Raw genomic sequence first — 57,671 nt, 5'->3', positions numbered from 1 at the left:
CTGAGCCCGGAACCGGACACCACGGAGGCGTCCGAGTACTGGACGCGGATCTCCCGCGAACTGCCGCCGGGACCACGCCTGCCGCTCGCCCTCGATCCGGCCTCGATCACCTCGCCACGGTTCGTCCGGAGGTCCGCGCTGGTGCCCGCAGAGCAGTGGCAGGCGATCACCGCCCGCGTGCGCGAGCACGGACTGACGCCCTCGGCAGTGCTGCTGACCACGTTCGCCGAGGTACTGGGTCGCTGGAGCGCGCAGCCGGACCTCACGGTGAACGTGACGCTGTTCGACCGGCGAGAGGTGCATCCGGACATCCACAACGTGATCGGAGACTTCACCTCGCTGCTGCTGGTCGACCACCACCCCGAGGCGGGGGAGCCGTGGCTCGCGGGGGTGCGGCGGTTGCAGCGCCGGATGTGGGACGCACTCGACCACCGCGAGGTGTCCGCGGTGAAGGTGCTGCGGTCGATGGCGCGGGACAGCGGCGTCGCCGAGGTGACGATGCCGGTGGTGTTCACGAGCGCTCTGGGGTTGCCGGTGCGCGCGAACCCGTTGCTGACCGAGCAGGTGCACGGCACCTCGCAGACCCCGCAGGTCTGGCTCGACCACCAGGTGTCCGAAGTGGACGGCGGTGTCGAGCTGGTGTGGGACGCGGTCGACGGCCTGTTCCCCGACGGGCTGCTCGACGCGATGTTCGCCGCGTACCGGCAGCTGGTCTCCTGGCTCGCGACCGAGGACTGGGCGGCCCCGGTACCTGACCTTCTTCCGGTGGCGCAGCAGGAACGGCGTGCGCTGGTCAATGCCACCGCCGACGATATCCCCGATGTGACGCTGCACGCCGGTTTCTTCCAGCACGCCCTGAAGACGCCGGGCCGGTCGGCGTTGCTGGACGCGGACGTGGTGACCTACGGCGAACTGGCGGACCGCGCCCTGCGCGTCGCCGCCGCGCTCGACGTCGCACCGGGCGAGCCGGTCGCGGTCACCCTGCCGAAGGGCGCGGACCAGATCGCGGCGGTGCTGGGCGTGCTGGCGGCCGGTGGCGCGTACGTGCCGATCGGCGTCGACCAGCCCGATGCCCGGCGCGAACGGATCCACGCGCTGGCAGGCGTTCGCACGGTCGTGACGCCGGAGTTCGTAGCCGAGGCACAATCACTCGAACCCGTGACACCGGTGTTCGGTGACCCGGACCGGCTCGCGTACGTGATCTTCACGTCCGGCTCGACCGGTGAGCCGAAGGGCGTGGAGATCACTCACCGCGCTGCCATGAACACGATCGCCGACGTGTCCGAGCGGTACGAGGTGGGGCCTTCGGATCGGGGCCTCGCCGTGTCCACACTGGACTTCGACCTGTCCGTGTACGACGTGTTCGGGCTGCTGTCGGCGGGCGGCGCGCTCGTGCTGGTGGAGGAGGACGCCCGGCGCGATGCCCGCCGCTGGCACGAACTCGTCGTTCGCCACGGCGTGACGGTGTGGAACACGGTGCCTGCGTTGCTGGACATGCTGCTCGTGGTCGCTGGACCGCGGCCGCTGCCGCTGCGCGTGGTGCTGGTGTCCGGCGACTGGGTGGGCCTCGACCTGCCCGCCAGGCTCGCGGCGGTGGCACCGGACTGCCGGTTCACCGCGCTCGGTGGTGCGACCGAGGCCTCGATCTGGTCGAACTTCTTAGAGGTGGACGAGGTCGACCCGGCGTGGCCGTCCATTCCGTACGGCTATCCGTTGCGCAATCAGAAGTTCCGGGTGGTGGACGCGTTCGGCCGCGACTGCCCGGACTGGGTCGAAGGCGAGCTGTGGATCGGTGGGGCGGGTGTCGCGCGCGGTTACCGGGGCGCGCCGGAGCTGACCGCCGCCCAGTTCACCGGAGGCTGGTACCGCACCGGTGACCTCGGCCGGTACTGGCCGTGCGGGACGCTGGAGTTCCTCGGCCGCCGCGACCAGCAGGTCAAGATCCGTGGGCATCGTATCGAGCTCGGCGAGGTCGAGGCGGCGTTGTCGTCGGCACCCGGTGCCGGAGCGGCGATGGCCGCGGTGGTGGACGGGTCGCTCGTCGGCGCCGTTGTTCCGGCCGCGCTGCCCGTCGCCGCGATGGCGGGCGGCCAGGACGGTGTGCCTCCTGACCACAGCGCTCAGACGGTGGTCGTCGCACCGCTGCTGACCGAGCTGCTGAAGGGGGAGATCGCGCCGGAACACGAACCCACCGCGAGGGTCTGGCATTCCTGGCTTTCCGGGACGGCCCGGCGGGACCTGGGCGATCGGATGTGGCGCGCGCTGCCCTTCTCCGGGCAGGACACCGCCGTCGATCCGGCTGTGCGACGCGCACGCGAGCTGGTCGATCTCTACCGGGACATCCTCTCGGGTGGGACGCCCGCGTCGGCGTTGCTGAGCGAGCCGTTGCTCTCGCCGGCGTCGATCGTGGCCGCCGTCGCGGATCAGGCGACCGCCGTTGTGCGGCAGGAGATCGCCGAGCTGGGGCGTCCGGTCGAGGTCGCGGTGTGGGGTGTGCCGGCGGAGCTGACCGGACTCGGCATCTCGGTGACCACTGTGGACGGTCCGATCGACGCTGTTCCGGAGGCGCTGCGGGGCCGGTTCGACGTGGTGCTGGCGAACAACGTGCTGCACCGGTACGCCGACGTGCGCCACGGCGTGGCGGTGGCCGCGCTGCTGTGCGCGCCGGGCGGCCGCGTCATCGCGGTCGAGCCGGAGGAACTCGCCCCGATCGGCCTGCTGACCGCCGCCGTCCTGGAACACGGGTTCGCCGGACTGGACCCGGCCCGCAGGGAAGCGGGATCGCCGATGCTGCGCGCTCGCAGGTGGGCCGAGGAGTTCGCGTCGTTCGGCCTGACCGGCGCCGTGCACCGGCCCGGTGGCAACGGCCTGGCCGTCATCTCGGCGACGTTGCCCGACTCGGCTCCGGTGCTCGACACCGCCGCCGTGCGGGCCCATGCGCGGACGCGGGTGCCGGAGCACATGGTGCCCGAACGGGTCGGGGTACTGCCGTGGCTTCCCTTGAGCGCCAACGGGAAGGTGGACCGAGGTGCGCTGAAGTGGCTGGTGGGCGGCGGCAAGGAGACGGGTGAGCCGCCACGCGGTCGCTTCGAGGAGCTGATCGCGGCATTGTGGGCGGAACTGCTCGGAGTGCCGGTGACCGGCCGCGAGCAGAGCTTCTTCGTGCTCGGTGGTGATTCCCTGCTCGCGACGCGGTTCATCCAGCAGGTCGAGCAGCGGCACGGAGTCGTGCTGCCGCTGCGCAAGCTCTTCGCGGGACCGACCGTGGCGCAGGCGGCCGCTCTGTTCGCCGAGGCGGCCGACACCGAGGAGGGCGAGCTGTGATCGCCCTCCTCGGAGCTACCGGCGCTGTGGGCAGCCGCGTGCTTCAAGCTCTCCGCGCTCACGGCCTGGAGGTGCACGCCGGCAGCCGTACGACCGGCGTGGACATGCGGGACACGCGGACGCTCGCGGACTTCTTCGCCGACGCCCAGCTGGTGGTGAACTGCGCGGGTCCCTCGCACGACACGTCGGAGCACGTGGCCCTGGCCGCGTTGAAAGCGGGCGCCGATCACGTGGACGCGGGCGGCGATGGCGTGCGGCTCCGCGCCGTTCCCGCCGGCCTGGTGGCGGTGTTCGCCGCCGGTGCCACGCCTGGCCTGTCCGGTCTGCTGCCCCGTGTGCTGGCGCGGGGCTTCGGTGAGGTTCACACGCTCACCTCCTACTCGGGAGTGCTGGACAGGTTCAGCCCCGCCGGTGCCGAGGATTTCCTGCACGGCAGCGCCGAGGCCGGAGCCGCCTGGCGCGACGGCGCACGGGTTGCGCAGGCGCTGGGACGGACGCGGGACATCGTGCTGCCGCACCTGCCGCGCCCGGTGGTGGCGTTGCCGTTCTTGGACGAGGAGAACGTTTCGGTCGCACGTGAAATATCCCTCGCAGACGGAACTTGGTACACGTTCGTCGAGGACGGTCACCTGCTCGCGGCACTCGACCGTTCGCCTGGACTGGAGCCGCACGACGCGATTCGGTCGCTCTGCGGTGCGGCCTCGCTCGACGTCGCCGGGCGCACCCCGTATGCCGCCCTGTACGTCCAGATCGACGGGCCCGCCGGCACGCGCACCGCGATCGCACGCGCCGACTCGGCCGCGGAAATGACGGCGTCGGTGACCGTGCAGGCGGTGCTCGCCGTGCTGCGGGGTCAGGTTCCGTCCGGCTCGCACACCGCCGCCGAGGTGCTGGACCCAGCCGTGGTCTTCGAACTGGGCGTGGTCGTGGAGGACCGGCCGATCGCCGACCTCGTCGCCGTCGAAGAGGGCGCGCTGTGACCCGCGTGGTGGTGTGCGGCACGACGTTCGGGCAGTCCTACCTCGCCGCCGTGGCCGCGCTGCCGGAGTTCGAGCTCGCCGGGATCCTCGGCACCGGCAGCGAACGCTCCGCCAAGACCGCGGCACGACTTGGTGTTCCACTGTGGACCGAGATCGGCCAGGTGACCGATGTCGACGTCGCGTGCGTCGTGGTCAGGTCGTCGGCGATGGGCGGACCCGGCAGTGAGCTGGCCAGGGAGCTGCTGGCCAGGAAGATCCACGTGCTGCAGGAACAGCCGATCCACCACGACGACCTCGTGGCGAGCCTGAAAACCGCGCGGCAGCACGGCGTTCGGTTCCGGATGGGCGATCTGTACGCGCAGCTGCCCGCCGTGCGAGCGTGGGCGGGTGCGGCGCGGCAGGTCGGGCAGAAGCCGGTGTACCTGGAGGCCTCCTGCGCCGTGCAGGTGTCGTTCCCGTTGCTGCACGTCCTCGGGGAGGCACTCGGCACCATCAGGCCGTGGCGGTTCGCGAAGGTCGCGACCAGCGGGCCGTTCACCGTCGTGACGGGCGAGATCGGTGGGGTGCCGATCGTGCTGCGCGTGCAGAACGAGATCGCGCCGGACGATCCCGACAACCACATGCACCTGCTGACGAGGGCCACGATCGGGTTCGACGGCGGCGGGCTGGCGCTGCACGACGCGCATGGACCGGTCTCGTGGACACCACGCCTGCACATCCCGCCAGAGGCGCGTACGTCGTTCGACTTCAGCGCCGCACACCTGGGCCACGGCACGGCGGTCCTCAGCGAGTCCAGCGTGAACTACCGGGACTTCCTGGAAACCGTGCTGCCAAAGGCGATCGGCCGTGATCTCCAGGCGCTGCGGACGGAACGGCCCGAGCAATACCACCTCGCAATGTGCCAGATGTGGCGTGACCTCACCGGCGAGCTGGGCTACGCGTCGATGCTGACGGACGCGGCGCATCGCCCGGTCCCGGCTCCGGGGAGACCGGGCGATGCGTAGTCCGTCACCGTCGAGCGGCGAACAGGTACTGCGACATCGGGGCAAGCGGGTGGTCGTCGCCCGGCGTCACGTGCACCCGCGTGAAACCGGCCGACGCCAACGCCTCCAGCCACTGCGAGCGGGACAGGAACGTCGTGCCGGAACGCAGCCGGGCGTCATCGGCAGCGGTCATCATGAACGCCTGCGACACCAGGATCTCCAGGTACTCGCGGGTCGGCTCGATCACCAGCAGCCAGCCGCCCGGCACCAGCAGCTCACGGATCCGGCGCAGCGTCGCGTCGGTGTCGCGGGCGTTGTTCAGCGCACCGGCCACGATCACGACGTCCGCGCTGCCGGGCGCGCGTCCCTGCTCGCGGTTGCCCTTGTCCGCGTCGTAGACGTCGTAGCGGACGAAACCGTGGCGCGCGAAGCGTTCCCGCGCGGTGGTCAGGAAGAACGACGACACGTCGGTGAACAGGTAGTCGGCGTCGCGTCCGGCGAGCGCCTCGAACACGACCTCGCTCGTCGCACCGGTGCCCGCGCCGATCTCCATGACCCGCAACGGTTCACCCAGCTCGCGCACCGCGGCGGCGACGGCGGCGTTGAGGTGCCGGGCGACGGCGGTGTGCCGGTACAGCGCGTCCGCGATGTCCGTGCGGCCCTCGGGGAACAGCAGCAGCGCGGCCTGTTCGGTGCCGGCCATCAGGCCGGGCAGGTGGTCGGCGTTGAGGCGGAAGTAGTCCACCACGGCGGCGTCTCCGAGCCCGTTCACCCAGAGCCGCCGGGCCCGCGCCCACTTCTCGTCCACTGTGGACGCGGAGACGAGGTCCGCGCCAAGCACGCGGGACTCGTCGCGGGCGAGCACGCCACGTTCGGTGAGGGCGGTGAGCCAGCGCTCCACGACGGCGTGGTGGCGTTCGGCGACACCGGCCGCCGTCAGCACCTCGGCGACCTCGTGGCCGACGGAGGGCGAGGTCAGGACGTCGTGCTGCTGCAGGGCGAACAGCATCGACGAGAGCACCGCGTCGTCCAGTCGTGCGACGAACTCGGCGGTGTGCTCGCGGGTCAGCCCGGCCGGCTGCACGGACTCGATGGCGGCGATCACGGCGTCATGCGGATCGTGCGCCTCGGCGGGCACGACCACGCCGTCGGCGCCGAGGTCCAGCCGGACAACCGGGACTTCGCCGAACTCGGCGGGACCGCCGATGTGCAGCACCGTGCGCAACGCCGACAGGTCGGTGAGGTCCGCGGCGGGCTCGGCGGCCAGGGCGGCGACCCTTGCCGACTCCAGCACGGCGTGGGTGGCCACGCTGCGCTCCAGCGCGGCCAGCGTGCGGGCCGGGTGCGCGGCCGGGTCGTCGAACACCACCCTCGCCCCGTTGAGCGCCGCCGCCGCGGCGGCGTCCCCGCCCGGTCCGTTCTCCGGAATTCCGACCAGCACCACCTCGGCGCCGCTGAGCAATTCACACCACGTCGTCACGGCAGGGTCTGCGGAATCAATCTTCACGGCGCGAAAATAACCATTCGAGTGGGACTTGTGCAATGACTTCTAGCAGTTCAGATGGTTTTCAGGAACTCAGGTGCAGCCACGTGCTGTGCCGGATCGAGAATGTCCAGAAAACAGTGGGCGAACTCGCCGAACTCGGTTTTTCGGTCGCGTGGGGAAGCGCTCCGGACACGGCGCACAACGCGCTCGTGTGGTTCGAAGAAGGCCCATTTCTGGAGTTCTTCACGTTCCCGTCCGCGTTGCGCCTGCTGCGCTGGCCGGTGGCCGCCCGGTTCGGCAGGGGCATGGGGGACCGGTTCGCGAGGTGGGCCCGCGCCGACGGCGGTTGGCGGGACGTCGCCCTGGAGACCGACGACCTCGACCTGACCGCCACCCGCGACCGGCTGGTGGGCAGCGGCCTGGGCGTCTCGCGGATCTTTCGCAACGGCCGCACCCGTCCCGACGGGCAGCGCGTCGACTACCAGTTCATGTCGCCACGACCGGCCGTGCTGCCGTTCGTCGTCTCCTCCTACGACCCACCCCAGCGGCCGGCGAAGATCACCCACCCCAACGGCGCCACCGCAGTGTGGGCCGTGCACTACGGAATCCGGCCCGAGCACCGCGCCGACTACGACCGGCTCATCGGCGAGGACCCGTGGCTGCGCCCGCGGGCGGCCACCACCACGGGTGTGCTGGAGGTAGAGCTCGCCGGTCTGACCACGCCCCTCTCGCTCACCAGCGGCCTGCACCTCGTCCCCGCCCCTCCGAAGGAGCCCCAGCTGTGACCAGCCAGGAGACAACAGACCTCGTCGCCACACTCGCCAAGGCCGGCGTGACGCTCTGGGCCGAGGACGACAAGCTGCGCTACCGCGCGCCGAAGGGCGTACTCACCGGTGACCTGCTGGAGCAGCTCAAGGCGGGCAAACAGGCCGTGCTCGACCTGCTGCGCGCCGAGCACGTCGAGCTGACCACCGACGACGAGGGCCGGTTCGAGCCGTTCCCGCTGACCGACGTGCAGGCCGCGTACCTGTTGGGCCGCAACGACGCCTTCGGGTTCGGTGGCGTCGCGTGTCACGTCTACGTCGAGGTCAGCTACCCCTCGCTGGACGCGGAACGGCTGAACGCGGCCTGGAACAAGCTGATCGCGCGCCACGACATGCTGCGTGCGGTGATCTCCGCCGACGGCTACCAGCGCGTGCTGCCCGAGGTCCCGCGCTACGACGTCGTGGTCACCGACCTGTCCGGCGCGGACCAGGACGTCGTCGGCAAGGCGCTGCAGGACGTGCGGACCGAGCTCGGCCACCACGTCTACGACCCGGCGCGGTGGCCGTTGTTCGACCTGCGCGCAACCCGCACCGACGACCACGCGGTGCTGCACGTCTCGCTCGACTTCCTCATCGCCGACTGGGCGAGCATCGCGCTCGTGCTTGGCGATCTGGAAGCCCTGCACGCCAACCCGGAACTCGAATTGCCCGAGCTGGGCATGAGGTTCCGCGACTACCTGCTCACCGAACTGCGCCTGCGGGAAACCAGCCGCTACCAACGGGATCGCGCCTACTGGACCGAACGCCTCGACGCCCTGCCGCCGGCACCGGACCTGCCGCTGGACCGCCGCGAGCAGCCGCCCGCGTTCTCCCGCAAGCAACTCCGGCTCGACGGGGTTGAGTGGGCCGCGCTCACCGCACGCACCCAGGCTCGCGGTCTCACGCCGTCGTCCGCCGTGCTCGCCGCCTACGCCGCGGTGATCGCGCGCTGGGCTGCCTCGCCCCGGTTCAGCCTCAACCTCACGGTGCTCAACCGCCTCGACCTGCACCCGCAGGTGCACGAGGTGGTCGGCGACTTCACCTCGGTCAACCTGCTGGAGGTCGACTGGACCGGTGGATCGTTCACCGACCGCGCGCGCGGCGTGGCCGACCGGCTGTTCGCCGACCTCGACCACCGGCTGCACTCCGGCGTCGAGGTGATCCGCGAGCTGGCGCGCCGCCGCGGGCGCGAGGAAGCGTTGATGCCCATCGTCTTCACCAGTGCGATCGGCATCGGCGACGGCCAGCCGGCCGCCGCCCGGTTCGACGGCTTCGGCATCACGCAGACGCCGCAGGTGTTCATCGACTGCCAGGTCATGGACGACGCCGATGGCCTGCGGATCAACTGGGACGTCCGCGACGGTGTGTTCCCGGACGGGCTGGTGGACGACATGTTCGCCGCGTTCGAGGAACTGATGCGCGGCCTCGCCAACGGGGACGCGCTGTGGGACGAGGAACGGCCGGTCGCACTGCCGTCCTGGCAGGTCCAAGAACGTGCCCACGCCAATGCGACCGCCGCCGAACTGCCGGACTTCCGACTGCACCAACCGGTGTTCGAGCAGGTGCGGCGCACTCCGGACCGGCCGGCCGTCGTGGACCGCCGTGGTACCACGACCTACGGCGAACTGGCCGGTCGTGCCGGTGCGGTCGCAGCGGCGTTGCCCGGTCTGAAGCCCGGTGAGCTGGTCGCGATCGTGATGGACAAGGGCGTCGAGCAGGTCGCGGGTGCGCTGGGCGTGCTGCTCGCGGGTGGCGTGTACGTGCCGATCGACACGCTGCAGCCGCCGTTGCGCCGGGCCGCGATCCTGCGCGACGCGGGGATCGAGCGCGTCCTGACCCAGTCGTGGGCCGGCGAGGGCATCGCGGTCGACGAGCTGGAGCCGGTGCACGACTTCGAGGTCGCCGCCGGTGACCCGGACCGGCCCGCGTACGTGATCCACACCTCTGGTTCGACCGGCAAGCCCAAGGGCGTCGTGATCAGCCACCGCGCCGCGGCGAACACGATCGTCGATGTGACGCAACGGTTCGGCGTGACCGGTCACGACCGCGTGCTCGGCGTCGCGAACCTCGGCTTCGACCTGTCGGTCTACGACGTCTTCGGCCCGCTCGCCCTCGGCGGCACGCTGGTCCTGGCCGACCCGGACCGCCGCGCCGACCCGTCGCACTGGGCCGACCTGGTCGCGGAGCACGGAGTCACGCTGTGGAACTCCGTGCCCGCGTTGATGCAGATGCTCGTCGCGTACCTGGACGGTGAAGGCAGGGACCTGCCTACCCTGCGGCTCGGCCTGCTGTCGGGCGACTGGATCCCGACGACGCTCCCCGCCGAAGCCGCGGCCCGGCTGCCCCGGTTGGAACTGATCGGCCTCGGCGGCGCCACCGAGGCGTCGATCTGGTCGAACTTCCACCGCATCGACGGCGTTCCCGAAGGCTGGCACAGCATTCCCTACGGCAAGCCACTCGCGAACCAGGGCTTCCGCGTGCTGGATCCGTCCCTTCAGGACTGTCCGGTGTGGACGACCGGCGACCTGTACATCACCGGAGCCGGCCTTGCAGACGGCTATCTGGACGACGAGGAAACGACCGCCGACCGGTTCCTCGCGCATCCCGCCGACGGGCAGCGGCTGTACCGGACCGGTGACCTCGCGCGCTACCGGCCCGGTGGCGACGTCGAGTTCCTCGGCCGGGCGGACACCCAGGTCAAGGTGCGCGGGCACCGGGTGGAGCTGGGGGAGATCGAGGCGGCGCTGCTGGAGCACCCCGCCGTCGCGGCCGCCGGGGTGGTGCTGGACGACGGCGCGTTGTTCGGCGTCGTCGAGTCCGCGCGGGTGGAACCGGTGCCGTTGAACGAGAAGTTCGCGCAGCTGGTCGCGAAAGCGGCCCGTCCGGTCGTGGCGCTGGCCCACCGCGTCGCGGTGAGCACCGACCGGCCGTTGCGCGTGCTGGAGCAGATCCCGGTCGACGGTCTCGCCGACGTGCTGGCCGGGTTCGACGCCGACCTGACCGCGCTGGACGCCACCATCGACTACCGGGCACAGGGTTTCGCACCGAACTCGGTGGACTTGGTGATCGCCCCGGTTCCGCACGACGTGTTCACCGAACTGCTCGTCCCCGGTGGCTGGCTGGTGCTGACGGAGGGCGATCTGCCCGGCGCGGAGCTGCCGGGTGCCCGGCGGGTCAAGACCGACCGTGCGGCGATCACGCCCGACGAGTTGGTCGCCTTCCTGCGCGAACGCCTGCCCGAGCACATGATCCCGGCGCAGCTGCAGATCGTGGACGCCCTGCCGCTCACGTCGAACGGCAAGGTCGACCGGCGCACGCTCGCGGGCTGGAAGCCGGTCGCGGGTGCCGACGACGAGAGCGACGCGCCCGCGGACGCTCTGGAGGAAGCGCTGAGCGTGGTGTGGGCGGAGGCCTTGCGGCTGCCGTCGATCGGGCGCCGGGACGACTTCTTCGTCAAGGGCGCGGACTCGCTGATCATGGCCCGCACGGCGGGCAAGCTGCGCGAGCGACTGCCGGAGGCCACGCCGGTGCCGTTCGACACGCTGCTGCGCCAGATGCTCAACGAGCCGAACATCGCCGCACTGGCCGCGTTCCTGCGCGCCAAGGCACAACCGGAAGCCGTGGTGACCAACGGCAGCAACGCCGCGCTCGTGCCGTTCAGCACCGGCGACGGCCCGGTCCGGGTGCTGTTCCACGCCGGTCTCGGCACTATGGAGTGCTTCCGCGCGCTCGCCGCAGAGATGGTCGAGCAGGACCTCGGCCCGGTGCTCGGCATCGCCATCGCCGACACCGAGATCTACCGCGCCATCGACCCGGTGGACGTGGTGAGCAGGCTCGCCGACGACTACACCGACCGGCTGATCTCGGCCGGCTACCCGAGGTTCCAGCTGGTCGGCTACTGCCTGGGCGGCATGTTCGCCACCGAGGTCGCGCGCAGGCTCGGCGAACGCGGCGTCGTCGTGGACGACCTCGTGCTCGTGAGCAGCCACCTGGTGTCGTTCGACATCGAGGACGACCTGATGTTCGAGACGCTATTCGTGCCGAACCTCGGTGTCGCCACGGATCAGCTCGGGTTCGGCGCGATCGATCCGCAGACGGTGGCGCAGGCGTTCCCCGCTCTGGTGCGGGACAACGGCGGTCGGGTACCCGAGGGTGCTCTGGCCCAGCTGCCCGGTGAGTCCGGCGAGTTCTACGCCAAGCTCGGCGAGCTGTCGCAGGAGGACCGGTTCGCGCTGTACGCGGAGTCCGCCTCGCGGGCGAAGGGCCAGGAGGTCGTGGCGGAACTGGCGCTCGGCATGTTCCGGGTGTTCAAGCACAGCTTCCAGGCCGCGCGGTTCGTGCCGCCCGCCTACTTCGGCGACATGCGGTTCCTCGTGCCGACCGGCCCGTCCACGTTCGCCCCCGGACTCACCGAGCAGATGCTCCAGTTCTGGCGCGACGTCTGCATGGGCGAGTTCACCGTGTCCGAAGTGGACGGAAACCACTTCTCCTGCATGGAACCACCGATCGTCCGTCAGGTTGCGGACGGCGTTGCAGCGCCGCTGCGGGAAGGACTGTGATGTCAGATATTTCTGGGACGTCCGCCGACAACAACGCCGGGATGAAGCCGGTGATGGACCTCGTCGCGTTGTCGCCGGGGGTGAAGTCAAGGCTCGGGCGCGGACTCGCGCTGGGGGCGCTGGGCGGTGTCGCCGCGGTCGTCGGGTACGTGTGCGTCGCGATGGCGGTGGGTGAGCTGTTCGCGGCGGACCGGTCGTTCACCGCGTTCGGCTGGTGGGCCGGCGGCGCGTTCGCGTTGCTGGTGCTGTCCTTCGGCGCCAAGTGGCTCGCCGAGCAGGTCGCGCACCACGCCTCGTTCGACCTGGAAGTGGTGCTGCGGCGGACTTTGGCCGACGCGCTCGCCAGGATGCCGTTGGGGGTCGTGCAGCGCACGGGGTCCGGCCGGATCAAGAAGATCGTGCAGGACGACGTGGCGGCGTTGCACAACGTGGTCGCCGACGCCGTGCCGTTCTTCGGAGGCGTTGCCGCGCAACCGCTTGCGGCGCTGATCGCACTGGGCATCGTGCAGTGGAAGCTGCTGCTGGTGGTGCTCCTGGTGGTGCCGCTCGCGATGGTGTCGTTCTCGCTGATGGCCCGCGACCACACGGCACAACGCGCGAAGTACAACCAGGCCGCGGAGGACGTGAACAACGCGGTGGTCGAGTTCGTGCAGGGCATGCCGGTGGTGCGGACGTTCGACGATGGCCGCACCTCGTTTCGCCGCTTCGGGTCGGCGGTGCAAGAGTTCACCGACGCCGTGGGCGCGTGGACGGCGACTTCACGCAGCGCCTCGGCCTTCAACCGGCTGGTGATCGTGCCGCTGCCGACGCTGCTGGTGGTCGCCGCGTGCGGTGTGCCGATGCTCGCCGCCGGGTGGATCGAACCCGCTGATCTGGTGCTGGGCCTGCTGATCGGCGCGATGCCGATCGAGGCGATCTCACCGCTGATGCACCTGACGAACTACGTCAACGACTCCAAGGCCGGCGCCGTCCGGATCGGCGAACTGCTGGCCGTACCGCCGTTGCCCGAGCCGTCCGAGCCCCGGACGCCGGTCGGCGCGGAGGTGGCGTTGCGCGGCGTGACCTTCGGCTACTCGCCGGACCGCCCGGTGCTGCAAGACGTCACGATCGACGTCCCGGCCGGAACCGTGTGCGCGCTGGTCGGGCCGTCGGGTTCGGGCAAGTCCACGGTGGCGCGGCTGATCCCGCGGTTCTACGACGTGGACGCTGGATCGGTGCTCGTCGGTGGTGTCGACGTGCGGGAGATGTCCAGCGACGTCCTGCTGCGGCACGTGACATTGGTGTTCCAGGACCCGTTCCTGGTCGACGGCACGGTGGCGGAGAACATCAGGCTCGCCAAGCCCTCCGCGACCGACGAGGAAGTCGTCGAGGCTGCCCGAGCGGCCGCGGCGCACGACTTCATCGTCGGCGAGCTGGCCGACGGCTACGACAGCCAGGTCGGCGAACGCGGCGGGAAGCTGTCCGGCGGGCAACGCCAGCGCATCACGATCGCGCGCGCGATGCTGTCCGACGCGCCCGTGGTGGTGCTCGACGAGGCCACCGCGTTCGCCGACCCGGAGAGCGAGGCCGCGATCCAGGAAGCCGTCGCCCGGCTCACCGTCAGCAGGACCGTCATCGTCATCGCCCACAAGCTCACCACCGTCACCGGCGTCGACCAGATCGTCGTGCTGGACGACGGCCGCGTCGCCGAACGCGGCACGCACGCGGAGCTGGTGAAGGCCGGCGGCCGGTACTCGGCGCTGTGGGCACGGCACGAACAGGCCGCGAGCTGGGGGCTCGTGGGTACCAGTGTGAAGGACGTGATCGCATGAAGCGCATCCGCAGGTTGATGTTCCTGGCCGCAGGGCCGTACGCGCCGCAGTTCCGCACCACACTGCGGATCTCGGTGATCGCGTCGGTCGTGCAGGCCCTCGCGTACGCGGCGTTCATCCCGCTGCTCGCCGCCCTCGCCGCCGACCCGGTCGGCACCGGCGCCGCCTGGCTGTGGCTGGGCGTCCTGGTCGCACTGGTCGTGGCCGAGGCGTTGCTGCGCCTGCGGGAGAGCGCGTTCACGTTCGACTACTGGCATCTCGTCACCGGCGACACCAGGACCAGGCTGGGGGAGCGGCTGCGGTCGATGCCCCAGCAGGAACTCGCCCGCCGGGCCGCGGGCGATCTCACGACGGTGGTCGGCGCCAACGTCACCAGCGCCGCCACCGGCATCTCGGCGTTCTCCACGCTGTTCGTGCAGCTGGTCACGGTGCCGGCACTGCTCGGAGTCGTGGTGCTGGCCGTCGACTGGCGCCTGGGCCTCGTGCTCGTCGCCGCGGTGGTCGTGTCCGTCCCGTTGCTGCGCAGGCTGCGCACCCTCTCCAACCAGGGCTTCCGCCGCGTCGACACGGCCAACGCCGGCGCTGCCAGCCGAATCGTCGAGTACGTGCAGGGTCTGCCGGTCTTCAAGGCGACCGGCCAGGCGGGCGCGAACTCCCCGCGCCTGACCGAGGTCTTCGCCCACCAGCACGCCGCCAACGCCACCTCGAACCGTTCCGCCTCGGTCCCGGTGGCCGCGCTGCAGTTCCTGGTGCAAGCAGCCGTCATCGCACTCGTCGTGCTCGGCGCGTCGCTGGTGTTCAACGCCTCTCTGACGTTGCCCTTGCTGCTCGCCGTGGTCGTCACCGCCGCGAGGTTCGCCGAGCCGCTGGCGGCCGCGGTGACGATGACGAAGCTGTTCGAGCTGTCCGAGGCGGCCCTGACCAGGGTCAGCGAGGCCCTCGACTCGCGTGCGTTGCCAGTCCGGCCGGGCGGCAGGACGCCGTCGTCGTTCGACATCACCTTCTCCGACGTCTCGTTCACCTACGACGGCCGCACCGAGCCGGTGCTGCACAACGTGTCGTTCGAGGTGCCCGAACGCAGCCTGACCGCCCTCGTAGGCCCCTCCGGCTCGGGCAAGACCACCCTCACCCGCCTGATGACCCGCTTCGCCGACCCGCAACAGGGCGAGGTACGCATCGGCGGCGTCGACGTGGCCTCACTGGAACCAGAGGAGCTGATGCGGCACTTCGCCGTCGTCTTCCAGGACGTCTACCTCTTCGACGACACGATCCTCGCGAACATCGCAATGGGCAGGCCGGATGCGACCCGCGACGAAATCATCGCCGCCGCCCGCGCAGCCAACGTCCACACCTTCGCCGAACGCCTCCCCGACGGCTACGAAACGCGCGTGGGCGAGATCGGCTCGGCCCTGTCCGGAGGCGAACGCCAGCGCATCTCCATCGCCCGCGCGATCCTCAAGGACGCCCCGATCGTGCTTCTGGACGAACCGACCGCCGCACTGGACACCGAGTCCGAAGTGGTCGTCCAGCAAGCCATCGACAACCTGGTCACCGGCAAGACCGTTGTGGTCATCGCGCACCGCCTGTCCACCGTGGTCGGCGCCGACCAGATCCTCGTGTTCGAGGACGGCCAGGTGGCGCAACGCGGCACTCACGTCGAGCTGATTGAGCAGGAAGGCCGGTATGGGAGCATGTGGCGCGCTCAGTCGCGCGCCAAGCAGTGGAGGCTGGTCCCGAGCTGACCTAAAACGTTCCTCGGAGGCGGGCGGTTCAGGCTAGCGCCGCGCCGCTGCGTCATCGGAACCTGGTCCCCACAACGCCCACACCGGCCCGGCCGGCCCGTCGGGGTGCGCCTGGTCGCGTGGGTAGTGGCGATCACCAGCGGCGGACGTGTGGTGCCGACCGCGCGCCGGAGGGCCTGCCGCAGCGCCCGTTCTCGTTTCGCCGAGTGAACCGAGAACAGCAGGATTCCGAAGGAATCGGTCGGAAACGCGCTGTAGTCGGCGATCTTGTGCGTGACCTTCGACAGTGCCTCGGTGCCCGTGTCGTATTCGAGGACGAACCGCACCCACCTGCCATGTTCGGCCCAGCAGCCGTATCCGTCCGGATGCAGCTTCACCGTGCTGTTCCAGAAGAACTCCGGTGCACCGCTGTTCCGACCACCACTGATGCGCGGGTCGCGTCGGTGGTTTCCCGGCGCGCTGTGCGGCAATGGCACGTGCGCCAAGGTAACCAAGCGCGAACGGCGTCTGACTGGTGCCGCCGTCGCGTTAGGACTCGCGAAAACTGAACAGCACATCGAGCCTTCGCAGCTGCGCCAGCCGATCCTGCGCGCGACGTACGGACGCGAACTCCGCCGCCACGATCTGCTGGGTAGTCGGCACCTTGTGCTCTCCCAGCAGACCCAAGATGCGACGGTCCCGATCAGTAGGCCGGAATCGCACCGACGCATCCGGCTCGCCGGAACGAGCCCCGCCCTTACGTTTCCCCGCATGGGAATGCTTCACCTGAGTATTCAGTCGGCCATCTTTCCGACTACTCACACGCCGCACGGACCGGCTTCACCTGATGTCGAGCCGGCAGCCCTACGCCTGCAAAACGTGGCATGGCGCACAAAAAAGCCTGGTGGTTGGACCATTCGAGTGAGATCGTCCGCTTAAGGCGAGGTTGACGTTCGACTCGCCCACGGTGGGAAGACGGCTGGATACCCTTGGCCACCGAAGATCAGGCATAACGAGATTTGGGGGAAATGCGTGTCTGGGGCGCTGGAGTTCGATGCCAGCCTATTCGGGCCACTCTGGTACGGCGCAGGACTCGCAGCCTCCGTGGCCGATATCGGCGTCGCAAAAACATCCGCAACACCGACGAGCACTTCGGGTTCAGCGGTGAGATCGACCCGGACACCGGCCATGCCGTCGCACCGCCGGTGATTGGCGACGCGGACGCAGATTCCGATGGGACGCCTAACGAGGACGACATGTCGTAGGCGCTCGTACCGAGCTTGCAGGAACTCGAGGTTGTCGTGTCAGAACTTCCCGACATCGAGGCGATGTTGGCGGAGCTGGACAAGAAGATGAACACCGTGCAGGCGCTGCGGGATGAAGCCGTAGCAAGCACCTACACGGGCTCGTCGGCAGACCAGGCCGTGGTCGCACGGGTCAACGGAATTGGGGCGATTCAGGATCTGTCGATACCTGACGCAGAACTTCGCTCCCATCACCCATCGGCTTTGGGAGGAAAGATCCTGGAGGCGATCAATTCTGCACGCGCGCAGGCGGTCGATGACTCCAACGCGAAGATGATTGATGCCCTTCCGGGCTTTGGGAGCTGAGAGACCGTGCCAAAGTACGCATCAGATTACCCAGGCCCAGACCGCCAGGGCGTGTGCAAGGTTGACCTATCAGGTTTAGGTAGTTTCGGGCGGGAAGGTGGGTGGCAGGTTGGCCAGGTGGGTAACAGGTTGTCCAGGTGGTGGACCGTTTCGATACCGGCGGCTGTGCCGTTCGGTCGGCGCCAGCGCCATATCCGGTTCGCAGGTTTCCGTCCAGAACAAGGACCTTCCAGGCTGCGGGCCCTGGCACGTCCGTACCCGCCCACGATTTCCATTGAAATTGCGGAGGTTGTCCACAGGCATCGGCGTGTCGGGATGCGACACGCCGACGGTCCGCAAGTTCCATTGAAATCGAAGGTTCGATTTCAATGGAACTTGCGGATTCTCTCCGCCGAGGCGGACTCGATGAACGTCTTCGCACCGGCGGTCACCGCCAGCACCGCCAGCACCGGAAATCGAAGGTTCGATTTCAATGGAACTTGCGGCTTCTCTCCGCCGAGGCGGACTCGATGAACGTCTTCGCACCGGGAGTCACACGACCCCGCAAGGACTCGACTGTGAGGGTGGGCCGGTCAAGCACAACCCGAACCAGGGAAGCCAAGAACACAAGAGCGCGGCTCCTGGACAGACCGTCACGGCTTGAACAACCCGATGATCTCCCACCTGAACCCGCCCCCTGGTCTCGCGTCCCACCTGGACAAAAACCCGCCGCAACCCTCAGATCAACCTTGCACACGCCCTGCCCAGACCGCGATCGCCGAGTACCGGCGAGCTGGCCAGGACCTTAAGCAGGAGATCGTTGACCTCAAGGTTCCGGAAACGATCCCATCGTCGTCTGTGGACACCGAAGGCTGGGACGTTCGGAAGAGGAGCTGACATCATGCGGATTAGGCAGACGTATTCACTCAGCATCGTATTGATCGCGGCTCCCTTGCTTGCCGCATGTTCTGGCCAGGCGGCAGCCCCCGACCCATTTACTGACATACCTGACGCCTGCACTGTAGTTAGCCCGCAGTCTATTCAGGACGTCGTTGGTGAAGCCCGCGGCGAGAAAAACATTACCCCGATACCGGGAACTACAGACACGTGTCAATGGAGCTATCAAGCCGCAGCTAAGCCGGAACCGTCAGCGCAAGGCGTGGTCCCGTACCGGCAGGGCCTTGCTGTTCAACTGTACCTGCACAAATCTCCCGAGGGAATGGAAGGAGGTAGCGGCGTTTCGATCGCGCAACGCTCGTTCGTCATGATGCGTAATAACCAGGGGATGGCGGACAAGGGGACTCTTGAAGGGATCGGCGATGAAGCTTACGGCGAGTTCGCTGATGGCTACGGGAAACTCAAATTTCGGACGGGAAATGTCACGGTCGAGGTCCGCTACGAGGCGGCGGGAGTTACACCGAACGACACGACGGCTGGACTGGGGCCGGACGCTAACCGGGCAGCGCTGATGAAGGCCGCGAACGACGTCGCGAAGAGCCTTCGGAAGTAGCCAGTTCTTCTAGCCGACGACCTCGATAGCGCCGTCGAGCTCCGCGTAGGCGCACCATGCACATTTGGGCAGCGAACTGTCCCGCGCTTGCGCATCAACTGCGATTCCGAGCAGTCCGCACGGTCGAGCGGTTGGAGTCGGCGATCGGGCAGCTGCAGAAGGCCAGGGCGCGGCTGACGGTCGACTTCAAGTTCCGCGAGGTGGCGGCGGTATGGCTGGGCAAGGTCGCGAAGCGTCGGGCGGATACGACCCACGGCAGCTATGAGCAAACGCTGAAGAGCGTGTATGGCTGGGCAAGGTCGCGAAGCGTCGGGCGGATACGACCCACGGCAGCTATGAGCAAACGCTGAAGAGCGTCGTGCTTGACCGGATTGGTGAGCTGCACCTGCGGGAGATCAGGGCTCTGGTCCTCGAAGAACGGTTCCAGAAGCTTGAAGAGGAAGGGTAATCCGCGGTCTATCGCCGAATGGTCCGCACGACCATCAGGGGCACCCTCCAGGTGTGGGATGGGGCGGTTCCGGGGCATTTCCGGGGCCGTTCACGGGGTGGGGGGTCGTCGTGGTGTTGGGCCTGCCTCGGCCATGACGGATTTCGGTGTTTGTTCGATGGCGGTCATCATGGTGACGGTGCCGAGCCCGGCGTAGTTGGGTCCGCCGAGGCGGGCGATAGGCGCCAGCTCCGCGGTGTCGATCTTGCCGTTGCGGAGGAGACCCTCGCGCACGTGGAAGGCGACGACCTCACCGACGATGAATTCCGCTCCGGTGCGGCCGTATGCGGTCACAGAGTGGAGCCTGCATTCGAGCGCGATGGCGGCGCACGACAATCTGGGCACTGTGACCAGTTCGGAGTCGGTGGTCTCGAGTCCGAGCACCTTGGTTTCGCTTGTGGCGGGCGGGTGTTCGACCGCGCTCAGGTGGACGGCCTCGATCATCGATTCGTCGGGGATGTGCACGACGTACTCGCCCCGATCGTGGATGTTGCGCCCGGTGTCTTTGCGTTGGCCGGATTTCCGCCCGACGTTGATCCCGAGCATCGGTGGGGAGTTGGAGACGAAGGTGAAGCAGCTGAACGGGGCCAGGTTCACCACGTTGTCGGCCGACAACGTGGTCACCCATGCGATCGGGCGCGGCACGACGACGCCGGTGAGCAGGCGGTAGGTCTGCTCGGGAGTCAGCGAGCCGGGAAGGACGGTGGTCATTGGTGCGGCTCCCTGCCACTGTTGTTTCCGTCGGCTGTCTCGCGGTACTCGGCCAGCAGTTCGGCGGAGGCCGGGTACAGGCCATGCAACGACGCACCCGCCTCGGCCAGCAGTTCGGCGGAGGCCGGGGATCTCGCCGATGAACCGCTCGAGCCCCTCCTGGTCTGCGGCGTCGGCGGCTACGGTCTCGACGTACTCCCTCGGCACCACGATGACTCCGTCGTCGTCGCCGACGAGGACGTCGCCGGGGTAGACGGCGACGTCGCCACATCCGATCGGCACGTCCTGTTCGAGCACGCGCAGGTATGCCCTGCTGACGTTGGCCGTGGCCCCGGCCGAGTAGCACGGCAGCCCGGTCTCCGCGAGGCCCGCAACATCGCGCAAACCGGCGTCGGTGACGAGGCCGCAGGCGCCTCGCACCCGTAGTCGCTCGGCAAGGATGTCCCCGCCGGTGGCGGTGCGTGCTTGCCCGCGCCCGTCCACGACGAGAACGGCTCCAGCTGGGGTTGACTCGATCGCGTCGAACAGCGACAACCCTGCGGTGGGGCGGGTGCCGGGCAGCAGGCCGTCGAGGTCCTCCCGTGCGGGGATCGTCCGCAGTGTCCACGCGGCCCCGACCATGCGCTGTCCGGGACGCAGCGGGTGCACCCCCGCGAGGAATTGATCGCGCAGGCCCCGTTTCAGCAGCTGGCTGGCCACTGTCGCCGTGCTCACGGTGGCGAACAAACCCGCGAGTTCGGCAGGTACCGGTGCCCAGTTCGTCGTGCTTGTCATCGGGCGCGCTCCAGCAGGCCCCAGGATTCGGCTGCCGCCCGGACTTTTCGCTTGCCCGCCTCCGACAGCGGTACGAGCGGGGCACGCAGCGTCGGCCCGATCGCCCCGGCCTCGGACATCAGCCACTTGACCGCCGTCGGATTGGTCTCGGTAAGCACCACGTCATTGAGGTCGAGCAGCCGGAAGTGCAGTTCACGTGCCTGGTCCCAGTCACCTTCGGCGACGGCGTCGTAGAGCCGGGCGATCTCCTGGGGCACGAGGTTCGCGGTGACGCTGATGAAGCCGGCTCCGCCGATAGCCAGCAGCGGGAAGCACAGCGCCTCGAGGCCGGAGAACAGCAGGAACTCCGGTCCGGTCTCGCGGAGCACGAAGTTCGCGTGGGCGAAGTCTGGGCTCGCCTCTTTCATGCCGACGATGTTCGGTACGTCGCGCCACAGCCGTCCCACCGTCTCCGGCGCGATCTCCACGCCGGTGCGGGACGGGATGTTGTAGATCAGGATCGGGATGTCGACGGCGGCCGCGAGGTCGCTGTACCACGCGTAGAGACCGTCCTGGGTGGGCCGGGCGTAGTACGGCACGATGACGAGTGCGGCGTCGGCGCCTGCTTCGGCGGCTCGCCTGGTGATCGTGATGGTGTCCGGGAGTTGGTGGGTCCCGGTGCCGGGTACGAACGGCAGCCTGCCGTCCAGGGACTCGGAAGCCGCGTCGATCATCCGGAGGCGTTCGTCGAGGGTCAGCGCGCCGGGCTCGCCGGTGGTGCCGGTGACGGAGACGCCGTGGCTCCCGGCGTCGACGTGGTGCTCAATCAGGCGGCCGAGCGTGGGCAGATCCAGTGCGCCGTCCGTGTCGAACGGTGTCACCAACGGGGCGATCGATCCGCGCAGGCGGGTCGTCACATCAGCCATGAGGTGTTCCTCTCCGAAGGGGCGGGGTCTATACGATCGCGGCATGGACGTGGACGTCGCGGTGCTGCGGTCTTTCGTCGTACTGGCGGAGGAATTGCACTTCGCGCGTGCGGCCGTGCGCCTGCACATCGAGCAGCCCGCGCTCAGTCAGCGGATCAAGCGCCTCGAGCGGCGGATTGGCGTCCAGTTGTTCGTCCGCGACAGCCGCAATGTGTGTCTGACCCCGGCGGGGCAGGAGTTCGCCGTTGAGGTCGGCGATGTGCTGCACCGGCTGGACGCGGCAATCGGGCGCGCGGTTCGCACCGCCGACGGCACGCGTGGCACGATGCGGATTGCCTACACCCTCAGCGTCGGTTACGAAGCGCTGCCGGTGCTGCTCGGGCAGGCCGAACGGACGTTGCCCGACGTCACCATCGAGGCCGTTGAGCTGTGGGAGGCGGACGTGCTGGCCGGCGTTGTGCGCCGGGACTGGGACGGCGGATTCGTCCGTTACCACCCGGATCATCCGGAAGTTACGTCGCTGCTGATGCGACACGAGTCGCTGATCGTCGCCATGCCGGACACCCACCCACTGTCCGGGCGGAACGAGGTGCGGCTGGCCGAATTGCGCGACGAGCACTTCGTCACCACGCCCACCGAACTCGCACCTGGGTACCAGGCGCTGCTCGACGAAGTCTTCGACGCCGCCGGATTCGTCCCGCATACGGTGCGAAACACCGTACCCGGAAACCGGATCATGGCTCTGCAGCGCCGGAAGAACGCCGTGGCCCTGCTTCCGGCTTCGGCGGGGCTGACCCATCCCACGGGCATCGCCTTCGTCCCGGTCGTGGACGACTTCGCGCACTTGCCCGTGTGGCTCGTTCACCGGCACGACGCGGCGCCCCCTATGGTGTTCCTGGCCGAGACACTCCAGCTCGCGGCGCGTGACCAGGGTTGGCTCGTGCCTCCAGTCAGGTCTCGTTGAGGGCACCACGTGTCTCCCGTGCTCGTAGCGTCAGGGCCAGGAAGATCACGGAAAGGACCACGCTGATCACGATCAGCGTCGGGATGATCGCGGAGGCGTTCACACTCACCGCAGTCACCACAGTGGGCAGCATGCCGCTCAATCCGTAACCCACGTTCCAGGAGAACGCGGTCGCGGTGGACCGGATCTCCGTGGGGAAGAGCTCGTTGACGAAGATGATCAGCGGTGCGCTGATTGCTCCCGAGACCATCACCATGACCGCGCCGCACACCAGGAGCAGCCAGTCTGCGGGCCTGGTCGACATCACGAAGTACATCGCCGGGATCAGCACCAGGCTGGCCGCGCCGGAGACGAGGAAGACCTTCCTGCGTCCTACGCGTTGGCTGAGGTGCCCGCACGCCACGGCGACCGCCGCGGAACCGACGACGTTGACGATGAGGAACAGGCTGGCGGAGTCCTGCGACATCATCAGTACCTGCTTGTAGACCGTGGGCAGGATGCCGGTGGTGAGGTAGTAGGGGGCCGAGGCGGTGAACACGATGGTGACGCTGGCCAGCGTGACGGCACGCCAGCGACGGCTGAAAAGCGCGCGGCCGGGCCGGACGCGTGACACGGCGGAGGCGCGTACGACGTGGCGAGCGAGCCACGTTGGCGACTCTTCGACCCTGCGCAGGACGAGATAGTTGATCAGCGAACCAGCCAGCGCGACGACGAAGAGCACACGCCAGCCCCAGTTCGCGAACCCCGCCTGGCCCAGCACTGCGACGAGGACGATGACCTCCAGGTTGATCACCACGACGGCCAGGCTCGCGCCACCACCTTTGATCAGTCCCGCCGCCATGCCACGCCAGCGCTCGGGGAGCGTCTCCGTTGCGAGCGTGTGGGTCGAGGCAGTGATTCCTCCGACGAACAGCCCTTGCACGATGCGCAGGGCGACGAGCAGCACCGGTGCGGCTACCCCGATCGAGGCCACGCCTGGAAGCACGCCCATGAGGGCTGTCGAGACGCCGGCGCCGAGAACGGACAGAACCATCGCCGGCCTGCGCCCGGTCCGATCGGCGAACGAACCGAACGCCAGTGCGCCGAGCGGGCGGACGATGAGGCTGACCGCGAACGCGGCGTACGTGGCGGTGAGCCCGACCAGCGAACCGGCCTTGGCGGGGAAGAAGGCCGCCGATACGTAGGACGCGACGTGCAAGATCACCAGCAGGTCGTACATGTCAACGGTCCAGCCCAGCACGGCCGCGCTGAGGGCCTTCCGGTGTGTCCGCGACAGTCGGTCGGAACGCGGGGGCGCCGTAGTCACGTCAGGCTCGCTCATCGTGGTCACCGCCAGGAAAGCCGAAGAGTCGCTGCGGGTTGGTGACCAGGATCTGGTCGCGCACCGCCGGGTCCGGCGCGTAGCGGGCTAGCAAGTCCAGCAGTTCGCCGTCGTTGGGCACCGGTCCGGGATGCAGCGGATGGGGCCAGTCGGTGGCCCACAGAATTCGCTCGGGCGCTCGCTCGACGTAGGCGCGCGCGTAAGCCGTCGCGTCGTCCCACGGGTACCCGGCGACTGACCGGCGGTCGCCGTTGGACAGCATCACCCACCAGTTGCCGCGCCCCAGAAGTTCCAGCACATGCTGGAAATGCGGGTCGTCGAGCCCGTGGCGGTACTGCAACGGTCCCATGTGGTCGATCACGACGTCGGCCTCGACATCTGCGAGCAGCGGGGTGATGTTCCGCGGGTCGACGCCGTTCATGTGGAGCTTGAGGTGCCATCCCAGCGGCACCACCCGCTCGGCGGTCCGCCGCACCTGCTCGGGCGCGGGGAGGGCGTTTTTCAACTTCGGGTGGAAGTTGAAACGCGCGCCACGGACGCCGGCCTCGTGCATCCTTCCCAACTGCTCGTCGTCGACCGAGTCGTCGACGACGCCGCAGCCCTGGTAGGCGGGTCCAGCGATCCGCAGAGCCTCGATCAGCGCACTGTGGTCGGTGCCGTAGGCGGTCGACTGCACGATGACGCCGCGGTCGATCCCGAGGGTTTTGTGCATGCGCAGCATTTCCTCCACGGTTGCCTGGTATACGACATAGGCCGCATCTGGCCTGGTGGGGAACCGTTCCGGATCGCCGAAGATGTGCACTTGGCTGTCGCACGCCCGAGGCGGGGACGGTAACTGAGGTTCACGCGGCTGCGCGTCGAACAGGGCGTAGTCAGGCATCTCCGCCCCCGTCTCCCGCAACCAGTGCGAGAACCTCGCACTGGACAAGAATGTGCGGGCGGGTGGTCCCGATACTCACCTGGCGAGCGGGTCGGGAGGACGGATCGGGGAACAAGGCGCACCATTGCCTGTTCAGCTCGTCGCGGTCCTCCGGTGACGAAATCCGGACCGAAAACTTGAGTACGTCGTCGAGCGATCCCCCGGCAGCGGTGAGAATCGCCGCGACCCGATCGAACATCGCGGCGACCTGGTCGCCGAACCTCGCCGGGAAATCGTCCGGGTCGCTTCCGCTGCCGCCGCCGTGCACGGCACCGGTGGTGACTAGGCCACCGAGCTGGCAAGCCGCTGGAATCGGGTTCTCATGCGAGAAGCCATCGACATAGATGCTTCGCCTGTTCACTACACGGACTCCTTCGTCCGAGGCGGATCAGAACACAGCCGACAGTAAGTAGCTCTGACCCGCGCTATCAAACGAATCTTGACCAAGATCCATGCATCAGATGCATGGATCCAGCTGCTCGAGCACAGCGTCAGATCTTGATCAACTGGGTGGGAAACGATGTACGTGAACTCAATTCAGCTTCACTAGTGGTACGGCGGTCGGCGACGTTCTGCACCGTCAGACTTGTCCGGCGCCTTGGGCGCCGTTGTCCAAGTGCCGGTACGAACCGCGCCGGGGGCACTCACCTTCGCAGGCAGAAGGATTTGATCAAGCTTTTCGCCTCTCCCAAAGGCCCTCGCTTCGCACGGCGGTTGGACGCGGTGCTGTTCGAGACGGCCGATCGCTACGGCGTTCTCGACGAGAGCAGGGCCGTCCTCGCCATCGACTGCTTCGCGTTGCAGCACCGGCTGTCCGATGGCCGTACCGTGCTCGAACGGTTCGTCGCGCGGCGACCGCCGCCGCGCGACGACGAGCGGGAGATGCTGCTCGGGTGGCACGACGTCGTCGAGTCGTGTTTCGAAGTTCACCCGGTTCGACGGGGACGCCGTCCTGCTACACAACCTCGTCGACGATATGGCCTACGGCGTCTATTCGAGCATGGGACGAAAGGCGCTCACCGAGAACCTGAAGAAGGCGCTCGTCGAACACACACAGAGTGACCAGCAGGACCAGACGCTTGGCCGTGATATGGACCGCGTAGGTGAGGGCTTGGATAGTCAAGCTTGACGAGGCTGATCGCGAGGCCAGGGGGCGGCCCATCGCGGCCGAGGCGAGCATCTACCTTTCCAACTGGCCGCATCGGTCGTCGATGCTGACGAGATCACCGACACCCACGCGGAGGCAGGGCTCGGGCAGCTCGACATCACCCAGCTGAATGCGGAGTACCTGCGCCGGCTTCGGGACTCCGAGACCCCGCACCTTACTGTTGAGGCGTTTGTGCAGGCTCATCCAACAGAAGATGCGCGAGGTTACCCGGCATAACATGGTGCGTCGGGACAGCTTCGCCGAGAAGCTGGAAGACCTGATGATCCGCTACATGAACCGGTGCGGGCGAAACTGCGGTCCGTCATCCGCCGAGTCCTGGCCAAGTTCGAGTACCCGCCGGACGAAGAGCGGGAGGCGGTGGATCTCGTCATCAAGCAGGTGGAGACCTTCGCCAACGAGTGGGTGCCCAAGTCCTTGTAGTTGACTGATAGGAGGCCGCGCGTGGACGTGGTTTCCGGCGCGGTCGGTAACGGGTGTGTCCTGTTTGTCGAACTAAAGTCAGTGACGTCGACGTGCTGCCATCTGGGGAGTACGTTGCCTATTCCGATTGTGAGCGCAATGAGCCATTCGGTCTTCCACTCGTCCAGCGGTGAGAACGAGCGGTTGCGGGTCGAGTTGTTGCATCCATCCGCGATGTACTACGCGTTGGTGCACAACAGGGTTCCGGTGGTGCACCATCTCCGGGTCGAGAACTGCGGTGACGTTGCGATCGAACAGGTCGAGGTCATGCTGGAGCTCATCGGGCCGGACGGACCGCTCGCCGAGCCGTGGACCCGCGCTGCGGTGACCGTGCCCGCTGATGGGGTGGTGAGCTGGGACGACTTCCGCGAGTTCGCCCCGGACGCATCGGCGTTGAAGAGCGCCGACGAAGCGTTTCCAGTCACCTATCGCGTCGCCGTGCGAATCGGGGATGGGGCTGACCTCGAACTGTCGGTTCCGTCACGGGTGCTCGCCCACAACGAATGGCTGAGCGCTCCGGCGCTCTACGAGTCGATTTCCGCTTTCGTGCAGCCCAACACCGCTGCTGTGCAGCAGGTGCTGCGGGCAGCCGGAGCGCTGCTCCAGCGAGAGACCGGCTCCAGCTCGCTGCAGGGCTACCAGGCCGGTCCGAAGCGCGCGATGCAGATCGGTGCCGCCATCTATGAGGCGCTGCGCGAGCACGCGATCACCTACGTCGGGATGCCGGCATCCTTCGAAGACACTGGGCAGAAGGTCCGCACCACTGCGGAGGTGCTGCGCGACCGCGTGGGCAACTGCATCGACCTGTCGGTTACCTACGCGGCTTGCCTGGAGGGAGCTGGGCTGCACCCATTGATCTGGATCGTGCGTGGTCATGCGTTCGGCGGGTTCTTCCTCAACGAGGAACGGCTGCCGGAGAGCGTGTCCCTAGAACCGGCACAGATGATCAACGTAGTCGAATCCGCCAAGGCGGTCGCCGTCGAGCTCACCGGGATCGGCCCGGGTGCGGACTCCGTTGACTTCGCTGAGGCAGTTCGGCTGGGCCGCGCCCACCTGCGGGGTCCGCGCGACCTCCACGGCATGGTCGACGTCCATCTCGCGCACCGCTGCGACATCCGGCCGATGCCTTCGGCGGATCCCGTGGCCCCAGATGCCCAGGCGCCGCCATCAGTGGGGCAGAGCCGTCTCGCCCTTCCAGACGAGCTGCTCGCCAGCGGTGCGCTAGATGACCAGGAGAACCTCGAACAGCAGGCCACCACCAGCGATGCACCACCGCGGATCGGAGCTTGGCGGCGAGCACTGCTCGATCTGAGTTTGCGCAACCCTCTGCTAAAGCTCCCCAAGAGCGGCAAAGGATTAGACCTGCACGTACCTGTCGGGTCGCTCAAAGACCTAGATGATTTGGTGCACACGGGAAAGCCACTCGACATCGTGGCGCAAGACATCCTCGGCGGTGTGCAGGAGCTGCAGGGTGTGCGGCGCGCGCAAGAGCTTCCAGACGAGATCGTGGCAAACGAACTCGTCGCCGATCGCCGCGTCTATGCCTCGGTGACCCAGGCGCGCTACGTCGACCGCATGCGGGAGTTGCAGCGCGCGGCGCGGACCGTGGAGCAGGAAACCGGCAGCAACTACCTGTACCTCACCCTCGGTTCGATGGTGCACCCAACTCCAAGCGGTGAGGCGCACGCACCACTGTTCGTGCTACCGGTGCGCATCGAGGGCGGCACCGGACGCCGGCCTTACACGCTGGTCGTCGACGGTGACGAAATCGCAGCGCCCAACCACTGCCTGGTGCAGTGGCTGCGGCAGAAGCACGGTGTCGAGATTTCCGTGCTGCAAAACCCGATCCTCGACAAAGCTGGCATCGACATCGGCGCATCGCTGCGCGCGATACGGAAGGGCCTCGTCGACAACAACCTCAACTTCCGGATCGACGAGACTGCGAGCCTGCGGCTGCTGGAATTCTCCACGTTCCAGATGTGGCGTGATCTGACGCAGCACTGGGAGACCTTCATGCGGAACCCGCTGGTGCGGCACCTGGTGGAGAACCCTGGTCGGCCGATGGGCGCTGCCACGCAAGCCGCGGTGGAGATCGACGAGACCGAGCTCTTCCTGCCGATCGCCGCGGACGGCTCGCAAATGCGGGCTGTCGCACTCGCTGAGCAAGGCCACTCCTTCGTGCTGGAAGGACCGCCCGGTACCGGGAAGTCCCAGACGATCACTAACCTGATCGCCCATGCCGTGGCCGCTGGCAAGACAGTGCTGTTCGTCGCCGAGAAACAAGCCGCGTTGGACGTGGTAAAGCGGCGGCTCGCCGCACTCGGACTCGACACCTTCTGCCTGGACGTGCACGGCCGAAAGCAGTCCCAGCGCAGCATCCGCCAGCAGCTCAAGGCCGCTAAAGAGCGGCAGGTACCCAGACATCCCCACGAGTGGAGCGCGCTGACCGCCAAGTTCCGGTCCAGGGTCACCGCGTTGCAGCATTACCCCGAGCAGCTGCACGACACCAACGGCGCTGGATTCTCGGTCTGGTCCGGTTATCAGGCGAAGTTGGCGCACGGCGATGGCCCCGCGGCGGTCGTTCCGCCGAGCTACTTCTCGCTTCCCGAGCAGCAGCGCCGGGCTGTTGAGGCCGCCGCGCGCGACCTGCCCAGTGCAACGCGCTCCGCGCGGCTGAGGCCGCAGCACCCGTGGTCGATCAGCGGGCGTCGCGACGTGGCGGGATCGGACGCTCAAGCTGTCCTTGCCGCCGCACGGGAGCTTGAGGACGTGCGGCAGTGTTTCGCACGGCTACCGGAGACGTTGCGGCATCAGATCAGTGCGCTGCCAAATCCGTTGCAGCTAGGGCAGGTTATCGAGGCAGCCCGGCTCGCCAGGGCAGGAAGGCTCCCGGACGCCAGCCGGACCGCGGCGGCCGCGCAACCCGGATGGGACGGCGTCGTGCAGGGTGCGGTGCGGGCGGTCAGCCTGTTCCAGCAGCAGCACCGGGAAGCACTCGCGACGTTCCGGCCGGAGTTTTTCGTGCATCCCGCCTTCGACGGCCTCCAAGCCCAGGCGGCGGAAGCTGATCGTGGGCTTTTCGGCAAGAAGAAGCGCCGCGTGGCTCTGGTCGATGGCCTGCGGGGACACCTGGCTCCGAACGCGGAGCTCGACGAGGCGACCGTTCTCGCGAAACTTCAAGTCGCGGCTCAAGCAAGGCAGGCCGCAGCTGAAGTCGCACACAACACCCGTGCGGTAAATGGGCTGTTGTTGCCGCCGTCGTGGTTGCCGACCCGCCCGGACGCAGCGGCAGCGGTGCAGTATGAACACCGCGCACTGCAGGTGTCGCGAGAAGCCCGTCACCGACTTCCAGGCGTGTGGGAGGCACTCAGCAGGCTCGGCGCGCACGTCCCGGCCGAGGAGTTGGCACGATTCATCGGCGCTTGGCAGCACTGGATGCAGCTGCTCAACACCACCGACGAGGAATTCTCCCGCTGGGCGACGGATTCCGGCTGGGCGACTTCCTGGGAGCGTGACGGCCACGGCTGGGTTTCCGAACTCGGCAGCGGCCTGGTCGCGATCCAGCGGTGGGGAGTTGTACTCGCGCACACCGATGTGCTCAAGGACGCAGGGCTGTCCGAATTCCGCGCTCGGATCCTCGCCGGCGAAGTCCGGTCCGCGGAGATCGAGATGGCAGTCCTCCGCGGCATCGCTGCGTCCGCAGTTGCCGAACGTCTGCACACCAGCGAGCTGGAGTACTTCGACGCGGAGACCCACCAGCAGCAGGTAGCCGACTACCTCGAACTCGGCGACGAGATCCGCGATCGCCTTCCACAGCAGATCGCTGCCACGCTCGTCAACGCATCGCAGCGGGATCTTGCGTTCCGGGATCGCGCTGGGGAGCTGCTGCGGCGCTTGGGGGCCCGCAATGATCGGCTTTCGTTCCGGGAAGCCGTGGTCCAGTACTCCGATGTCATCAACCGGCTGACCCCGTGCCTGCTGATGAGCCCGGCGTCGGTGGCAGCTTTCCTGGAGCCAGGGGACATCGACTTCGACATCGTCGTGTTCGACGAGGCTTCGCAAATCCGCGTTGCGCAGGCAATCGGTGCGATGGGGCGCGGGAAGGCGGTTGTCGTGGTCGGTGACTCCAAGCAGATGCCGCCCACCAGCGTCATGCAGGCCAGCAATGCCGAGGAGCCGGCAGATCCCACAGTGCCAGCGGACCTCGACAGCATCCTCTCCGAGTGCATCGAGTCCGGGCTGCCCCGGGAGTTGCTGACCTGGCACTACCGCAGCACCGACGAGTCGCTCATCGCCTTCTCCAACCGGCATTATTACGACGGCAAACTTGCCAGCCTGCCCGCGCCGGGCGGGGACGAGTCCGTGGGGATCGTCTGGCGGCGGGTGGACGGGCACTTCGAGTCGGGCGGTAGCCGGACCAACGTCGTCGAGGCCAGGGCAATCGTTGCGGAGATCTCCCGGATCCTCGCCGACCCGCGCACCGCCGACCGGTCGATCGGGGTCGTCACGTTCAACATCCAACAGCGGGACCTGGTCCTGAACCTGCTGGAGGGCAGCGATGACGTGCGAATCCAGCAGGCGCTATCCCGCGGCGGCAACGAGGAACTGTTCGTCAAGAACCTGGAGAACGTGCAAGGTGACGAACGGGACGTGATTCTGTTTTCGCTGGCGTTCTCCCCGGACCCCAAGACCGGTCGAGTCCGGCTGCAGCTCGGTCCGCTGATCAACGCCGGCGGCGAGCGGCGCCTCAACGTCGCGGTGACCAGGGCACGCTCGCAGGTGATCGTGTTCAGCTCGTTCGACCCGGAGCACATCGACCTCACGGCCACCAAGGCCGCTGGTATCCACCACCTGCGCGCCTACCTGGAGGTAGCAGCCCGGGGCTTGCACACTTCCGGCGATCTCACCGGCCGCTCGGGTCGCGCGAACCTCGACCGGATCACCGAGGAGATCGCCGCTGCCATCCGGGCCCGCGGTCACGAGGTGGAAGCACATTACGGGCTGTCGCACTTCACGGTGGACATTGCGGTGCGCTCGCCTGGCCAGCGGAGCTGGCAGGTGGCAGTCCTGCTCGACAGCCCGGAGTGGGCCGCACGCCCGACGTTGGCCGACCGCGACGCAGCACCGCGACTGCTCACCGACGTGATGAACTGGTCCGAAGTGGTGCGGGTCTGGTTGCCGCAGTGGATGACCGATCGAGACGGCGTTCTCGGCCAGATCGATCAGGCCGTGGCCGCCTCGTCAGCGCTACCTGAGCCAGCGCCGGTCGAGGACTCCCCGGTACTGGACGTGCAATGGCCCACTCAGACTGAGGAACCGGTTAAAGAGCCGACGGTCGAGGCTGTGCCGATCATAGAGGTCGAAGTGGATCGACCGGCCCTGCGCGGCGCTGTGACGACTCCCGACGCCACCGAACCCAATCCCGGCACGGCCGACGAGGAGTTCGTTCCATTCGAACCGACTTCGGTCGGTACCCGCGAGCTGCTTGACGACTTGGCGCACGACAAATTCGTGCAACTGCTGGTGCAGGAATGTATGGACAAGGTGATCGCCTGCGAGGGACCGATCGAGATCGACCGACTGATGAGGCTGGTCGGCAAGTGCTTCGAACTGCAGAGGCTACGTGCTGACCGCAGTCATTTGATGCAGCGGTTTCTACCGGATCGGTACCGCGTCACTGGCCGTTCCAACACCAGGTTCGTCTGGCCCGACCACTACGATTCGGCGACCTGGCGCGGCTTCCGGCGCAACTCCAAGCAGAACGGCCGGAAGTTCAACGAAATCGCACCAGAGGAGATCGTCAACGCGATGCGCCACGCGCTCGACGCCGGATCTGCCAACGACACCAAGCAGGTCTATCGGAGGGCGCGAGAACTGCTGGGCTACGGCAAGACCACTGAGGCGATGGAGCACGTCCTGGCGGAGTCGCTGGCTTGGGGAATTACCGAAGGACGCCTGCCGAAGCCTCCCGCGTGAACTTCTCCAGGCCGGCAGTTTCCGCTCTGACCGGGAAACGACCGGCGTCCGGGAGGAACCTTGCGCCAGATTGGCAGGCCGGTTCAGTTTTGCCTGGTCAGGGCGGCTGTGGTGCGTGTCATCGGGCACGCGGGGACTTGGGGGTTTCGCCCCGGGGCGAAACCCCGGGACAATGCGCGGCCATGACGGCCTATGAGCCTGTAGATCCCCGAGCCGGTGACCCGGGGCGGGCGGGGCCCGGAGGCCCGGACCGACCGGGACCGCCACCCGGCCCGCCGCAGGGTGGCCCGCCGCCGGGACCGCCCCCACCGGGCCGACCGCAGCCTCCACCAGGGCCGCCACCGCAGGGCGGCCTGCCGCCGGGCCCCCCCCGCCCCCCCCCCAGCCGATGCCACCCGGCCCTCGACCGGGAGGACAGCAGGGCGCGCCGATGGGCGGCCAGCCGGGCACGCCGCCGCCGGGCCAGCCGCCGCCGGGCCTCCCGGGACCGCCGCCCGGTCCGCATGGCGGTCAGCAAGGTCCGCCGCCGGGACAGCCGGGCGTGCCCCTCGGCGGTCAGCCACGTTCCCCGCAGGCAGGTCCGCCTGGCCAGCAAGGGCCGGGGCAACTGGGCCAGCCGGGAATGCGGCAGCCCGGGCACCCGGTGCCGCCGATGCCTGGCGGCCCGCAGGACTTCCAGCAAAGTGGCGCACCGGCCGGGACTACGCCGATGGGCCAGTCGACGCCGGTCGGGCCGCAGCCGGTCCAGCAGCCTCCCACCAACCAGTACCCGGCGACGCGCGTCCAGCAGCACCTGGACGCCGAGCAGCCCGAGCCCTTCCGCGACCCGGGCACGCTCCGCGACCCGGACGCGGACCGCTACCGGGATCCCTACCAGGACCGCTACCGCGACGATCCGTACGACGACCGCCACCGCGACCCATACCATGATCGCTACCCGGATCCCGAGCCCTACGACGACCGCTACCGCGACGATCCGTACGACGACCGCTACCGGGAGCGGGATCGCCACCGCGACCCGGACCCGTATCCGGACCGGCACCGTGATCGCGACTACGACGACCGCCGGAGCCGCGGCGTTCGGTTCCGGGGCCCCAGCGCCGACACGATCGGTCGCCTCATCCAGGTGCTGACGGCGTTGATCTCGCTGGTCTTCGTGCTGCACATCATCTTCGTTTTGACCGGCGCCAACCAGGACAACGACTTCGTCGCGTTCACCTACGGGACCGCGAAGTTCTTCGTGCTCGGGCTCGGGGACGTGTTCACCCCGGGCGACGCCACGATCGGCGTGATCCTGAACTACGGCCTAGCGGCGCTGATCTACCTGTTCGCGGGCCGGATCGTCGCCCGCGCCTTGAAGCGGTAAACAGCGGTCAACGACGCTTTGGGCAACGTGTGCGCGCCTCGCCGACCGGTACCCGGAGATCGCGCCGATCGAGCTTGGCCACTACGGCGACGGTGGGCTGCACCTGGTCCTGCCGCTGCGCGCGAGCATCGCCGCCGACCCCGAGGCGGTCGATGCCGTGCGCCGACTCGTCTCCGACACGGCGGTGCACGACCACCGCGGCACCTTCAGCGCCGAGCACGGAATCGGGCCGAAGAACGCCCATATGTACCGCCGCTACGTTCCGGAGGACGTGCGGGAGCTGTCGGCGGTGCTGAAGCGGCGGTTCGACCCGGACGGCATCCTCGGTTGGTCGCTGGCCTCACCGGGCCGGGTGAACAGGTGAAACGGGGGTCGAGCCCGGCGCGCGGGCGGCTTGAGCCGCGCCACATTTCCAGGGGCGGCGGCCGGGCGATGGCCGGGCATGGCACCCTTGGTATGGCTGTTCCTGCATTTCGCGACGGGTATGGCTGCGCACGTACGCCCCGGTAGCGCCGGATAGCCGGGCCATGACCAGGAGTGGCTGAGTGGAAAGTTTCTTCTCCTTCATCCTCTACCCGGTGTCGGCGATCTTGTGGTTCTGGCACAAGGTCTTCGGCACCGTGCTCGGGCCGGACAACGGTTTCGCCTGGGCGCTCTCGGTGTTCTTCCTGGTGTTCTCGCTGCGCGTGGTGCTGCTGAAGCCGGCGATGAGCCAGCTGCGCGCGGGCCGCAAGATGGCGAAGTTCGCGCCGCAGATCCAGAAGCTGCGCGAGAAGTACAAGGGCGATCGCCAGCGCATGGCGCAGGAGATGCAGAAGCTGCAGTCCGAGCACGGGGTGAACCCGCTCGGCGGCTGCCTGCCAGCGCTGCTGCAGATCCCGGTGTTCCTGAGCCTGTTCCACGTCCTGCGGAACTTCACGCCGACCGCGCAGAGCAACTTCGTCTTCGACCGGGCGGGCGTCGAGTCGTTCGTCAACGCCAACATCTTCGGCGCCAAGCTGTCGAACTGGATCACCCAGCCGGCGGACCAGCTCGCGCTGTTCGGCACCGACCGGACGTCCATGATGATCGTCGGCATCCCGCTGATGCTCATCGCCTCGGTGGCCACCTTCTTCACCATGCGGCTCTCGGTCAAGAAGCAGACCGACGCCGCGATGGCCAACCCGCAGTCGGCAATGATGGCCAAGTTCATGATGTACATCGCGCCGGTCGGCGCGATCATCTCGGGCTGGTTCCTGCCGATCGCGGTGCTGCTGTACTGGCTGGCCAACAACGCCTGGACGCTGGGCCAGCAGCACTTCCTGACCAAGAAGATCGACCACGAGCAGGAGCGGGAGAAGGAAAAGGAGATCGAGGCCAAGAAGTCCGCGCCGCGTCCGAAGCCGGGCCAGAAGCCGGTGCGCCCGGAGGCCAAGGCCGCTGACGCGGAGTCGGAGGCGGAGGCGGAACCGGCCGCCGCGACGACGGGCGGCCAGCAGGCGACCAAGAGCAGCAGCAACGGCCAGCGGCTGGGAGGTCGGCCGGGCGGCAAGAAGAGCCAGCCGAAGAACCGGCCGGGCAAGCAGGCAGCGGCGTCGAAGAAGGGCAAGAAACGCCGGTGAGTCCGCAATTTCCATTGAAATTGCAGACTCAATTTCCATTGAAATTGCGGTCAAACGGAACGTGAGTTCCGTGATCCGGAAGAAGTGGCGAAAGGGTCGGTGGGCGGGAAGCCCCACCGGCCCTTTCGCGTGTTCGGCTGCGGCTTACGCCGGGGTGGCGACGACGATGCGGTTGTCGTCGTAGCCGAGGTCGCCGCCGACGTAGCGACCGCCGCAGGTCACCAGCACCAGCCGGTGCGCACCGCCCTGGCCGAACAGCTCGCGGGCCCGGGCCGGCAGATCGTCCTTGTGCACGGTGACGACCTCGGACACCTGGTAGCGCCATTCCCGGCCGCCGTCGTCGACGACGGTGACCTGCTCGCCGGACCGCGATTCCCACAGCTCGGAGAACGGGCCGACGGAGCCCTTCCAGTTGACGTGCCCGGCGAGCACCGTCGCACCCTTTGGCGCGTCCAGGCCCGCGCCCCACCAGGTGGCCTCGGCGATGCCGTCCGGCACCGGCAGGGTCCCCGAGCGGTCGATCTCCTTGCGCACGAGCTCCGCTGTGCCGCCCTGCGGCAGCCGGATCGTGCCCGGCGGCTGCCCGACCGGCACGTGCACCGGTTGGGCGGGGAGCGCCCGCGGCGCAACCGCCGCGGCGTGCGGGGCCTCCGGTGCGGCTGGGGAGACCGGGTAAACCTGCTTCTCGGTGCTGGTGAACAGGCCGCCAGCGATCATGGCCACCGTGGCGACCAGTGCGATTACCCCGGCTGCGACCAGCGTGAACAGGGAACGTCGACGCGTGCTCACTGCTGTCGGCCCGCCCCGATCCGCCGCCGCACGGCGACCGTGCCGAACGCCGCGACCAAGGTCAGACCCGCCAGCCCGCCCAGCAGCCCGGCGGGCGTCCCGCCTTCGGCCGGGGTCGGGTCACCGGCCGGGATGTGGATCGGCACGGTGGGCGTGTTCGGCTTGTTGGTCAGGCTCAGCTGCAGCGTCTCGCCCGGCTTGAGGGTGCCGGTCACCGACGGCGGGTTCGCCTCGTCGAAGGCCTCCTCGTAGCCCTTCGCGGGCGCGATCTCCGTCAGCTTGATGCCCTGCGGGGTGCGCAGGCCGGGCACCGTCGCGGTGCCGTCCGCACCGGTTACCAACACGAGCGGCTGCCCGTCTTCGCCGAGCAGCGGAGTGCCGTCTTGGCGCAGCGTGGGCGAGCCGTCGGCGGCGGTCACGCGCAGCGAGACACCGGCGATGCCCGCCTGGCTCTCCTCGTCGAGCTTGCCGACGTGCACCGCGCCGGGCGCGGTCACCGCGGTGCCAGTGGCCTCGACGGAAAGCTCCTGCTCGCCGCCTGTGGACACGACGCGCTGGGTCGTCTCGGGCTGGTTGACGGCCTGCCGCACGTAGGGCCGTTCGGCGGGCGCGGACAGCTTGCCGGTGATCTTCGGGTTCGGGCCGGTCGGGGTGACCTTCAGCGCAAGCGGGCTGCCGTCCTTCGGCGTCGTGACGACACCGTCGGCGTTCAGGCCCTCGACTTCCGCGTCGGTCACCGCGAGCTCGACGGGGACGCCGCCGACGCCCTCGCCGTCGGCGCGCTGCACCACGAGGCTCCAATCGGCGGCCTGGCCGATGGTCTGCTCGCCGTCGGGGGCGGTGAGCTCGGCCTTCCAGGGGCCCCGGTTCGCCGCGGCCTCCGCCTTGAGCCCGTCAACAGCGGTCTTCGCGCGCTCCGGCAGCTTGGCGTAGTGGGCGTCGACGTCGTAGGCGATCCTGGAGAAGTCCTTGGTCGGATCCAGGTCCGACTGGTTGCGCGGCGCCGCAGTCCACGAGTGCAGCAGGTGCGCCAGCGCGGCGGCCTCGTCCGGGGACTGCGTGTTGCCGTAGCGCAGCAGCAGGTACGAGATGTTCGCCGCCACGTCGTCCGGGATCTTCGTGCCCCATTTGGTCTTGAGCTCGTCGCCCGGCTGGTACTCCTCGCCGCTGTCCGGGGCGGTCAGCGCGAATTGCACGCACCAGACCTGCTGCCCGTTGACGAGGTAGGAGCCCAGCCAGTCGCGGGCCCGCTCCCGCCCGCCGTAGGGCTGACCGGGCCGCAGCTCGTGTCCGATCGCCTCCTGGGGGTCGGCGCTCGCTGCGCCGGGGGTGGCGAGCAACGTGCAGCACGGCGGTGCCCAGCACCGCCGTGAGCCATTTCCTGAACATGTGCATTCAGCTCCAGTTCCGGTGGTGGAGGTGAGAGACGCCGCGTGCTCGTTCTCCGAACCCCGACCAGGAGCACGGGTCGCCTCACGCGATGATTCCGATCACGGAGCGTGTCTACAAGGGGTCATTAGGCGGACCTTCTCGGTTACGCAACGCCGAAGATTACGCACGCATCGTTTGCTTCGATCACCTGTTGAGCCCTGCCGCGGGCGGCGCGGCGGAGCCGGGCGCTCACGGGTTGCAGCGGCGGCGATCGGTTGGCAACGCTTGGTGACCGTTACTGTTCGCGAAATCGATATCTAGTAGTGCCCCACCGCGGTGGGGATCAGCGAGATCGAACGGTAAAATCGGCTTTACCGAAACGGGAACCGGTCAACGCCCCCGATCGTTGTTCCGAGTGACGGCGCAAGCACGCCCCAGGAGGATGAGTTGCGCACAACGAGCAACCCAGCGTTCCGCAACCTGCCGACAGCCGGCGGTTACGCGAACTTCAACTACGGCCAGGGGCAGACCGCACCCTTCGGCCAGGCGCCGGCTGCGCCGCTGCAGACCGCGCGACCGATGACGATCGACGACGTGGTCACCAAGACCGCGATCACCCTCGGTCTGGCGGTGATCACCGGCACGCTGACCTACCTGGTCGGACCGCCGGCCGTCGCGCTGGCGCTGCCGGCCGCGATCGTCGGCCTGGTGATCTCGCTGGTCATCATCTTCAAGAAGAAGGTCAGCCCGGCGCTGGTCATCGCCTACTCGGCCGTGGAGGGTGTGTTCCTCGGCGGGATCAGCTACGTGTTCGGCGCGCTGTTCTCCCCGGGGATCATCATCCAGGCCATCGCGGGCACCATCGGTGTCTTCGCAGCCATGCTGGTGGTCTACAAGACGGGTGCGATCCGCGTCACCCCGAAGCTGACCAAGTGGATCATCGGCGCGGTGGCCGGTGTCGTGGTGCTGATGCTGGTCAACCTGATCGCCAGCTTCTTCACCCCCGGCGGCCTGGGGCTGCGCGACGGCGGCGGGCTCGCCATCGCGTTCAGCCTGCTGTGCATCGGGATCGCGGCGTTCAGCTTCCTGCTGGACTTCGACGCGGCGGACAAGGCGATCAAGGGCGGCGTGGACGCCAAGTTCGCCTGGTACATCGCCTTCGGCCTGATGACCACCCTGGTCTGGCTCTACCTGGAGATCCTCCGCCTGCTCTCCTACTTCCAGAGCAGCGACTGACAAGGAGTATTTCCAGACTCGCTTTGCGTAGCGGTGCGGGTGGCGGAACCTCAGACGCCGTCTGGCTTCGGGATCCCCGATTTCCGTATGAGCACATACGCGGCTTCGGGACTGTCCTCGCCAGACGACGTCTGAGAACCCGTGGCGGTGCCGGTTGTGGGGTGGGCCAAGCGGCTTCGCCGCTTGCGACGGCCCCAGGCAGCGCCAGCCGTCAAGGTCGCGGCGGCGCTTGCAGTAGTTGATTGCAGGGTCTGCCAGCGGCCGCCGAAACGGGCCCAACTGTCCATGTTGGACGGAGGGGCCCGTTTCTTGTCGTTTTATGGGATCTTTTCGGAGTGAAGGACACCTTTGACCGAGTGCGGTGTGTTGGTCAAAGGTGCTCTTCGCTCATCGCGTCATCGTTTGAATCAGCTGAGGCGTTCCAGGACCATTGCCATGCCTTGGCCCCCGCCGACGCACATGGTTTCCAGGCCGAACTGCTTGTCGTGCCACTGCAGCGAGTTGATCAGCGTCGTCGTGATACGGGCGCCGGTCATGCCGAACGGGTGCCCCACCGCGATCGCGCCGCCGTTGACGTTCAGCTTCTCCAGCGGGATGCCCAGGTCCTGGTAGGACGGGATCACCTGGGCGGCGAACGCCTCGTTGATCTCCACTAGGTCGATGTCGTCGATGCCCAGCCCGGCCCGCTTCAGGGCCTGCTTGGAGGCCTCCACCGGGCCGAGGCCCATGATCTCCGGCGACAGGCCGGAAACGCCGGTTGACACGACCCGCGCCAGCGGGGTCAGACCGAGCTGCTTGGCCTTGGTGTCGCTCATGATCACCAGGGCGGCGGCGCCGTCGTTGAGCGGGCAGCAGTTGCCCGCGGTGATCCGGCCGTCGGGGCGGAACACCGGCTTGAGCCCGGAGACGCCCTCCTTGGTCACGCCCGCGCGAGGGCCGTCGTCGGCGTCGACGACCTTGCCGTCGGGGGTGGTGACCGGGATGATCTCGCGGCTCCAGAAGCCGTTGGCGATCGCCTTCTCGGCCAGGTTCTGCGAGCGGACGCCGAAATCGTCCATCTCGTCGCGGCTGACTCCCTTGAGCCGGGCGAGGTTCTCGGCCGTCTGCCCCATCGGGATGTAGGAGTCGGGAATCTTGTCGAAGGTCCGCGGGTCGGTCCAGGAGTCCGCGCCCTGCTCGGCGGTCTGCTGGGTGCGCGCCTGCGCGTCGGCGAACAGGGGGTTCTTCGTGTCCTCGAGCGAGTCGGAGTTGCCCTTTGCGAACCGGGACACCATCTCGACCCCGGCGCTGATGAACACGTCACCCTCGCCGGCCTTGATCGCGTGCAGGGCCATCCGCGTGGTCTGCAGGCTCGACGAGCAGTAGCGGGTGACGGTGGTGCCGGGCAGCTGGTCGTAGCCGAGCAGCACGGCCACCACGCGCGCCATGTTGTAGCCCTGCTCGCCGCCGGGCAGCCCGCAGCCCAGCATCAGGTCGTCGATGTCGGCCGGGTCCAGCTCGGGCACCTTGTCCAGCGCGGCGCGGATGATCTGCGCGGTGAGGTCGTCGGGCCGGAGGTCCTTCAGCGACCCCTTGCCGGCTCGGCCGATGGGGGATCGCGCGGTGGCGACGATCACTGCTTCGGGCATGGGAACTCCTTTGTCCGCGGTCGCTGGCGGGCGGGACGCCGCGCTCGTCAGCGCCTCTCAGGCGACATGACCTACCGAACGGTCACTTTAAGACCGGCGCCCCCATCTTGGCGGTGATGGCAGTCACCGGGCAAGAGGCAAACCGACCGGTCAGTACGTCGCTTGGGGTGGGATCAGGAGTCCGCGCGGAGGTGCAGCCGCCGGTTGAGCCGGGCCACGATCCGGCTGGTCGGACGGCGTGCCTCAGCCGCCTTCGACCTGGTGGGAGCGGGTGGCAGTGGGCCCCCCTCCCACTCGCCGAGGGCCGCGCACATCGCCGGGAGCAGGATCGTCGTCGCCGCCTCGTAGCCCGCCGCCGACGGGTGGAACCGGTCCGGGCTGAAGAACTCGCCCGGCCGTGCCAGGAACTCCGGCGACAGCAGGTCCGCCAGCGGTACCGCGCGCCCGCCGGACGCCTCCACCACGCGCCGCTGCGCGCGACCGAGTGCGAGGCTCCAGTGCCGCGCGACGGAGCGCAGCGGCTGCGGGATCGGCCGGATGGCGCCCAGGTCCGGGCAGGTGCCGACGACCACCGCGACACCCGCGTCGACCAGCCGCCGCACCGCGTCGCCGAGCAGTTCCGCGCAGGCCGACACCGGCAGCTTCGAGGTGACGTCGTTGGCCCCGATGATGATCAGCGCCAGCTCCGGCGGGCGGATCAGCGCGGCGTCCACCTGCGCTGCCAACTCCTGCGAGGTGGTGCCGATGATCGCGCGAGTGATCAGCGCGACCGGCCTGTCGAGCTCCTCGGCGAGGCCGCGAGCCAGGCGCACCCCGGGCAGCTCGGCCGGGAAGTCGACGCCGAGGCCCGCCGCGGCGGAGTCGCCCAGCACGGCGAGCTCCAGCGGTTCGACGTCTGCGGGCAGCTCTTGGCGCGGCACCGGGCCGACGCCGCTGGGCAGGTGGATGCCGTCGGCGCGCAGCGGATCGTTGGCCGGTGGGCCGATCACCCGCCGCGCGTACCGGGACTGCTCGTTGAGCAACCCGTACGCAGCGCCGGAAAGTCCGCCGGCGGTGCCCGCCGCCAGCAGTGCGAGCCGGAACGCCTTCGCCGCGATCATTCGGCCCTCCCTCACCAGTACCGCGGCCGGGTCGCGGCCGCACCAACGGGGATGGGGATTATTCACCCATTTCGCGCCGGATCCGCGCGGCGAACACACCCCGTCACTAGGCAATACGCGGCGCGGACCGAAATCGTTCCCTGACCATGTGTCGCGTTCCAGGTCCCTTGAGTTAGCCGGTGACCAGCCGATTAGGCTCGACGTCACACACGGCGAGCAGCAGTTACGAAGGATCGAGGACCGGACGTGGACTACGTCGAGCACGTCACCGAACTGGTGGGCAACACACCGCTGGTGCGGCTTAACGCGGTGGCCACCGGGCAGACCCCGGTGCTTGCCAAGGTCGAGTACCTGAACCCCGGCGGTAGCGTGAAGGACCGCATCGCGCTGCGCATGATCGAGGCCGCGGAGGCGTCCGGCGAACTGCGCCCGGGCGGCACCATCGTCGAGCCGACCTCCGGCAACACCGGGGTGGGGCTGGCGATGGTCGCCCAGCGCAAGGGCTACCGCTGCGTGTTCGTCTGCCCGGACAAGGTCAGCGAGGACAAGCGCAACGTCCTCAAGGCCTACGGCGCGGAGGTCGTGGTGTGCCCGACGGCAGTGCCGCCGGAGCACCCGGACTCCTACTACAACGTCTCCGACCGCTTGGTCCAGGAGATCGAGGGCGCCTGGAAGCCGAACCAGTACGCGAACCCGGCCAACCCGGAATCGCACGTGCACTCCACCGGCCCGGAGATCTGGGAGCAGACCGGCGGTAAGGTGACGCACTTCGTGGCCGGCATCGGCACCGGTGGCACCATCTCCGGCACCGGCGACTACCTCAAGAAGGTCTCCGACGGCCGGGTGCAGGTCATCGGCGCCGACCCGGAGGGCTCGGTCTACTCCGGCGGCAACGGGCGGCCCTACCTGGTGGAAGGCGTCGGCGAGGACTTCTGGCCGACCACCTACGACCGGGACATCTGCGACGAGATCGTGGCGGTCTCCGACGCCGACTCCTTCGAGATGACCCGCCGCCTGGCCCGCGAGGAGGCGCTGCTGGTCGGCGGTTCCTGCGGAATGGCGGTCGCGGCGGCCCTGAAGATCGCCGAGAAGACCGGCCCGGACGACGTGATCGTCGTGCTGCTGCCCGACGGCGGCCGCGGTTACCTGACGAAGGTCTTCAACGACTCCTGGATGGCCTCCTACGGCTTCCTGTCCCCGGACCACGGCGGCGGGTCGGTCGGCGACGTGCTGCGCCGCAAGGACGGCACCATCCCAGACCTGGTGCACGTTCACCCGAACGAGACCGTCGCCGAGGCGGTCGCGATCCTGCGCGAGTTCGGCGTCTCGCAGATGCCGGTGGTAAGCGCGGAGCCGCCGATCATGGCCGCCGAGGTGGTCGGCGCGGTCAACGAGCGGGACCTGCTCGACGCGCTGTTCGCCGGCCGCGCGAACCTCGCGGACCGGGTCGAACTGCACATGTCGCCGCCGCTGCCGACCATCGGTGCGGGCGAGGAGATCAGCGCCGCGATGGCCGCGCTGGCCGGGGCCGACGGGGCAATGGTGCTGATCGACGGGAAGCCCGCGGGCGTGGTGACCCGACAAGATGTGCTCGGTTTCATCGCTGGCCGATGACGACTTGTTACAGAACGGCACTACGCTGCTGGTCGATCAGCTAGCGTGTGTCATCGCATGCCCAGGATTTTTGCTTTACGCCTCGAGGAGTAGGACACCCGATGAGCTCTCCGCAGCCGCCGGACGGCGGTCAGCAGGGTTCGGACCCCATTTCGAACCGGATGGACCCGCAGGACCCCAACCAGGCTGGCAGCGACGCGACCCAGGTCGTCCGACCTGTGCAGGCGCAGGGCCAGCAGCCGCCGTCCGACTCAACGCAGGTCGTGCCGCCGTCGATGCAGCCGCCGCAGCCCATGTACCAGCAGCCAGGCCTGGCCGGTCAGGGCGGCGGTGCGGAGGCGACCGCGATGGTGCCGCCGTCGATGCAGCCCCCGCAGCCCATGTACCAGCAGCCGGGCACCCAGAGCCAGCCCGGCGGTTTCCCGGCGCAGCCGCCGCAGTCGGGCCCGCCGAGCGGCGGCTTCCCGGCGCCGCAGGCACAGGCCGGCTTCGGCGCCCCGGCGCCCCAGGCCGCCTACGGCCAGCCCGCCCAGTCGGGCCAGGGAAGTCTTGGCACGCTGCCGGTGGCGCAGTGGGTCACGATCGGTCTCGCTGCGCTTTCCGTGATCTTCGGTCTTATCGGCGGCATTGCCGCACTGGCGTTCGTTCCGGTATACGGGATCATCATCATCCTGTTGGTTCTGGTCATGGGTGGCCTGTGGATCACCGGTGCCTTGTTCGGCGGCAAGGGCAAGCAGTGGGGACGGATCCTGGTCACGGTGATGTCCGGCCTGGCCGTCATTGGCGCCATCGTCAACATCGTGCAGGGTGCCGTCCTCTCCGGGATCGTCACATTTTTGATCGGTGCCGCGATTCTGGTGTTGTGGTGGCTGCCGTCCACCACGCAAGGGATGAAGGTGAAGGCTGGTGCGCCAGCGCCGGTCGCCGGTGGTTACGGCCAGCCGCCGCAGGGCGGCTTTGGCCAGCCAGCCCAGCCGCAGCAGTTCGGTCAGCCGCAGCAGCCGGCCCAGCCGCAGCCGTTCGGCCAGCCGCAGCAGTTCGGTCAGCAGGCGCCGCCGCAGCAGTTCGGCCAGCCGGGCCAGCAGCCCGGTGGTTTCCCGCCCGTCGGCGGGCAGCAGCCGCCGCAGCCCCCGCAGTGGTAAATCGCTGATGATTGAGTCGACGAGCGTGGCCCCGGACTTCTGTCCGGGGCCACGCTTCTTCAATTCCTCTGATCAGAAAAAGTTGTCGTCTCCAAATTGCCGCACAGCATCAAAGTAGGTCGTCACCCGCTGCGGTTCCGCTGCGGGATTTGCCGGTGCGATCAGCGTCATGCTTGCGAGCGTTGCGGGTGAGAAACTCTTCAGGGGAGCAGTTATCGCCTTCTTCTGTTTTATCTCAGATTGACTCCCGGGCTTACGTTTGATTACGGCGCTGACGCTAGGGGGGGGCGGTCCCAAAATGGTGACTTATTGCGACAATTGCGGAAATCCGCTCCTGGCGAACCAGTTTCTCTCCGTCGCGTAGATGAATGTAAATTGCTCTATTTTTGCGGTACGGAAGCTGGCTGTTGATGCGGCGGCGCCAATCCTGTTGTCGAGGCGCGCTCGCCCAAGCAGGCCGTTGCGGCCGGGAGTTCGGCTGCCGGATGCGCCGTTGCGAAGGCCGGGTCGTACGCTGCTCCACATGAGTGACGGCTTTGCCACCCGCGCCATCCACGCGGGCCAGGAGGCAGACCCTACGACCGGTTCGGTGATCGTGCCGATCCATGCCACGTCGACCTACGCCCAGGACGGGGTCGGTGGCATGCGCGGCGGCTACGAGTACTCCCGCACCGGCAACCCCACCCGCACCGCGCTGGAGGAATGCCTGGCCGCGCTGGAAGGCGGCCGGCACGGGCGTGCGTTCGCCTCGGGCATGGCGGCCACCGACGCGGTGCTGCGCGCCACCTTGCGGCCCGGGGACCACCTGGTCATCCCGGACGACGCCTATGGCGGCACGTTCCGCCTGGTGGACAAGGTGCTCAGCGGCTGGGGCATCGAGTACACCCCCGCCCCGGTGTCCGATGTGGACGCCGTTCGGGCGGCGATCCGCCCGAACACCAAGGTGATCTGGGTCGAGACGCCCACCAACCCGCTGCTCAACGTCGGCGACATCGCCGCCCTGGCGCAGGTCTCCCGCGATGCGGGCACGAAGCTGGTGGTGGACAACACCTTCGCCTCGCCGTACCTGCAACAGCCGTTGGAGCTCGGCGCGAACGTCGTGGTGCACTCGACCACCAAGTACCTGGGCGGGCATTCCGACGTGGTGGGTGGCGCTGTGGTCACCTCCGACGACGAGCTCGCCGAGCAGGTCGCGTTCTTGCAGAACGGGGCGGGCGCGGTGCCTGGGCCGTTCGACGCGTTCCTGACGCTGCGCGGCGTCAAGACCCTCGCCGTGCGGATGGAGCGGCACAGCGCCAACGCCGAGCGCATCGTCGCCGCGCTGGTCGACCACCCGAAGGTCGCGAAGGTGCTCTACCCGGGCCTGCCGGAGCACCCCGGCCACGAGGTGGCGGCGAAGCAGATGCGCCACTTCGGCGGGATGGTCTCCTTCCTCCACGCCGACGGCGAGGAGGCGGCGCTGGAGGTCTGCTCGCGCACCCGGCTGTTCACGCTGGCCGAATCGCTGGGCGGGGTGGAGTCGCTGATCGAGCACCCGGGCCGGATGACGCACGCCAGCACCGAGGGCTCGATGCTGCAGGTCCCGTCCGACCTGGTGCGGCTGTCGGTCGGCATCGAAGAAGCCGACGACCTGGTCGAGGACCTCCTCACCGCCCTCGGCTGACCCGGCGGGCTGGTCGATTTCGGGCGAAATGGGCACCAGGCACGTGTGGAGGGCGGCGATTTCGCGGAAATCGCCGCTCTCCGCGTTCCGGGACGTAGCTTCGGGCGAACGTCGAGCACACCGGGGTTTCGCGGCCCGGGGATCAGCGCTCGAGGGACGGGTCGCTGCTGCCGAGCGGGCGGGTGTCGGTCGGGTACCGGGGATTGACCGGGAGGTCGTCGGGCTTCAGGCAACCGCCGATCAGCTCCACCACGCCGTCTTGCGAACGGTAGGAACCCGGCTCGTCGCATCCGGATTGCAGGACCGCGAACACCGCGACGCCGGACAGGGCGGCCGCCGTGACAAGGCCGGTGACCAGCGGGAACGCGCTGTTCATAGGGGTCAGCCGCGTCATGCTTCCTCCTATGTTCGACCCCGGCACCAACGTCGGACGAGCGGCATGCACGACACCGGGGCCGGTGTTCACGAGTGCTCGATGACCGCGCATTGCCCCCCTCCGCGACAGCTTGCCCCGCACAGCCCTCGTCGGCTGCCAAGCCTTCCTCGCAGTGCGGTCCGGGTGACCGGCCGCTCGTTCGAGGGTACCGAAAGTGCCGCAGGTGGCCCGCGTTGCGCGGTGGCACGATTGGCCCATGCCGCTGGTCGATCTGGACCGAATCCGGGCCGCCGACGAGCAGCTCGCCGGGATCGCGCGGCGCACCCCCGTCGAGCATTCCCGGGTGCTCGGCGAGTACTGCGGCGGCGAAGTCTTCTTCAAGTGCGAGAACCTCCAGCGCACCGGCTCGTTCAAGCTCCGCGGCGCCTACGTGCGGCTGCTCGCGCTGGACGAGGCGCTCCGTGCCACCGGGGTGGTCGCCGCAAGCGCCGGGAACCACGCGCAGGGTGTGGCACTGGCCGCGTCGCTGCTCGGCATCCACGCCACGGTGTTCATGCCGGAGCTGGTGCCGCTGCCCAAGCTAGCGGCCACCAAGTCCTACGGCGCCGACGTCAGGTTGCACGGCGCTGAGCTGGAGGAAACGCTCGCGGCCGCACGCGAGTACGCGCGGCAGACCGGGGCGGAGTTCATCCACCCTTACGACCATCCCGACATAGTCGCAGGTCAGGGCACTGTCGGATTGGAGATCCTGGCCCAGCTCCCCGAAGTTCGCAGCATCGTGGTGCCCACCGGAGGCGGTGGGTTGGTCGCGGGCATCGCCGCGGCTGTCAAGGCCGAACACCCGCACGTGAAGGTGCTCGCGGTGCAAGCCGAGCAGGCCGCGGCGTGGCCGGCTTCGCTGGCGGCGGGCAAACCGGTGCGGCTGGCCGAAACCCAGACGATGGCCGACGGGATCGCTGTCGGCGAGCCGGGTCCGGTGCCGTTCGCGCACGTGGCTGAGTTGGTCGACGGCGTGCTGACGGTCAGCGAGGAGGCCCTGTCGCGGGCCCTGCTGCTGTGCCTGGAGCGCGCGAAGCTCGTGGTCGAACCGGCCGGGGGAGCCGCCGTCGCGGCGCTGCTGGAGCATCCCGAGCAGGTCACATCGCCGACCGTTGCGGTGCTCTCCGGCGGCAACATCGACCCGTTGCTGCTGCTTCAGCTGATCCGGCATGGCATGAGCTCGGCAGGCCGCTACCTCTCGCTGCGGGTGCGGCTGCCGGACCGGCCCGGCTCGCTGGCGGGCCTGCTGGCGAAGCTGGGCGAGCTCTCCGCGAACGTCCTCGACATCGAGCACTCCCGGATCTCCGGTGCGCTCGCGCTTGGCGAGGTCGACGTCGAGATCTCGTTGGAAACCCGCGGCCCCGAGCATCGCCAGGATGTCATCGACGAACTCGAAGCCGCGGGCTTCACCCTCGTGTCCGAAGGCTGATCCCATTGAGCTTTCCAGCCTCTTCTTGTAGCGGAACGTCAGCGGCCTTCTCGGCTGTGGGAGCCCGGACACACGCATGCCCGACGCGTCCGGGCTGTTCTCACGAGAAGGCCGCTGAGAACCTGCGGCGGACCGTGGACGTTTAAAGGTTTCCGCGGCGCTCCTGCTCGCGTTCGATCGCCTCGAAAAGCGCCTTGAAGTTGCCCTTGCCGAAGCCCAGCGAACCGTGCCGCTCGATCAGCTCGTAGAACACGGTCGGCCGGTCGCCGATCGGCTTGGTGAAGATCTGCAGCAGGTAGCCGTCCTCGTCGCGGTCGACCAGGATGCCGTGCTCCTTCAGCGTCTCGATGGGCACCCGCACCTCGCCGATCCGGGCCCGCAGCGCCGGGTCGTCGTAGTAGGCGTCCGGCGTGCTCAGGAACTCGACGCCGGCGGCCCGCATCGCGGTGACGGTCTTGAAGATGTCGCCGGTGGCCAGCGCGATGTGCTGGCAGCCCGAGCCCCGGTAGAACTCCAGGTACTCGTCGATCTGAGACTTCCGCTTGCCGACGGCCGGCTCGTTGAGCGGGAACTTGACCCGGTGGTTGCCGTTGGCCACCACCTTGCTCATCAGCGCCGAGTAGTCGGTGGCGATGTCGTCGCCGACGAACTCGGCCATGTTCACGAAGCCCATGACGCGGTTGTAGAACTCGACCCAGCGGTCCATCTGACCGAGTTCGACATTGCCCACGCAGTGGTCCACGGCCTGGAACAGCCGCTTGGGGGCGTTGGCCGGCTTGACGTAGCTGCCCTGCTGCGCGACGTATCCGGGCAGGTAGGGGCCGGTGTAGCGGCTGCGGTCCAGCAGCGTGTGCCGGGTCTCGCCGTAGGTGGCGATCGCCGCCGTCCGGATCGTGCCGTGCTCGTCGGAGACGTCGTGCGGTTCCTCGAGCACCGTGGCGCCCTGCGCGCGGGCGTGCTCGACGCACTTGTCGACGTCGAGCACCTCGAGGGCGAGGTCGACCACACCGTCGCCGTGCCGGCGGTGGTGGTCGGCGAGCGGGCTGTCCGGGCCCACCGCACCCTTCAGCACGAACCGGCCCGACCCGGACTTCAGCACGAAGGCCTTGTAGTCCCGGTTGCCGTGCTCGGGACCGGAATACGCGATCAGCTCCATGCCGAACGCGACCTGGTAGAACAGCGCGCTCTGGGTGGCGTTGCCGACGACGAACACCACTGCGTCGAGCGCCCGGACCGGGAACGGGTCCTTCGAGTCGTCGTGTTCGACGAGGCCGACGAGGCGCTGCATCTGGTCGAACGTGACGTCATCGAGCTGCCCTGTCTGGCTGCTGTGGTTGACGGTACCGGTCACGATGTCCTCCCCTGTTTCGCCGAAGCAGTGACGGGGTCAGCGTGCGCCGGGCAGGTCATCCTGAGCAACAGTATTTGATTTCGCTGCACAAAATGATAAGTATTTGATCCAAATCGCTGGCTTTATTGGTCAGCCTGAACAAGGGATATGACATGGCTCCCAATGCTGAGGGGCTCGACGCGTTGGACGCCCGGTTGCTGCTGTTGCTCTCCGACGAGCCCCGGCTCGGGGTGCTGGAGTGCTCGCGCCGGCTCGGCGTCGCGCGCGGCACCGTGCAGGCGCGGATGGATCGGCTGGTGCAGCGCGGCGTCCTGCTGGGCTTCCCGCCGGAGGTGGACCTGGCGGCAATGGGTTACGGCCTGACCGCCTTCGCAGTGCTGGAGATCGCGCAGGGACACCGGCGCCTGGTGGCGGAGCAGCTGGCGTCGATCGACGAGGTGTGCGAGGTGCACGCGACGACCGGGCAGGGAGACCTGTTCGTGCGGATGGTCGCCCGCTCCAACGCCGACCTGCAACGGGTCATCGACGAGATCGTCGGGGTGTCCGGGGTGCGGCGCACGTCGACGTCGATCGCCCTGTCCACGCCGGTGGCTCCGAGGGTGCGCCCGCTGCTGGAACGGCTAGCGGCCGATGGCGCACGCCCGGAGTCCTGATCTGGCGCAGACAACAGCGGGCGTCCCCGTTGCCGGGGACGCCCGCGGGAAGAACAGATCGGCTCAGCCGGAGAAGGGCTCGGCCTTGACCAGGGTCACCGTCATCGTGCCGCCGTTGGGCAGCTCGTACTCCCGGCTATCGCCTTCCTTGGCGTCCAGCAGTGCCTTGCCCAGCGGGGAGCTCGGCGAGTAGACCTCCAGGTCGCCGTGCGCGCCTTCCTCGCGGGTGGCCAGCAGGAACTTCTCGGTCTCGTCCTCGCCGTCGTAGCGGACGGTCAGCACCGAGCCTGGGCGGGCGACGCCCGACTCCGTGGGCACGTCGCCGACCTTGGCGGTGCGCAGCAGCTCCTGAAGCTGGCGGATGCGGGCCTCGATCTGGCCCTGCTCCTCGCGTGCGGCGTGGTAGCCGCCGTTCTCCCGCAGGTCGCCTTCCTCGCGGGCCTCGTTGATCTTCGCGGCGATCGCCGGGCGGTTGGCCACGAGCTCGTCCAGCTCTCCCTTGAGCCGGTCGTAAGCATCCTGGGTCAGCCAGGTCACCTGGGTCTCGCTCACGGTCACCACTCCTCGTCGACTGCGGCCCGCGTTTCCCCACGGGCGAATTGCATTTCCCCGCTTTATTTCTCGGCGATAGCCAAGTAACGGAAAAACACGGCCCGCGCGGGACCGTGCTGAAGTCGACAATAGCACGAAGCGCCACGACCCGGGGCGGGATTTTCCCAGCACCCGGCGCGGTACGCCGGTGTTCACCCAGTTGGCCGTAGGTGGGTGGACAAATATTCAGGAACGTTGTAAGTGCAGCCGTACACCTCCCCGATGGTCGCCCGGGCGGAGGTCCGCAAGACAGTCTCCTGCCTGGTGATGCCGTCCGCAGGTTGGATCAGGACCTCTTTGCGGCCGACTTCCTCACCGGAGTCGGCGCGGGCGCGCACCACGCAGTCGGCGGGCCGCTGCGGCTCGTCGCGCTGGACTTCGAGGACGATCTGCACCGAGTGGTCGTCGAGGATCTCGAACGCGACCTGCTTGCCCTCGATCGGCGGGTTGCCGAGGTTGCGGTAGCCCACGATCGCCACGCCCACCAGGGCGGCCAGCACGACCGCTATCAGCGCCCAGCGGAGGCCCGGGCGCGTCCGCGTGCGGGCACGCGAACCGTACCGGTCCTGCGGGATCTGCTGGTTCATCACCGGGCTGGGAGGCCTTTCGGCTGCGGGCTTCGCCACCGCCCGCGGACGGGTCATGCGGGGGCTGGCGCAGGGAACGTCGGACCCACCGGGAACAATGGGACCCGACATCCACGTTAAGTATCCCTGGGGTGTCCGGCGGCCTGTCAGCGGGGCCGCGTTCACGAGAGATGCTGCAAAGCGGGAGGACTACCGGGCGATGGCGGACAAGTTGCGGCTGATGACGGTGCACGCGCACCCGGACGACGAGTCCAGCAAGGGAGCCGCGACGACCGCGCGCTACGTGGCCGAAGGTCACGAGGTGATCGTGGTCACCTGCACGGGCGGTGAGGCGGGCAGCATCCTCAACCCGGCGATGGACCGGCCCGAGGTCGTCGAGAACCTGACGGAGGTCCGCCGCGCGGAGATGGCCGCAGCGGCCGAGATCCTCGGGGTGCAGCACCAGTGGCTGGGCTTCGTCGACTCCGGGCTGCCGGAGGGCGACCCGATGCCGCCGCTACCGGAGGGCGTCTTCGCCACCGTGCCGATGGAGGTCTCGACCCGCGAGCTGGTGAAGGCGATGCGGGAGTTCCGCCCGCACGTGGTTATCACCTACGACGAGAACGGCGGCTACCCGCACCCGGACCACATCCGGTGCCACGAGATCTCGGTGGCGGCCTTCGACGCGGCCGGCGACCCGGACCTGCACCAGGACGTGGGCGAGCCGTGGCAGCCGCTGAAGCTGTACTACTCGCACGGCTTCTCCCGCAAGCGCATGCAGCTGTTCCACGAATCGCTGCTGGCCAACGGCCTGGAGTCGCCGTACGGCGAGTGGCTGGAGAAGTGGGACTCGACCCGACCGGACCCGGACGAGCGGGTCACCACGCGGGTCGAGTGCGGGGAGTACTTCGAGCAGCGCGACGACGCGCTGCGAGCCCACGCGACCCAGATCGACCCGGACAGCCGCTGGTTCGCGGTCCCGCTCGACATTCAGCGCGAGCTGTGGCCGACTGAGGACTACGAGCTGGTGCGCTCGCTGGTCGACACCACGTTGCCGGAGGACGACCTGTTCTCCGGCGTGCAGGAGAAGGTGTGCGCATGACTGCCTGGGAGACTGTCGCCCACGTGCTGGCGCAGGCCCCCGCTCCACCGAACGACCCGGGTGGCCAGGGTGAGGACTTCGGCAAGTCCTCCCCGGTCGGCCTGGTGCTGCTGATCGTCTTCGCCATCGCGGTGGTGCTCCTGGTCCGCTCGATGACCAAGCACCTGAAGAAGGTCCCGGTGGTCTTCGACGAGCAGAAGGCCGCGGCAGCGGCCCCGGCGAGGGTGAAGCAAGCGGACGCGAAGCGCGGCGGGGAGCCGGAAGCCGAGCAGGGCGAGGCGAAACCGGACAAGGAAGAAGCCCCCTAGCGGGGGCGAAGCCGAATCGGGCTCATCCGGAGTGCCGGATGCCCCGACTGCTGTCCGGGTCAGGCCTTTTTCCGGTTCAGGCCTTCGCGACGCGCAGGCGGCGCCTCTCACCTCTCGGCGGGAGCAGCACCACGTCGCCGGGGCGCGCTGAGTCGTGGAAGGCGTGCGTAGCGGCCCACGCACTCTGCCACCGGTTCCTCCGGCCACCGGATCTCCTCCTCCGGCCACCGGATCTCGCCTCCGAGCGCAGGTTCGTCCACAGTTTCAATTGAAACTGCGGGATTCTCGGGACCGTCCACAGTTTCAATTGAAACTGTGGGAACCTTGGGGGATTGTTCTCGGTTTCAATTGAAACTGTGGGATTCTTGGGACTGTCCGCGGTTTCAATTGAAACTGCGGGGATACGGGGACTCGCGAGCCGGGCGGTGCGTTTGGCTTCCAGGGCCTCGCTGAGCTGCCACACCATCACCGCGCCCGCCGCGTATCGGTATCACCGCGAGAACTCCTACCACGATTGCGAAAGCGCCGATCACCGAGAAGAAGGCGGGCTCAGCGGCGCTGCTGCCGCCAAGAAGATCGGCATCGCAGCCGCACGTCTCTCCGATGTCGAACGCGGGTGAGATCGCTGCGAAGAGCTCGCGGACGGTCTCACTCCGATCGCCAGAACCCCGTCACCGAAGTCCCACCTGGCAGCCACACCGTTCTCGTCGGGTTCGCGGGTTCGCCCCACACCTCGGTGGGTTCGGCGACCAGTTCTCGTTGCCGCGTGCTGAACTCCTGCTCGCGACGACGAAATGGCCCGACGAAGCCCAGAACCCCCAGGGTGCCGTGGTGCCCAAGTGCACTCACGCGCCCTGACCGGCTCAGGCGGTTTCGCCGTGTACCTGGGTAAACGCCCTGTGGTGGAGTTCGCGGATCCGGGCGCCCGCCTCGGAATCGACGACTTCGAGCTCCGCCGCTCCCGGCAGCGCCCATTCCGGCGGCTGCGCCGTTCCCGCCAGCGCCCACGCCGCCTGCCGGGCGGCTCCCCGGGCGACGTACTCCGCGGGCGCGGGCACCGTCACCGGCACCCCGAAGATCAGCGGCGCCGCGACCTGTACCGCCCGCGATTGGGCTGCGCCGCCGATGAGCAGCACCCGGGCCACCTCGACGCCGTCCGCGCGCAGCGCATCGACGCCGGCGGCGAGTCCGCACAGCATCCCCTCGACGGCGGCCCGCGCGAGGTTCTCGGGTGTCATGTTGTCGCGCCGGAGTCCCAGGAGGGTGCCGCTGGCGTCCGGCAGGATCGGGGTCCGCTCGCCGTCGAGGTACGGCAGCAGCGCGAGCCCGCCGGCACCGGGCTCGGCCCCGCAGGCCACCCGGTCGAACTCGGCCATCTCGACGCCGAGCATCGCCGCCGTCGCGGTGAGCACCCGGGCCGCGTTGAGCGTGCACACCAGCGGCAGGAATCTGCCCGTCGCATCGGCGAATCCGGCGATCTGGCCGGTCGGGTCCGCGCTCGGCTTGTCGACCGAGGCGAACACGGTGCCGCTCGTACCCAGCGACACCACGACGTCGCCGGGCCGGACGTCCAAGCCCAGTGCGGCGCCCATGTTGTCGCCCGTGCCGGCCGAAACGAGCTTGCCGTCCCGGGTGCGCCCGGCTGCTTCGGCCGGGGCGAGCACCCGGGGTGTGCGGGGCGTCCGGCCGCCGAAGGCGGTGGCCAGCACGTCCTGCCGGTACCGGCCTTCCCGCGGTGACCAGTAGCCGGTGCCGGACGCGTCACCGCGGTCCGTGACGAATTCGCCGGTCAGCCGCCAGATCAACCAGTCGTGCGGCAGCAGCACGTCGGTCACCCGGTCGGCCAGGTGCGGCTCGTGCTCGGCCAGCCACCTCAGCTTGCTGGCGGTGAGGCTGGCGACCGGCACGGTGCCGATCGCCTCGGCGCACGCCTGCGGCCCGCCGAGCTCCCGGGTCAGGTCGATCGCGGCCTGCGCGGACCGGTTGTCGTTCCACAGCAGGGCGGGGTGGACCGGCGCGCCCTGCTCGTCCAGCGCCACCATGCCGTGCTGCTGGGCGGCGACGCCGATGGCGGCGACGTCGTCGAGGAGGCCTTCGGTGGCGTTGGTCAGCGCCTGCCACCAGCTCTCCGGGTCGGCGACCGTGCCGTCCGGGTGCGGTGCGCGGCCCTCCCGCAGCACGGTTCCGGTCGTGTCGTCGCAGATCACGACCTTGGTGGACTGGGTGGAGGAGTCGATTCCGGCGACCAGGGTCATCGCGCCGCTCCGATGCTGTCCACAGTGGAATTCATTGGTTGCTTTCCTCGGCTAGGTGTTTGGTTTCGGGCAGCGGCGCGACCCGCACCTCGGTGCCTGCGTCGCGGATCGCGGCCAGTTCTTGCTCGGGAGTGGCGTCGTCGGTGACGACCAGGTCGTAGGAGCGGACGTCGTGGTAGGCGAAGGTCGCGGTCTTGCCGAACTTGGAGTGGTTGACCAGCAGCACGTTTCGCGCCGCGGATTCGACGACGGCGTCCTTGATGGCCGCGTAGTCCTGGATCGGGTGGAACAGCTGGCCGTCGGCGATGGCGGTCGCGGATGTGAAGGACACGTCGGCGTGCAGCCGGGCTAGCGCGCGCAGCACGTCCGGGCCGGTGCACGAGTCGAATTCGCCGCGGTAGCGGCCGCCCAGCAGCACCACCTCGCGCCCGGCGCCGGCGAGGATCTGCGCGGCGGCGACCGAGTTGGTCACCACGGTCAGCCGGTCGACCGCCGAAATCCCTTTGGCCAGTGGGAAAACCGTGCTGGAGTCGTCGATGAGCACCGTCATGCCTGGCCGGACCTCCGCTGCCGCGGCCGTGGCCAGCGCTTCCTTCTCTGCGACGCGCAGCCCGACGCGGAAGCGGGTCGCGGTTTCCACCGTGAGCGACGGATACGACTCGACGCGGCCGCGCAGCTTGCGCAGCAGCTGGCGTTCGGCGAGCTCGTCGAGATCGCGGTGCATCGTCATGAGGCTGACCTCGAAGCGTTCCGCGAGTTCGTCGATGCGGGCCCCGCCGTGCTCGATGACGTGCTGCAGGACGTTCCGCCTGCGCTGCTCGACCACCGCATCCGACGACCGCACGTTGCCCATCGCCAGCTACTCCTGCGGTCGGGTGACTTTGACCAGCACCTCGTGCGGGTCTGGTTCGGGCAGGGGGCGTTCTTCCAGCGCGATGTCCCGGGCGCCGCGCGGCACGGAGGCGTGCATGGTCTTCGACGTCATTCGCAAGCTCCCGAGGTCAGGCTGGTGGCGAGCCACCGGCGGCCGGCTGGCCGAGCCGGCCTGCGAGCGCCGGAGCAATCGTAATTATTAGCAGAGATGAGGCTATTTGTAACACGTTTTGTGAGAACAGATCGGTCTCGTATGGTCCACCGGGGCTGTGTGCGCCGGGTCGGTCGAAGTGGGAGGCTGGGCGCATGGCGAACCGGCTTGCGAACGCGACCAGTCCCTACCTGCTCCAGCACGCCGACAACCCGGTCGACTGGTGGCCCTGGTCGCCCGAGGTGTTCGCCGAGGCGCGGCGGCGGGACGTGCCGGTGCTGCTGTCCGTCGGCTACGCGGCCTGCCACTGGTGCCACGTGATGGTGCACGAATCGTTCGAGGACCCGGAAATCGCGCGGGTGATGAACGAGAACTTCGTGAACGTCAAGGTGGACCGCGAGGAGCGGCCGGACATCGACTCCGTCTACATGGAAGCCACCCAGGCGATGACCGGGCAGGGCGGCTGGCCGATGACCTGCTTCCTCACCCCCGACGGCGAACCCTTCCACTGCGGCACCTACTACCCGCCGCAGCCGATGTCCGGCATGCCGTCGTTCGGTCAACTGCTGCACGCCGTGGCGCAGGCGTGGAGCGGTCGCGGCGAGGAGGTTCGGAAGGCCGCCACGCGGGTGGTGGAGCAGCTGGCCGCGCAGCGCGCCCCGCTCCCGGAGTCCATTTTGGACGAAGATGTGCTGGCCGGTGCGGTTTCCCGGCTGCACGCGGAATTCGACGCGGTCCACGGCGGATTCGGCGGTGCGCCGAAGTTCCCGCCGTCGATGGTGCTGGAGTTCCTGCTGCGCCACCACGAGCGGGTCGGCATGCCGGAGGACGGTCACTCCGCGCTGGAACTCGCCGAAGCCACCTGCTCGGCGATGGCCCGCGGCGGCATCTACGACCAGCTGGCGGGTGGCTTCGCGCGCTACAGCGTCGACGCCGCGTGGGTGGTGCCCCACTTCGAGAAGATGTTGTACGACAACGCCTTGCTGCTCCGGACGTACGTGCACCTCGCCCGGCTCGGCAACTCGCTCGGCGAGCGGGTGGCCCGCGCGACGGCCGAGTTCCTGCTGCACGACCTGCGGACGCCGGAAGGCGGCTTCGCGGCTTCGCTGGACGCCGACACCGAAGGGGCCGAAGGGCTGACCTACGTGTGGACGCCGGACCAGCTGCGGGAGGTCCTCGGCCCGGTCGACGGAGAATGGGCGGTGCAGCTGTTCGAGGTCACCGAGGCGGGCACCTTCGAGAACGGCGCGTCGACGCTGCAGCTCAAGCACGACCCCGACGACCCGGCCCGTTGGCGGCGAGTGCGCGAGAGGCTTCGCGAAGCCCGCGACCAGCGCCCGCAGCCGGACAAGGACGACAAGGTCGTCACCGCCTGGAACGGCATGGCGATCACCGCGCTGGCCGAGGCGGCCGAGGTGCTCGACGAACCGCGCTGGATCGACGCGGCGGCGAAGGCAGCGGAGCTGCTGCTGGAGCGGCACCTGATCGACGGCCGGTTGCGGCGCACATCCCGCAACGGCGCGGTCGGAACGGCCGCTGGGGTGCTGGACGACTACGGCTGCTTCGCCGACGGGCTCCTCGCGCTGCACCAGGCGACCGGCGAGCCGCGCTGGCTCGAAGCGGCGTGCTCGCTGCTGGACACGGCCCTGGAGCAGTTCGCCGACGCCGACCACCCGGGCATGTTCTACGACACCGCGGCCGACGCCGAATCCCTCGTCCGCCGCCCCTCCGACCCCACCGACAACGCCAGCCCCGCCGGGGCCTCGGCTCTCGCCTCGGCCCTGCTCAGCGCTGCCGCGCTCGCTGGCCCGGACGCCACCGCGCGCTACCGCGCCGCGGCGGAGCGGGCGCTCGCCCGTGCCGGGCTCCTCGCGCAGCGCGCTCCCCGCTTCGCGGGTCGCGTCGCCGAGGCTCGCGCCCACGGCCCGCTCCAGGTCGCGGTGGTCGGCGAAGCCGACGACGCCGACCGGGCGGCGCTGCTCGCCGCGGCGCGGCGGAGCGCCCCGGGCGGAGCCGT

The 57,671-nt window shown here is 68.7% G+C and carries 47 protein-coding genes and 1 pseudogene (1 of these 48 running past the window's edge); 28 read left to right on the top strand and 20 right to left on the bottom strand.

The genetic code is table 11. The features are described 5' to 3' along the window. The 3 genes in view from SSPN_RS56600 to SSPN_RS0110760 are tightly spaced (each overlapping or abutting the next) and all read left to right on the top strand, a layout consistent with a single transcriptional unit that may run on beyond the window. Positions 1-3,324 carry the final stretch of a non-ribosomal peptide synthetase gene (locus SSPN_RS56600; protein WP_010694383.1) on the top strand. Its footprint begins 4,023 nt before the window's first position, so only the last 3,324 of its 7,347 coding nucleotides appear in the window; its start codon lies beyond the left edge, outside the window; it ends in the stop codon at positions 3,322-3,324. Continuing rightward, the gene (locus SSPN_RS54530) at positions 3,321-4,304 is read left to right on the top strand and encodes an NAD-dependent epimerase/dehydratase family protein (protein WP_010694382.1); all 984 of its coding nucleotides are present in this window, start codon (positions 3,321-3,323) and stop codon (positions 4,302-4,304) included. The genes SSPN_RS56600 and SSPN_RS54530 overlap by 4 nt, the downstream gene beginning before the upstream one ends. Continuing rightward, positions 4,301-5,308 (top strand): Gfo/Idh/MocA family oxidoreductase, encoded by a 1,008-nt coding sequence (locus SSPN_RS0110760; RefSeq protein ID WP_010694381.1) that lies wholly within the window; start codon positions 4,301-4,303, stop codon positions 5,306-5,308. The genes SSPN_RS54530 and SSPN_RS0110760 overlap by 4 nt, the downstream gene beginning before the upstream one ends. A gap of 4 nt (positions 5,309-5,312) precedes the next feature. Here the strand turns inward: SSPN_RS0110760 and SSPN_RS43360 are convergent, their stop codons facing one another. Then, positions 5,313-6,794 (bottom strand): class I SAM-dependent methyltransferase, encoded by a 1,482-nt coding sequence (locus SSPN_RS43360; protein WP_101376412.1) that lies wholly within the window; start codon positions 6,792-6,794, stop codon positions 5,313-5,315. Positions 6,795-6,877: 83 nt separating this feature from the next. Between SSPN_RS43360 and SSPN_RS0110750 the strand changes: the two genes are divergently transcribed. From SSPN_RS0110750 to SSPN_RS0110735, 4 genes are read left to right on the top strand one after another with little or no spacing between them, the layout of a single operon-like run. Further along, on the top strand, positions 6,878-7,558 hold the full coding sequence (locus SSPN_RS0110750) for a VOC family protein (RefSeq protein WP_010694379.1): 681 nt from the start codon (positions 6,878-6,880) through the stop codon (positions 7,556-7,558). Continuing rightward, on the top strand, positions 7,555-12,135 hold the full coding sequence (locus SSPN_RS0110745; protein WP_010694378.1) for an amino acid adenylation domain-containing protein: 4,581 nt from the start codon (positions 7,555-7,557) through the stop codon (positions 12,133-12,135). Before SSPN_RS0110750 ends, SSPN_RS0110745 begins: the two co-directional genes overlap by 4 nt. Beyond that, entirely contained in the window at positions 12,135-13,946 is a 1,812-nt protein-coding gene (locus SSPN_RS0110740) for an ABC transporter ATP-binding protein (RefSeq protein ID WP_010694377.1), read from the top strand. The genes SSPN_RS0110745 and SSPN_RS0110740 overlap by 1 nt, the downstream gene beginning before the upstream one ends. Continuing rightward, entirely contained in the window at positions 13,943-15,688 is a 1,746-nt protein-coding gene (locus SSPN_RS0110735) for an ABC transporter ATP-binding protein (RefSeq protein ID WP_010694376.1), read from the top strand. The genes SSPN_RS0110740 and SSPN_RS0110735 overlap by 4 nt, the downstream gene beginning before the upstream one ends. Here SSPN_RS0110735 and SSPN_RS43355 read toward each other — a convergent pair. After that, positions 15,649-16,065, bottom strand: a complete 417-nt coding sequence (locus tag SSPN_RS43355; protein ID WP_421671936.1) for a replication-relaxation family protein — start codon at positions 16,063-16,065, stop codon at positions 15,649-15,651. The genes SSPN_RS0110735 and SSPN_RS43355 overlap by 40 nt on opposite strands. Between SSPN_RS43355 and SSPN_RS63240 the strand changes: the two genes are divergently transcribed. The 4 genes from SSPN_RS63240 (at position 15,962) to SSPN_RS0110700 (ending at position 19,116) form a co-directional block, all read left to right on the top strand. Further along, entirely contained in the window at positions 15,962-16,606 is a 645-nt protein-coding gene (locus tag SSPN_RS63240; RefSeq protein WP_421671942.1) for a hypothetical protein, read from the top strand. The genes SSPN_RS43355 and SSPN_RS63240 overlap by 104 nt on opposite strands. 341 nt (positions 16,607-16,947) lie before the next feature. Further along, entirely contained in the window at positions 16,948-17,277 is a 330-nt protein-coding gene (locus tag SSPN_RS43350) for a YbaB/EbfC family nucleoid-associated protein (protein WP_010694373.1), read from the top strand. Positions 17,278-18,157: 880 nt separating this feature from the next. Then, positions 18,158-18,766 carry a hypothetical protein gene (locus tag SSPN_RS54520; RefSeq protein WP_143539475.1) on the top strand — a complete coding sequence of 203 codons (609 nt, stop codon included), beginning with the start codon at positions 18,158-18,160 and terminating at the stop codon, positions 18,764-18,766. Between the two features lie 131 nt (positions 18,767-18,897). Continuing rightward, positions 18,898-19,116: a hypothetical protein gene (locus SSPN_RS0110700; RefSeq protein WP_010694370.1), complete on the top strand. Its 219-nt coding sequence runs from the start codon at positions 18,898-18,900 to the stop codon at positions 19,114-19,116. Positions 19,117-19,304: 188 nt separating this feature from the next. Here SSPN_RS0110700 and SSPN_RS50750 read toward each other — a convergent pair whose 3' ends face one another. Both SSPN_RS50750 and dapA read right to left on the bottom strand, forming a co-directional pair. Then, positions 19,305-20,738, bottom strand: a complete 1,434-nt coding sequence (locus SSPN_RS50750) for an RraA family protein (RefSeq protein WP_010694369.1) — start codon at positions 20,736-20,738, stop codon at positions 19,305-19,307. Beyond that, positions 20,735-21,643 carry a 4-hydroxy-tetrahydrodipicolinate synthase gene (gene dapA, locus SSPN_RS0110685; RefSeq protein WP_010694368.1) on the bottom strand — a complete coding sequence of 303 codons (909 nt, stop codon included), beginning with the start codon at positions 21,641-21,643 and terminating at the stop codon, positions 20,735-20,737. Before dapA ends, SSPN_RS50750 begins: the two co-directional genes overlap by 4 nt. Positions 21,644-21,686: 43 nt before the next feature. Between dapA and SSPN_RS43345 the strand changes: the two genes are divergently transcribed. Then, positions 21,687-22,607 (top strand): LysR substrate-binding domain-containing protein, encoded by a 921-nt coding sequence (locus SSPN_RS43345; protein ID WP_010694367.1) that lies wholly within the window; start codon positions 21,687-21,689, stop codon positions 22,605-22,607. Here the strand turns inward: SSPN_RS43345 and SSPN_RS0110675 are convergent. The 4 genes from SSPN_RS0110675 to SSPN_RS59540 all read right to left on the bottom strand — a co-directional run bounded on the left by SSPN_RS0110675 (position 22,594) and on the right by SSPN_RS59540 (position 25,777). Then, positions 22,594-23,928, bottom strand: a complete 1,335-nt coding sequence (locus SSPN_RS0110675; RefSeq protein WP_044572811.1) for an MFS transporter — start codon at positions 23,926-23,928, stop codon at positions 22,594-22,596. The two genes, SSPN_RS43345 and SSPN_RS0110675, sit on opposite strands and share 14 nt — an antisense overlap. Then, a complete protein-coding gene (locus SSPN_RS0110670) occupies positions 23,915-24,808 on the bottom strand; it encodes an amidohydrolase family protein (protein ID WP_010694365.1) in 894 nt (297 codons plus the stop codon). Before SSPN_RS0110670 ends, SSPN_RS0110675 begins: the two co-directional genes overlap by 14 nt. Next, positions 24,801-25,208: a RidA family protein gene (locus tag SSPN_RS0110665; RefSeq protein ID WP_010694364.1), complete on the bottom strand. Its 408-nt coding sequence runs from the start codon at positions 25,206-25,208 to the stop codon at positions 24,801-24,803. Before SSPN_RS0110665 ends, SSPN_RS0110670 begins: the two co-directional genes overlap by 8 nt. A gap of 185 nt (positions 25,209-25,393) precedes the next feature. Continuing rightward, the gene (locus tag SSPN_RS59540; protein WP_010694363.1) at positions 25,394-25,777 is read right to left on the bottom strand and encodes a hypothetical protein; all 384 of its coding nucleotides are present in this window, start codon (positions 25,775-25,777) and stop codon (positions 25,394-25,396) included. 262 nt (positions 25,778-26,039) lie between these two features. Between SSPN_RS59540 and SSPN_RS63235 the strand changes: the two genes are divergently transcribed. From SSPN_RS63235 to yidC, 6 genes and pseudogenes are all read left to right on the top strand, one after another. Then, on the top strand, positions 26,040-26,231 hold the full coding sequence (locus SSPN_RS63235; protein WP_474716993.1) for a hypothetical protein: 192 nt from the start codon (positions 26,040-26,042) through the stop codon (positions 26,229-26,231). Between the two features lie 63 nt (positions 26,232-26,294). Continuing rightward, the gene (locus tag SSPN_RS58320; RefSeq protein ID WP_010694356.1) at positions 26,295-26,435 is read left to right on the top strand and encodes a type I restriction enzyme endonuclease domain-containing protein; all 141 of its coding nucleotides are present in this window, start codon (positions 26,295-26,297) and stop codon (positions 26,433-26,435) included. Between the two features lie 138 nt (positions 26,436-26,573). Continuing rightward, the gene (locus tag SSPN_RS0110640; protein WP_010694354.1) at positions 26,574-32,450 is read left to right on the top strand and encodes a DUF4011 domain-containing protein; all 5,877 of its coding nucleotides are present in this window, start codon (positions 26,574-26,576) and stop codon (positions 32,448-32,450) included. 430 nt (positions 32,451-32,880) lie between these two features. Further along, positions 32,881-33,816, top strand: coding sequence for a hypothetical protein (locus SSPN_RS61550; protein WP_272941735.1), 936 nt, complete (start codon positions 32,881-32,883; stop codon positions 33,814-33,816). Between the two features lie 25 nt (positions 33,817-33,841). Next, a pseudogene (locus tag SSPN_RS50740) lies at positions 33,842-34,180 on the top strand (FAD-binding oxidoreductase); the annotation flags it as partial. Between the two features lie 181 nt (positions 34,181-34,361). Beyond that, positions 34,362-35,417: a membrane protein insertase YidC gene (gene yidC / locus SSPN_RS0110620; RefSeq protein ID WP_010694348.1), complete on the top strand. Its 1,056-nt coding sequence runs from the start codon at positions 34,362-34,364 to the stop codon at positions 35,415-35,417. Positions 35,418-35,561: 144 nt separating this feature from the next. Here yidC and SSPN_RS0110615 read toward each other — a convergent pair whose 3' ends face one another. Together SSPN_RS0110615 and SSPN_RS0110610 are read right to left on the bottom strand one after the other, a co-directional pair. Continuing rightward, positions 35,562-36,206, bottom strand: a complete 645-nt coding sequence (locus tag SSPN_RS0110615; RefSeq protein WP_010694347.1) for a class F sortase — start codon at positions 36,204-36,206, stop codon at positions 35,562-35,564. Then, positions 36,203-37,546 carry an MSCRAMM family protein gene (locus SSPN_RS0110610; protein ID WP_010694345.1) on the bottom strand — a complete coding sequence of 448 codons (1,344 nt, stop codon included), beginning with the start codon at positions 37,544-37,546 and terminating at the stop codon, positions 36,203-36,205. The genes SSPN_RS0110615 and SSPN_RS0110610 overlap by 4 nt, the downstream gene beginning before the upstream one ends. A gap of 478 nt (positions 37,547-38,024) precedes the next feature. Between SSPN_RS0110610 and SSPN_RS0110605 the strand changes: the two genes are divergently transcribed. Further along, positions 38,025-38,813, top strand: a complete 789-nt coding sequence (locus SSPN_RS0110605; RefSeq protein ID WP_010694340.1) for a Bax inhibitor-1/YccA family protein — start codon at positions 38,025-38,027, stop codon at positions 38,811-38,813. Between the two features lie 407 nt (positions 38,814-39,220). Here the strand turns inward: SSPN_RS0110605 and SSPN_RS0110600 are convergent, their stop codons facing one another. Beyond that, positions 39,221-40,441, bottom strand: a complete 1,221-nt coding sequence (locus SSPN_RS0110600) for an acetyl-CoA C-acetyltransferase (RefSeq protein WP_010694336.1) — start codon at positions 40,439-40,441, stop codon at positions 39,221-39,223. 173 nt (positions 40,442-40,614) lie between these two features. Next, entirely contained in the window at positions 40,615-41,541 is a 927-nt protein-coding gene (locus SSPN_RS0110595; protein ID WP_010694334.1) for an SGNH/GDSL hydrolase family protein, read from the bottom strand. Positions 41,542-41,787: 246 nt separating this feature from the next. Here SSPN_RS0110595 and SSPN_RS0110590 point away from each other — a divergent pair, with 246 nt between their 5' ends. From SSPN_RS0110590 to SSPN_RS0110580, 3 genes are all read left to right on the top strand, one after another. After that, complete coding sequence (locus SSPN_RS0110590; RefSeq protein ID WP_010694332.1) at positions 41,788-43,155, top strand: cystathionine beta-synthase; 1,368 nt, start codon at positions 41,788-41,790, stop codon at positions 43,153-43,155. Between the two features lie 101 nt (positions 43,156-43,256). Next, positions 43,257-44,297, top strand: a complete 1,041-nt coding sequence (locus tag SSPN_RS0110585) for a DUF1129 domain-containing protein (protein WP_010694330.1) — start codon at positions 43,257-43,259, stop codon at positions 44,295-44,297. Positions 44,298-44,820: 523 nt separating this feature from the next. Beyond that, the gene (locus SSPN_RS0110580; RefSeq protein ID WP_010694328.1) at positions 44,821-45,960 is read left to right on the top strand and encodes a cystathionine gamma-synthase; all 1,140 of its coding nucleotides are present in this window, start codon (positions 44,821-44,823) and stop codon (positions 45,958-45,960) included. A 142-nt stretch (positions 45,961-46,102) separates the two neighbouring features. Here SSPN_RS0110580 and SSPN_RS0110575 read toward each other — a convergent pair whose 3' ends face one another. Next, positions 46,103-46,354: a hypothetical protein gene (locus SSPN_RS0110575; protein WP_029535195.1), complete on the bottom strand. Its 252-nt coding sequence runs from the start codon at positions 46,352-46,354 to the stop codon at positions 46,103-46,105. 238 nt (positions 46,355-46,592) lie between these two features. Here SSPN_RS0110575 and ilvA point away from each other — a divergent pair, with 238 nt between their 5' ends. Continuing rightward, positions 46,593-47,804, top strand: coding sequence for a threonine ammonia-lyase (gene ilvA / locus SSPN_RS0110570; protein WP_010694324.1), 1,212 nt, complete (start codon positions 46,593-46,595; stop codon positions 47,802-47,804). A 142-nt stretch (positions 47,805-47,946) separates the two neighbouring features. On the opposite strand, the gene hppD is transcribed toward ilvA, so the two are convergent. After that, complete coding sequence (gene hppD / locus SSPN_RS0110565) at positions 47,947-49,092, bottom strand: 4-hydroxyphenylpyruvate dioxygenase (protein ID WP_044573768.1); 1,146 nt, start codon at positions 49,090-49,092, stop codon at positions 47,947-47,949. Between the two features lie 215 nt (positions 49,093-49,307). Between hppD and SSPN_RS0110560 the strand changes: the two genes are divergently transcribed. Then, complete coding sequence (locus tag SSPN_RS0110560) at positions 49,308-49,808, top strand: Lrp/AsnC family transcriptional regulator (RefSeq protein ID WP_010694309.1); 501 nt, start codon at positions 49,308-49,310, stop codon at positions 49,806-49,808. Positions 49,809-49,871: 63 nt separating this feature from the next. On the opposite strand, the gene greA is transcribed toward SSPN_RS0110560, so the two are convergent. Beyond that, positions 49,872-50,360 carry a transcription elongation factor GreA gene (gene greA, locus SSPN_RS0110555; RefSeq protein WP_010694308.1) on the bottom strand — a complete coding sequence of 163 codons (489 nt, stop codon included), beginning with the start codon at positions 50,358-50,360 and terminating at the stop codon, positions 49,872-49,874. Positions 50,361-50,551: 191 nt separating this feature from the next. Beyond that, positions 50,552-51,043, bottom strand: a complete 492-nt coding sequence (locus SSPN_RS0110550; protein WP_237710508.1) for a DUF4307 domain-containing protein — start codon at positions 51,041-51,043, stop codon at positions 50,552-50,554. 142 nt (positions 51,044-51,185) lie between these two features. Between SSPN_RS0110550 and mca the strand changes: the two genes are divergently transcribed. From mca to SSPN_RS54505, 3 genes are all read left to right on the top strand, one after another. Further along, positions 51,186-52,067 (top strand): mycothiol conjugate amidase Mca, encoded by an 882-nt coding sequence (gene mca / locus SSPN_RS0110545; protein ID WP_010694306.1) that lies wholly within the window; start codon positions 51,186-51,188, stop codon positions 52,065-52,067. Beyond that, positions 52,064-52,375, top strand: a complete 312-nt coding sequence (locus SSPN_RS0110540; RefSeq protein ID WP_010694305.1) for a hypothetical protein — start codon at positions 52,064-52,066, stop codon at positions 52,373-52,375. Before mca ends, SSPN_RS0110540 begins: the two co-directional genes overlap by 4 nt. 425 nt (positions 52,376-52,800) lie before the next feature. Next, on the top strand, positions 52,801-52,995 hold the full coding sequence (locus SSPN_RS54505; protein ID WP_029535193.1) for a hypothetical protein: 195 nt from the start codon (positions 52,801-52,803) through the stop codon (positions 52,993-52,995). Between the two features lie 28 nt (positions 52,996-53,023). Here SSPN_RS54505 and SSPN_RS54500 read toward each other — a convergent pair whose 3' ends face one another. From SSPN_RS54500 to SSPN_RS61545, 4 genes are read right to left on the bottom strand one after another with little or no spacing between them, the layout of a single operon-like run. Continuing rightward, positions 53,024-53,224, bottom strand: a complete 201-nt coding sequence (locus SSPN_RS54500; protein ID WP_143539478.1) for a hypothetical protein — start codon at positions 53,222-53,224, stop codon at positions 53,024-53,026. Positions 53,225-53,238: 14 nt separating this feature from the next. Beyond that, positions 53,239-54,630, bottom strand: coding sequence for a xylulokinase (gene xylB / locus SSPN_RS0110530; RefSeq protein WP_010694304.1), 1,392 nt, complete (start codon positions 54,628-54,630; stop codon positions 53,239-53,241). Between the two features lie 31 nt (positions 54,631-54,661). Next, positions 54,662-55,483 (bottom strand): DeoR/GlpR family DNA-binding transcription regulator, encoded by an 822-nt coding sequence (locus tag SSPN_RS0110525; RefSeq protein WP_010694303.1) that lies wholly within the window; start codon positions 55,481-55,483, stop codon positions 54,662-54,664. A gap of 6 nt (positions 55,484-55,489) precedes the next feature. After that, entirely contained in the window at positions 55,490-55,615 is a 126-nt protein-coding gene (locus tag SSPN_RS61545) for a hypothetical protein (RefSeq protein ID WP_010694302.1), read from the bottom strand. A gap of 194 nt (positions 55,616-55,809) precedes the next feature. Between SSPN_RS61545 and SSPN_RS43335 the strand changes: the two genes are divergently transcribed. Beyond that, positions 55,810-57,671: thioredoxin domain-containing protein (locus SSPN_RS43335; RefSeq protein ID WP_010694301.1), on the top strand; the 1,862-nt coding region annotated here is incomplete at its 3' end.

Origin of the sequence: Saccharopolyspora spinosa NRRL 18395, from assembly GCF_000194155.1 — a bacterium.
GTDB lineage: Bacteria > Actinomycetota > Actinomycetes > Mycobacteriales > Pseudonocardiaceae > Saccharopolyspora > Saccharopolyspora spinosa.
This window is presented reverse-complemented; position numbering and strand designations above follow the sequence as displayed.

What these genes read in the sequence shown, in the direction of transcription:
- SSPN_RS0110740 (WP_010694377.1), top strand. Translation starts at nt 12,135, where the DNA reads ATGTCAGATATTTCTGGGACGTCCGCCGACAACAACGCCGGGATGAAG.
- SSPN_RS0110735 (WP_010694376.1), top strand. Translation starts at nt 13,943, where the DNA reads ATGAAGCGCATCCGCAGGTTGATGTTCCTGGCCGCAGGGCCGTACGCG.
- SSPN_RS54520 (WP_143539475.1), top strand. Translation starts at nt 18,158, where the DNA reads ATGCGGATTAGGCAGACGTATTCACTCAGCATCGTATTGATCGCGGCT.
- SSPN_RS50750 (WP_010694369.1), bottom strand. Translation starts at nt 20,738, where the DNA reads ATGACAAGCACGACGAACTGGGCACCGGTACCTGCCGAACTCGCGGGT.
- dapA (WP_010694368.1), bottom strand. Translation starts at nt 21,643, where the DNA reads ATGGCTGATGTGACGACCCGCCTGCGCGGATCGATCGCCCCGTTGGTG.
- SSPN_RS43345 (WP_010694367.1), top strand. Translation starts at nt 21,687, where the DNA reads ATGGACGTGGACGTCGCGGTGCTGCGGTCTTTCGTCGTACTGGCGGAG.
- SSPN_RS0110675 (WP_044572811.1), bottom strand. Translation starts at nt 23,928, where the DNA reads ATGAGCGAGCCTGACGTGACTACGGCGCCCCCGCGTTCCGACCGACTG.
- SSPN_RS0110670 (WP_010694365.1), bottom strand. Translation starts at nt 24,808, where the DNA reads ATGCCTGACTACGCCCTGTTCGACGCGCAGCCGCGTGAACCTCAGTTA.
- SSPN_RS0110640 (WP_010694354.1), top strand. Translation starts at nt 26,574, where the DNA reads ATGAGCCATTCGGTCTTCCACTCGTCCAGCGGTGAGAACGAGCGGTTG.
- SSPN_RS61550 (WP_272941735.1), top strand. Translation starts at nt 32,881, where the DNA reads ATGGGCGGCCAGCCGGGCACGCCGCCGCCGGGCCAGCCGCCGCCGGGC.
- SSPN_RS0110600 (WP_010694336.1), bottom strand. Translation starts at nt 40,441, where the DNA reads ATGCCCGAAGCAGTGATCGTCGCCACCGCGCGATCCCCCATCGGCCGA.
- SSPN_RS0110595 (WP_010694334.1), bottom strand. Translation starts at nt 41,541, where the DNA reads ATGATCGCGGCGAAGGCGTTCCGGCTCGCACTGCTGGCGGCGGGCACC.
- SSPN_RS0110585 (WP_010694330.1), top strand. Translation starts at nt 43,257, where the DNA reads ATGAGCTCTCCGCAGCCGCCGGACGGCGGTCAGCAGGGTTCGGACCCC.
- SSPN_RS0110580 (WP_010694328.1), top strand. Translation starts at nt 44,821, where the DNA reads ATGAGTGACGGCTTTGCCACCCGCGCCATCCACGCGGGCCAGGAGGCA.
- SSPN_RS0110575 (WP_029535195.1), bottom strand. Translation starts at nt 46,354, where the DNA reads ATGACGCGGCTGACCCCTATGAACAGCGCGTTCCCGCTGGTCACCGGC.
- ilvA (WP_010694324.1), top strand. Translation starts at nt 46,593, where the DNA reads ATGCCGCTGGTCGATCTGGACCGAATCCGGGCCGCCGACGAGCAGCTC.
- hppD (WP_044573768.1), bottom strand. Translation starts at nt 49,092, where the DNA reads ATGCAGCGCCTCGTCGGCCTCGTCGAACACGACGACTCGAAGGACCCG.
- SSPN_RS0110560 (WP_010694309.1), top strand. Translation starts at nt 49,308, where the DNA reads ATGGCTCCCAATGCTGAGGGGCTCGACGCGTTGGACGCCCGGTTGCTG.
- SSPN_RS0110550 (WP_237710508.1), bottom strand. Translation starts at nt 51,043, where the DNA reads ATGACCCGTCCGCGGGCGGTGGCGAAGCCCGCAGCCGAAAGGCCTCCC.
- mca (WP_010694306.1), top strand. Translation starts at nt 51,186, where the DNA reads ATGGCGGACAAGTTGCGGCTGATGACGGTGCACGCGCACCCGGACGAC.
- SSPN_RS0110540 (WP_010694305.1), top strand. Translation starts at nt 52,064, where the DNA reads ATGACTGCCTGGGAGACTGTCGCCCACGTGCTGGCGCAGGCCCCCGCT.
- xylB (WP_010694304.1), bottom strand. Translation starts at nt 54,630, where the DNA reads ATGACCCTGGTCGCCGGAATCGACTCCTCCACCCAGTCCACCAAGGTC.
- SSPN_RS0110525 (WP_010694303.1), bottom strand. Translation starts at nt 55,483, where the DNA reads ATGGGCAACGTGCGGTCGTCGGATGCGGTGGTCGAGCAGCGCAGGCGG.
- SSPN_RS61545 (WP_010694302.1), bottom strand. Translation starts at nt 55,615, where the DNA reads ATGACGTCGAAGACCATGCACGCCTCCGTGCCGCGCGGCGCCCGGGAC.